Genomic DNA, 57,671 nt, shown 5'->3' on the forward strand with positions numbered 1-57,671 from the left:
AGATGTTTATAAGAGACTGGTCTGGCGCGCCATTTGCGCCAGACGACTTGTCCAGGATGAAAAAAACTTTCATACGAGTTGAACTCAACCTATGAAGCTGGTAGCACCGGAATCATACCTCACCTCGGGAGCCTGACATGTGCGGAATCGTCGGACTGTTTTTGAAGGACAAGTCGCTCGAGCCCCAGCTTGGCTCGATGCTGTCGGAAATGCTGATCTCGCTCAGCGATCGCGGTCCCGACAGCGCCGGCATCGCTATCTATGGCGCGCCATCCGACAATGAGGCCAAGATCACCATGCAGTCGGCAAAGCCGGAGCACGATTTCCGCAACCTTGACGCCGAACTCGCCAGAGCGATCGGAACGCCGGTGAACATCGCGGTGAAATCGACGCATGCGGTCGTCAGGACCACGCCCGACAAGATCGATGAAGTGCGCGAGACCATCCAGGCGCTGCGCCCCGACATCCGCATCATGGGCGCCGGCGACGTCGTCGAAATCTACAAGGAGGTCGGCTTGCCCGAAGCGGTCGTCGATCGCTTCGACGTGCGCAGCATGACCGGTACGCACGGCATCGGCCACACCCGTATGGCGACGGAATCGGCGGTGACGACGATGGGCGCGCATCCGTTCTCGACCGGCGCCGACCAGTGCCTGGTGCATAACGGCTCGCTGTCCAATCACAACAATGTCCGCCGCGAGCTGAGCCGCGAAGGCATGAAATTCGAGACCGAGAACGATACCGAAGTCGCGGCCGCCTATCTCTCCTCGCAGATGGCTCATGGCAAGAATCTCGGCGAGGCGCTGGAAGGCACGCTGAGCGACCTCGACGGTTTCTTCACCTTCGTCGTCGGCACCAAGAACGGCTTCGGCGTGGTGCGCGACCCGATCGCCTGCAAGCCTGCCGTCATGGCCGAGACCGACCAGTATGTCGCCTTCGGCTCGGAATATCGCGCGCTCACCAAGCTGCCCGGCATCGACAATGCGAGGGTCTGGGAGCCCGAGCCCGCAACCGTCTATTTCTGGGAGCATTAAGCTCATGCCGGCAATCAACGTCTCCAAGGCACTCGACCAGAGCCATGCATCCAGGGTCTTCGACCTGGCCGAGATGCCGTTGCGCGAGCTTAACCAGACGCTTCACGATTTGACTCCCGGTTCGAACCAGACCGCCTGGGAAGTGCTCAATCCGAAAGGCAGCCATTCGGTCGCCGTCGGCGTCGACCAGCCGGTCACCGTCGATGTCCGCGGCAGCGTCGGCTATTATTGCGGCGGCATGAACGACGGCAGCGCCATCACGGTGCATGGCTCGGCCGGACCCGGCGTCGGCGAAAACATGATGTCGGGCTCGATAACGGTCAAAGGAGATGCCAGCCAATATGCCGGTGCCACCGGCAGGGGCGGGCTGCTGGTCATCGAGGGCAACGCGTCGTCGCGCTGCGGCATCTCGATGAAGGGCATCGACATCGTCGTCCACGGCAATATCGGCCATATGTCGGCCTTCATGGCGCAGTCCGGCAATCTGGTGGTGCTGGGCGATGCCGGCGATGCGCTCGGCGATTCCATCTACGAGGCGCGGCTGTTCGTGCGCGGCAAGGTCGGCAGCCTCGGCGCCGACTGCATCGCCAAGGAGATGCGGCCCGAGCATCTGGCATTGCTGCAGGACCTGCTCGACCGCGCCGGGGTGACCGGCGTCAAGGCGGCGGAGTTCACGCGTTACGGCTCGGCGCGCACGCTCTACAATTTCAACATCGACAACGCCGACGCGTATTGAGGCTCAATGACCTATCGCAACCCGCCGACGACGCCGCGCAAATCCGCGACCTTCGACGACTACACGCTTTCCGAGATCCGTCGCGCCGCTGCGACCGGCATCTATGACATCCGCGGCGCCGGCGCCAAGCGCAGGCTGCCGCATTTCGACGACCTGCTTGTCCTCGGCGCCTCGATCTCGCGCTATCCGCTCGAAGGCTATCGCGAGCGCTGCGACACCAGCGTCGTGCTGGGCTCGCGCCATGCGAAAAAGCCGATCGAGCTGAAAATCCCGATCACCATTGCCGGCATGAGTTTTGGCTCGCTGTCCGGCTCGGCCAAGGAAGCGCTCGGCCGCGGCGCGACGCTGTCCGGCACCTCGACGACGACCGGCGACGGCGGCATGACCGAGGAAGAGCGCGGCCATTCCAAGACGCTGGTCTACCAGTACCTGCCGTCGCGCTACGGCATGAACCCGCGCGACTTGCGCCGGGCGGATGCGATCGAGATCGTCGTCGGCCAGGGTGCCAAGCCCGGTGGCGGCGGCATGCTGCTTGGCCAGAAGATCTCCGACCGTGTCGCCGAAATGCGCACGCTGCCCAAGGGTATCGACCAGCGCTCAGCCTCACGCCATCCCGACTGGACCGGGCCCGACGATCTCGAAATAAAGATCCTGGAACTGCGTGAAATCACCGACTGGGAAAAGCCGATCTACGTCAAGGTCGGCGGCGCGCGGCCCTATTACGACACAGCCCTTGCGGTGAAATCAGGCGCCGATGTCGTCGTGATCGACGGCATGCAGGGCGGCACCGCCGCAACCCAGGAAGTGTTCATCGAGAATGTCGGCCAGCCAACGCTTGCCTGCATCAGGCCGGCGGTGCAGGCGCTGCAGGATCTCGGCATGCACCGCAAGGTGCAGCTGATCATCTCGGGCGGCATCCGCAACGGCGCCGATGTCGCCAAGGCGCTGGCGCTCGGCGTCGACGCGGTGTCGATCGGCACCGCCGCACTTGTCGCGCTCGGCGACAACGATCCGCGCTGGGAAGCGGATTACAACGAGCTCGGCACCACCGCCGGCGCCTATGACGATTGGCACGAGGGCCGCGATCCGGCCGGTATCACCACGCAGGACCCCGAGCTGATGAAACGGCTCGATCCGATAGCGGCAGGAAGACGGCTGGCGAATTACCTCAAGGTGATGACGCTGGAGGCGCAGACGATCGCCCGCGCCTGCGGCAAGAACAGCCTGCACAATCTCGAGCCCGAGGATCTCGTCGCGCTGACGATCGAAGCCGCCGCCATGGCCGGCGTGCCGCTGGCCGGGACCAACTGGATACCGGGGAAGAACGGCTTCTGATACAAAACTACCAAATACCAATAAGCGAGGAACTATAATGGGGAACGATCTCGCCGCCTTCGCCAAAGGGAACGGCGTCAAATATTTCATGATCTCCTACACCGACCTGTTCGGTGGGCAGCGCGCCAAGCTGGTGCCGGCGCAAGCCATCGCCGACATGCAGAAGGACGGCGCCGGCTTTGCCGGCTTTGCCACCTGGCTCGACCTGACGCCGGCGCATCCAGACATGCTGGCGGTGCCAGATCCGGATTCGGTCATCCAGCTGCCGTGGAAGCCGGAAGTCGCCTGGGTTGCCGCCAATTGCATGATGGACGAAAAAACGGTCGCTCAGGCGCCGCGCAACACGCTGAAGCGGCTGATTGACGAGGCGGCGGGCGACGGCATGCATGTCAAGACCGGCGTCGAGGCCGAATTCTTCCTGATCTCGCCGGACGGCAAGACGATTTCCGACGAATACGACACGGCGTCAAAGCCCTGCTACGACCAGCAGGCGGTGATGCGCCGCTACGATGTCATCGCCGAGATCTGCGACCACATGCTGGCGCTCGGCTGGGGCGCCTACCAGAACGACCATGAGGACGCCAACGGCCAGTTCGAGATGAACTGGGCCTTCGACGATGCGCTGGCGACCGCCGACAAGCATTCCTTCTTCAAGTTCATGGTGAGGTCCGTTGCGGAAAAGCACGGCCTGCGCGCCACCTTCATGCCAAAACCATTCCCCGGCCTGACCGGCAATGGCTGCCACGCCCACATCTCGGTGTGGGACAAGGACGGCAAGACCAATGTCTTTGCCGACAACGCCATGGAGCTCGGCCTGTCGGCGAAGGGCAGGAATTTTCTCGGCGGCATCATGAAGCATGCCTCGGCACTTGCCGCGATCACCAACCCGACCGTCAATTCCTACAAGCGCATTAATGCGCCGCGCACCATTTCGGGCGCCACCTGGGCGCCGAACTCGGTGACCTGGACCGGCAACAACCGCACCCATATGGTGCGCGTGCCCGGCCCCGGACGCTTCGAGCTGCGCCTGCCCGACGGCGCGGCAAACCCTTACCTGCTGCAGGCGGTCATCATCGCCGCCGGCCTCGACGGCATCCGCTCGAAGGCCGATCCCGGCAAGCGCTACGACATCGACATGTACCAGTTCGGGCATACGGTGGAGGGCGCGCCGAAGCTGCCGCTCAACCTGCTCGATGCATTGCGCGAGTTCGACAACGACAAATCGCTCAAGGCGGCGCTGGGTGAGGAATTCTCGTCGGCTTATCTAAAGCTGAAGCATCAGGAATGGAATTCCTATGCTTCCCACTTCACCCAGTGGGAGCGCGACTACACGTTGGATATCTAAAGCATCGGACCGAAAAGTGTGAAGCGGTTTTCGGACGATTCCGATGCGTCAAGAATGGTCCTGCGCGGCGCGAGCGACCTCGGAATAGAGTCATGAAATACTCGATCTACTCCCTCGCCCGTGCGGCATTTTCCGGTCACAAGAATTGGCAGCGCACCTGGCGCGACGCCAGCCCGAAGGACCGCTACGACGTGGTGATCATCGGTGGCGGCGGCCACGGCCTGGCGACGGCATGGTTCCTCGCCAGCGAATACGGCATCAGGAATGTCGCCGTGCTCGAAAAGGGCTGGATCGGCTCCGGCAATGCCGGCCGCAACACCACCATCATCCGCTCCAATTACGGGCTGCCCGGCAATACCGGCTTCTACGAGCTGTCGATGAAGCTGTGGGAGCGGATGGAGCAGGACCTCAACTACAACACGATGGTCAGCCAGCGCGGCGTCATCAACCTTTACCATTCCGATGCGCAGCGCGACGCCTATGCGCGGCGCGGCAACACGATGCGCATCAACGGCATCGATGCCGAACTGCTCGACCTTGCCGCGGTCAAGAAGATGATGCCGTTCCTGAACTTCGACAATGCCCGCTTTCCCGTGCAAGGCGGCCTGCTGCAGCGGCGCGGCGGCACAGCACGCCACGACGCCGTGGTCTGGGGCTACGCCCATGCGGCGAGCGCGCTCGGCGTCGACATCATCCAGAACTGCGAGGTGACCGGCTTTGGGCGCGACGCCAACGGCAAGGTGACCGGCGTCGAGACATCGCGCGGCACAATCGGCGCCGGCAAGGTCGGCATGGCCGTCGCCGGCAGTTCGTCGCGCGTCGCGGCGATGGCTGGCCTGCGGCTGCCGATCGAGAGCCATGTGCTGCAGGCCTTCGTTTCCGAGGCGATCAAGCCGCTGATACCCAATGTCATGACCTTCGGCGCCGGCCATTTCTATGTCAGCCAGTCGGACAAGGGCGGGCTGGTCTTCGGCGGCGATATAGACGGCTACAATTCCTATGCCCAGCGCGGCAACATGCCTGTGATGGAAGACGTCTGCGAGGGCGGCATGGCGCTGATGCCGATGATCGGTCGCGTGCGCCTGTTGCGCCAATGGGGCGGCATCATGGACATGTCGATGGACGGCTCGCCGATCATCGACAAGACGCCGGTGGACGGGCTCTATCTCAATGCCGGCTGGTGCTATGGCGGCTTCAAGGCGACGCCCGGCTCCGGCCTTGTCTTTGCCCATCTTCTGGCCCGCGACGAACTGCACAAGGAGGCGGCGCGCTTCCGCCTCGACCGGTTCCGGCGGGGCGCTGTCATCGATGAAAAGGGCGTCGGCGCCCAACCGAACCTGCACTGAGGACGGCCCGAAAAGCATGCGTATTGTCTGTCCCTTCTGCGGCCAACGCGAACTCGGCGAGTTCACCTGTCTCGGCGACGCCAAGCCGCTGCGGCCGGCAGCCGGCGCCTCGGAAGACGAGGTGTTCGACTACGTCTATCTGCGCGACAACATTGCCGGCGAGACGAGCGAACATTGGTATCATGGCGGCGGCTGCCGGGCCTGGCTGAAGATCATCCGCAACACGCTGACACACGAGATTTCCTCGGTCGATCCGGCGGCGGGAGTCGGGGCGAGGCAGGCAAAATGAGTATTCTTAGCCAACTCAGCGCCGCCCCTCATCCGCCTGCCGGCACCTTCTCCCCGTATAGTGACGGGGAGAAGGGAGATGGCCGCAACCTCGGCGCCCTTCCTGCTACGCTGGAGATTGGCGAACCCCTCAGTGAAGGCGTCCTTCTCCCCGTCACTATACGGGGAGAAGTGCCCGGCAGGGCGATGAGGGGCAGCGCGACGCTCGTGCATGGGGGCCGGGCATCGTGATTTCCAGCCAACCCAATCGTCTGCCATCCGGCGGTCTCATCGACCGCTCGTTGCTGCTGAACTTTCGCTTCGACGGCAAAACCTTTGCCGGCTTCCAAGGCGACACGCTGGCCTCGGCGCTGATCGCCAATGGCGTCAAGCTGGTCGGCCGCTCGTTCAAATACCACCGGCCGCGCGGCATCCTGACCGCGGGCTCGGAAGAACCCAACGCACTGGTCGAGCTGCGCACCGGAGCCCGGCGCGAGCCCAACACCAAGGCGACCACCGCCGAACTTTATGACCGTCTGGAAGCCGCCAGCCAGAACCGCTGGCCGTCGCTGCGCCACGATCTGATGGCGGTCAACCAGCTGTTCTCACCGATCTTCGTCGCCGGCTTCTACTACAAGACCTTCATGTGGCCGGCAAAATTCTGGGAAGCAGTCTACGAGCCGGCGATCCGCCGCGCCGCTGGTCTCGGCCGCGCCGCGGGCGTTGCCGATCCTGATCATTACGACAAGACGTGGGCGCATTGCGACGTGCTGATCGCCGGCTCCGGCCCAGCCGGACTGGCGGCAGCACTTGCCGCCGGCCGATCCGGTGCCCGCGTCATCCTGTGCGAGGAAGATTTTGCGCTTGGCGGCCGCCTGCTTGCCGACGGCGGCACGATCGACGGGGTGCCCGCAGCCGAATGGATTTCGCGCACGCTGGCCGAGCTCGCATCGCTGCCGGACGTCCGCATCATGACCCGCACGACGCTGTTCGGCGTCTATGATGGCGGCACCTATGGCGCCATCGAGCGGGTCAACGACCACCTGCCCTCGCCGCCAGAGCATCAGGTGCGCCAGCGCCTGTGGCGGATCGTGGCAAAGCGCTCGATTGTTGCCGCCGGCGCCATCGAACGGCCGATCGTCTTTGCCGGCAACGACACGCCCGGCGTGATGATGGCTTCGGCAATGCGGAGCTATATCGCACGTTATGCGGCAACCCCGGCGAAGAGGATTGCGCTGTTCACCAACAATGAGGATGGCTGGCGCACGGTCGATGCGGCACTCGACGCCGGATTGCAGATCGCTGCCGTCGTCGATGCGCGTCCGGACGTATCGGCCGCGCATCGCGCGCTTGCCGCCAAAACCGGCTTTGCCATTTTGAACGGTTTCGTCAGCGGGGTGGACGGCGGCAAGGGCGGTGTCAGGAAAATCTCGATATCTCTGGCAGGCGGCGCACGCGCCGAGGTCGAAGCCGACGGGCTTGCCGTTTCCGGTGGCTGGAACCCGGCGGTCGGGCTGACCTCCTGCCATCGCGGCCGGCCGCAATGGCAGGACGACATATCGGCCTTCGTGCCGGACGGCGCGCCTCCCGGCATGGTGGCCGCCGGTGCCGCCAACGGCGCTTTTGGGCTCGGCGCCTGCCTGCGCCAGGGGTTTGCCGCCGGTGCGGCGGCGGCGCAGAGCGCCGGGCACAGCGGCAGTGCCGGCACGCCGCCAGTCGCCGACGACAAAGCGTTTTCGCTGACCCCGCTCTGGCATGTTGCCGGCAAAGGCAAAGCCTTTGTCGACTACCAGCATGACGTCACCGCTGCCGACATCGAGCTGGCGCAGCGCGAAGGCTTTGAATCGGTCGAGCATCTGAAGCGCTATACGACGCTCGGCATGGCGACCGACCAGGGCAAGACCTCGAATGTCGCCGGCCTCGCCATCATGGCGGCGCTATCAGGCAAATCCATTCCCGAGACCGGCACGACGATCTACCGGCCGCCCTATGTGCCGGTCGCCATCGGCGCCTTTGCCGGCCATCATCGCGACGAAAACTTCCACGCGACAAGGCTGACGCCGTCGCATCACTGGGCGGCCGAACAGGGCGCGGTGTTCATCGACACCGGCTTGTGGAAGCGGGCGCAATGGTATCCGCGCGCCGGCGAGAAGGACTGGCTGGAAACGGTCATCCGCGAGGTCAAGGCGGTACGCTCCGGCGTCGGCTTTTGCGACGTCTCGACGCTCGGCAAGATCGACGTGCACGGACCGGATGCCGGCGCCTTCCTCGACCGCGTCTACATCAACACCTTCTCCAATCTTGCTGTGGGAAAAGCTCGCTATGGGCTGATGCTGCGCGAGGACGGCCTGGTCTATGACGACGGCACCACGTCGCGGCTGGCCGATGACCACTATCTCCTGACCACCACGACCGCCAAGGCCGGGCCGGTGATGCAGCATCTCGAATTCTGCCGGCAGGTGCTGTTTCCTCAATTCGACGTGCAACTCACGTCAGTCTCCGACCAGTGGGCGCAATTCTCGATCGCCGGGCCGAAGACCCGGGACCTGCTTCGCGAAATGGTCGACCCGGCCGAGGATTTGTCGAACGAGGGCTTTCCGTTCATGGGCGCGCGGCAAGTCGCGCTTCGCGGCGGCATCAGGGCGCGGCTGTTCCGCATTTCGTTCTCCGGCGAGATGGCGTTCGAGATTTCCGTTCCGGCCCGCTACGGCGACGCGCTGGTGCGCAACCTGATGCTAGCCGGCAAACAATTCGGCGTCACGCCCTATGGCACCGAGGCGCTCGGCGTCATGCGCATCGAAAAGGGCCATGTTGCAGGGCCGGAACTGAACGGCACGACGACCGCGGCCGATCTCGGCTTGGGCAAGATGATGTCGACCAAAAAGGATTTTGTCGGCCGCGTCATGGCCGGACGCGAGGCGCTGGTCGCACCGGATCGGCAGGTCGTGGTCGGCATCAAGCCGACGGACAGAGCGCGCCGCCTGCGCTCCGGCGCGCATGTCATTCCGAAAGGCGAGATACCGGGTTCTGCCAACGACCAGGGCTATGTCACCTCGGTCTGTTTCTCGCCGACGCTTGACCAGTGGATCGGGCTGGCGCTTGTCGAGCGCGGCCGCGAGCGCATCGGCGAGATCGTCCATGCGCACGATCCGCTGCGAGGTGAAGACTATGACGTCGAGCTGTGCAATCCCGTCTTCTACGATCCGGATGGAGGGCGCCAGCGTGGCTGAGTTTTCGTGGCTTTCTCGCAGTCCGCTGAAGCACGCACTTGTGGTAGGCGCCCATGGCGCGCGCGACGTCGCGCCGTGCATTTCCCTCACTGAAGTTCGCAATTTCGACCTGATCCAGGTGATGGCGCGGCGCGGCAAAGGGGCGGAACTGGCAAACGCCGCCAAAGCCCGTTTCGGCATGGCGGCTCCGGATCTGCCGAAGGCCGTCAGCGCTTCGGACGTGACGCTCATCTGGTCGGGACCGGATCAGTTCCTCGTCCTGTCCAAGAGCGGCAAGCACACGATCGACATTTTGAGCCAGGCGTTCTCGCAGTCCGCCTCGCTGTCGGACCAGTCGCATGCGCGCGCCCTGATCAGCGTCTCGGGAGCCAATGCGCGCGCCATGCTGGCGAAATTGTCGTCGCTCGATCTGCACCCGGCGGCGTTTCCGATCGACGCCGCTGCCGCCACATCGATCGACCACACCGGCGTCAATCTCTGGCGTGGCAATGACCGGCCGGACGGGCAGCCGATGTTCAACCTTCTGGTGTTTGCAAGTTTCGCCGAAAGCCTGTGGCACACGATGCTCGACGCAGCCGCCGAGTATGGCGTCGACATCGGGTATTCAGGGGAGTTGGGGTAGCGGTTGCCTTTTCCCTTCTCCACTTGTGGGAGAAGGTGCATCGGCGCGTAGCGCCGAGACGGAAGAGGGGTGTTGGACGGAGTGCTGTCAGTGCCAAGCTGGAGCACCGCTGCCATGAAAGTGACTTCAAACTCTGTTTCATTCAATCGGATAGCGACTTGGGCCAAGGGCCCGAGTTTAAAACTGATATAACCAGAGAAAGCGGCCCGCGCACCTTCATCTACGATGGCGCCCGGCGCCGGGCGATGTGTCTCATCCGACCGAGCTTCGCTCGGCCACCTTCTCCCAAAAGGGGAGAAGGGGGAGCCGCACCACCTTCGCCTTGCCAAACCGACACGCACTGCTATTCTTGCTGCGAAAATAATTTTACGCACAGGCAAACTTGTTTCTTGAGACCCGGGTCGAGATGAGCCAGTCGCCCTACCCCGCCATCGCCGCCGGACCGCCACGACCGAGCCTGATCCTGCGGCCCGGCCAGATGGCGCTGCCCGCCGGCATGGAGCGCTATTCCGTCCGCGGCAATGGTGCGGTGCTCATCGACGTCGAGGCCGGCGATACCGTCAGCGTACGCAACGTAGAAGGCGGCCAGGCTTGCGAGTTGCTGGCATGGGACAAGAGCGGCGTGCCTGATGCCGGCATTTTCGGCGAGAAATCGAACAGCAATGCCGCCGGCATCAAGGCGCTGCTGGCCGATGGCGACGACAGCCTCGCGTTCTTGCGCCGGGGGCTCGAGCGACGCCAGGTGCAACTCGACCAGGCAAAGGCGGTTCGTGTCTTCGGCGGCGCCACCGCTGCCGGCACCGAACAGGGTTTTGCCGTTGCCCGCAATGGCTCGATGCTGATCGCCGCCCCGGGCGGGCCGATGCCGGTCGACGGCCACGACACGGCAACGCCGCTCAGCGTCATCGTGCGCCGTGCCACGATCCGTCCGGCGGCGAAGTCCAGGGTTGGCGACCCGCTGGCCGACCCGGTGCTCGATTTGCGCGTCCATTCGGCGACCGCGGAAGCCTACTTCGTCAAGGCGGGCGACTATCTGCAGATCATCGATGTCGACGGGCGCCAATGCACCGACTTCCAGTGCTTTTCGGCGCGCAAGCTCGACAAGGGACGCGACCATCCGCTCGACGTGACGACGACCCGCACGCTGATGGGTTCGAGCTATCCGATGCCAGGCCTGCATTCGAAATATTACGACCAGGACATGGAGCCGCTGGTCGAGGTGGTGCAGGACACCTGCGGCCGGCACGATGCGTTCGCGCTCGCTTGCGCCGCCAAATATTATGACGACATCGGCTATCCCGGTCATCCCAACTGCTCGGAGAATTTCAACCGCGCGCTCGCCGACAAGGGTGTTGGCCCGCGCGCGGGCTGGATGGCGATCAATTTCTTCTTCAACACGGCGATCGACGCGCATGGCGTCATGGTGTCGGACGAGCCATGGTCGCGGCCGGGCGACTATGTGCTGCTGCGGGCACTTACCGACATCGTTTGCGTGTCGTCCGCCTGTCCCGACGATACGACGCCGGCCAATGGCTGGAACCTGACCGACATCCATGTGCGGACCTATTCCGGCAAGCATAAATTCTCGCGAGCGATCGCGAGACGCATGACGCCCGATTCGGAACCGAAAATGACCCGCGAGACATCATTTCATTCGAGCTTTGCCAAGCACACCCGCAACTTCGTCGAGTACAGGGGTTATTGGCTGACCAATTCCTTCGCAAAAGAAGGCCCTATCGACGAATACTGGGCCTGCCGGCAGGCCGCCGTCATCATGGACCTGTCGCCGCTGCGCAAGTTCGAGGTCACCGGCCCGGATTCGGAAGCGCTGCTGCAATACACGCTGACCCGCGACATCAAAAAACTCGGCGTCGGCCAGGTGGTCTATTCCGCCATGTGCTACGAGCATGGCGGCATGATCGACGACGGCACGCTGCTCAGGCTCGGCAAGGATAATTTCCGCTGGGTCGGCGGCGACGATCTGTCCGGCGAATGGCTGCGCGACACGGCGACGAGCCTCGGCCTCAACGTGCTGGTGCGCTCGTCGACCGACCAGATGCACAATGTCGCCGTGCAGGGACCGAAGAGCCGCGACATCCTGAAGGAGATCATCTGGACCTCGCCGCTGCAGCCGTCGATCGAGGAGCTCGAATGGTTCCGTTTCGCCGTCGCCCGCATCGGCGGCGGCAACGGCATTCCAATCGTCGTCTCGCGCACCGGCTACACCGGCGAACTCGGCTACGAGATCTGGTGCCACCCGCGCGACGCCGAAAAGGTGTTCGACGCCATCTGGGCGGCCGGCCAGCCGCATGGCTTAAAGCCGATGGGGCTGCAGGCGCTCGACATGGTGCGCATCGAGGCCGGGCTGATCTTTGCTGCTCACGAATTTTCCGACCAGACCGATCCGTTCGAGGCCGGCATCGGCTTCACCGTGCCGCTGAAGAGCAAGACCGACGATTTCATCGGCCGCGAGGCGCTGATCCGGCGCAAGGAAAACCCGCACAGGAAACTGGTCGGCCTCGACATCGACGCCAATGTCGCGGTCGGGCATGGCGATTGCGTCCATGTCGGCCGCGCCCAGATCGGCGAGGTCACTTCCGCCATGCGCTCGCCGCTGCTCAACAAGACCATCGCGCTGGCCAGGCTCGACGTCACCCATGCCGCGATCGGCACCGCGGTCGAGATCGGCAAGCTCGACGGCCACAGCAAGCGACTGCCGGCACGCGTCGTGACTTTTGCGCACTACGATCCGCAGAAGACCAGACCGCGGTCCTGATCTTGCCTTCTCCCCTTGTGGGAGAAGGTGGATCGGCGCGTAGCGCCGAGACGGAAGAGGGGTGTTGGACGGAGTGCCGTCGGTGCCAAGCTGGAGCACCCCTCATCCGACCTCGCTTCGCGAGGCCACCTTCTCCCACAAGGGGAGAAGGTAAGATCGCTCAATCGATCTTGATGAACACGCCCTTGGTGTTGAGATACTCGTCGAGGTGCTCGGCACCGCCCTCGCGGCCGTAGCCGCTCATCTTGTAGCCGCCAAAGGGCACGGCCGGATCGATGGCGTGATAGGTGTTCACCCAGACTGAGCCGGCGCGGATTTTTCGGGACAGCTGGTGGGCGGTGGCGACATTGCGGGTGAAGACCCCGGCGGCAAGACCGTAGGGCGTGTTGTTGGCACGCTCGACCGCCTCATCGAGCGTATCGAACGGCAGCGCCGAAATCACCGGCCCGAAGATCTCCTCGCGCGCGATCCTCATGTCGTCCGAGACATCGGCAAAGACGGTCGGCGCGACGAAATTGCCGGCGGCCAGCGCACCTTCCATGAGGCGTTGACCGCCGGTGACGAGGGTCGCGCCCTCCGCCGTGCCGGCCTCGAAATACGAGGCGACCCGTTGCAGCTGCTTTTCGGAGACGAGCGGGCCGATCTCGGTCGCCGGATCGATGCCGTCGCCGATCCTGAGACCCTTGGCATAGGCCACCAGCCGCTCGACGAAGTCATCATGGACGGAGCGTTCGACGAACAGGCGCGAGCCGGCGATGCAGATCTGGCCGGAATTGGCGAACACCGACATCGCCGCCACCGGCACCGCCTTGTCGAGATCGGCGTCGGCGCAGACGATGACCGGCGACTTGCCGCCAAGCTCCAGCGAGACGCGCTTGAGGTTGCCAGCCGAGGCGCGGACGATCGACTGGCCGGTTGCCGTCGAGCCGGTGAAGACGATCTTGTCGACGCCCATATGCTCGGCAAGGGCGGCGCCTGCCTCGGCGCCGGTGCCGGTCACGATGTTGACGACGCCTGGCGGAACGCCGGCCTCGTTCATGATGTCGGCGATCAGAAGCGGCGTCAGCGGCGCCTCTTCCGATGGTTTCAGCACCACGGTGCAGCCGGTCGCCAGCGCCGGTCCGATCTTCCAGATCGAAGCCGCCGTCGGGGCGTTCCACGGGATGATGGCGCCGACGACGCCGACCGGCTCCTTGCGCGTAAAGGAGACGATTTCGCCCGGCAGCGAGTTCTCGATCGTCTCGCCGTGCAGGGACGTCGCCATGCCGGCGTAATAGCGCAGCATGCCGATGACGCGGTTGCGGTTGGCCAGGGTGCGCACGATCGGCATGCCCATGTCGGTGGTGTCCGAGCGGCTGATCTCCTCCCAGTGCTTCTCGAAGAGATCGGCGATCCTGAGCAGCAGCACCTGCCGCTCATAGGGCTTGCACCGGCTCCACGGCCCGTCGAAGGCCCTGCGCGCTGCGGCCACCGCCAGCTCAACATCCTGGCGGTCGCCGCACGGCACCGTGGCAATGACCGCGCCGGTGGCCGGATTGCGGGTTTCCATGGTGCGGCCCGAGCAAGCGTCGACCCAGGCGCCATCGACGAACATTTTGCGGTGGCGTCCGTCGATCGGCCGGCGCAGCGCCACCGGTGTCCGAGCTATGGTCATGACGTCCTCCTCCGGCGCTCCTGCCGGTGGGCGGATTTAACCCCTGGACGTCACATCTGCCAACAGCCCTATTCGGCCGCCAGGGGCAGTTGCGGCTGGTCATCGTTTTCCGCCCGTTTCGGCTCGGCGGCCGGCGCCGCGTCCTCGAGCTTCTTGCGCTCCCGGCCGAAGAACAAGGCATAGCCTGCCGGAAGGACGAGGATGGTCAGCACCGTGGCAACGAGGATGCCGCCCATCATGGCATAGGCGAGCGGCCCCCAGAAGACGCCGCGCGAGATCGGGATCAGCGCCAGGACCGCCGTCAGCGCCGTCAGCATGATCGGCCGAAAACGGCGGACTGCCGAGCCGATGATGGCCTCCGAGCGTTCCATGCCGGCTGCGATGTCCTGGTCGATCTGGTCGACCAGGATGATCGAGTTGCGCATGATGATGCCAAGCAGCGCGATGACGCCGAGAATGGCGACGAAGCCGAACGGCGCGCCACTGATCAAAAGTGCCGCCGCAGCACCGATGATGCCGAGCGGACCGGTCGCCAGCACCAGCATCGCCTTGCCGAAGTGCTGCAGCTGGATCATCAGCAGCACGACGATGACGGCCAGCATGATTGGAGCTTTCGCTGCAATCGAGGCCTGGCTTTCGGCCGAATCCTCGGCGCCGCCCTGGATCTCGATGTTGTAGCCGGGCGCCAGACCGTCGCGCAGGCCCTGCATCTCGCTGTACATCTTCATGACGAGATCGTTCGACTGCACGCCGTCCGGCAGCGTGGCGCGCACGCTGATGGTCGGCAGGCGGTCGCGCCGCCATTCGACGCCTTGCTCCAGCACCGGGACGACCTTGGCGACCTGCGACAGCGGCACGAAGCCACCGAAATCCGTCGGGACAGAGATCGAGTCGACCGCCGACAGCAGGTGGCGGCTTGCCTCCGGCTCGCGGGCGACGATCGAAACCGTCTCCTCGCCGTCGCGGAAATCATCGAGCGGCGCTCCCGACATGGCCGCCTGCAGCATCTGGCGGATGCGCTGCGAGGTGACGCCGAGCGCACGGGCGCGATCCTGGTCGATCACCAGCTTCATCTCCGGCACCGGCTCCAGCCAGTCGTCGTGGACGGCGCCGAGCAGCGGATTTGCCTGGAACTTCGCCTTCACCTCGTCGGCGATGCGGCGCACCTCCTGGCGATCCGGGCCCATGACGCGCATCTGCACCGGCCAGCCGGTGGGCGGCCCAAGGAACAGGCGGTCGACCTTGGCGCGGACCGACGGAAAATCCTCGGCCAGAATGGTGCGCAGCTTGACGATCAGCCGCTCGCGGGCCGGTTCGTCATTGGCCATCACCAGAAGCTGGGCAAAGTTCGGATTGCGAAGCTGCTGGTCGAGCGGCAGGAAGAAGCGCGGCGCGCCCTCGCCGATATAGGTGGCGATGAAGCGCTTGTCCTTGTCGTCCATCATCCTGGTTTCGAGCGCCTTGGCCTGCGTCTCGACTTCCTTGATGCTGGTGCCTTCCGGCAGCCAGAGGTCGACAAGGATTTCCGGACGCGACGACTGCGGGAAGAAATTCTGAGGGATGAACTGGAACGCCCACAGGCTGGTGACGAAGGTCACCAGCGTCATGACCAGCACGATGATGCGGTGGCGGACGGACCAGCTGACGGTGGCGCGAAGCCGGCGATAAAAGCGCGTGTCGAAGACATCGTGATGGCTGCCGGCGTGTTTTCGCTGCTTGAGGATCATATGACCAAGCCACGGCGTGAAATAGACCGCCACGAACCAGGAGACGACCAGTGCGATGCCGACAACGTAGAACAGCGTGCGCACATATTCGCCGGCCGTCGAAGCCGCGAAGCCGACCGGGATGAAGCCGGCGGTGGTGATCAGTGTGCCGGTCAGCATCGGGAAGGCCGTCGAGGTGTAAGCGAAGCTCGCCGCCTCGATCTTGACCATTCCTTCCTCGAGCTTGCGTTCCATCATTTCGACGACGATCATCGCATCGTCGACAAGCAGGCCGAGCGCGATGATCAGCGCGCCAAGCGAAATGCGCTGCAGATCGATGCCGATCTCGTACATGATGGCGAAGGTGGCGGCCAGGACGAGCGGAATGGTGATTGCGATCACCAGGCCCGAACGCCAGCCGATCGTCACGAACGAAACGACAAGCACGATCAGCAGCGCCTCGCCGAGCGCCGTCATGAACTCGCTCACCGCGTCCCGCACGACTTCCGGCTGGTCGGCGATCTGATCGACCGAAACGCCGTAGGGCAAGGCCTCTTCGAAGCGGTGATAGGTCGCCTCGACCTCCTTGCCGACATCAGTGACGTTGAAGCCCTTGGCCATGACGACGCCGACCTGGACGCTGTCCTGGCCGTTGAAGCGGTATTTGCGCTGATAGGGATCCTCGAGACCTGTGGTCACGGTTGCGATGTCGCCGAGGCGCGTCACCTGATCGCCGGCGCGCAGGCGAAGTTCGCGGATGTCGGCTGCCTCCGTCACGCTGCCTTCGACCGAGATGCGCACAGAGCGCTGGCCGGTGTCGACCGAGCCTGCCGGATCGACATTGTTCTGGCCCTTGATCGCGTTCTGCAGATCGGTGAGTGTCAGGCCGCGCTCGGCAAGCACCTTGGACGAAACGTCGATATAGAGTTTTTCCGGCTGCTCGCCGATGATCACGGCCTTCTCGACGCCGGGCGTGGTCAGCAGCATGTCACGCGCCTGGATGGCCAATTTCTTCAGCTCGGGATAGCTGTAGCCATCGCCGCTGATCGAATGCAAGGTGATGAAAGTGTCGCCGAATTCGTCGTTGAAGTAAGGCCCAAGCAGCCCCTGGGGCAGCTCATTGGCGATATCGCCGACCTTCTTGCGTACCTGGTAAAAGGCTTCCGCGACCTGGGTCGGATTGGTGTCGCCTTCCACCTGCAAGGTGATGATGGCGCTGCCGGCGCGCGTGTAGGAACGGACGAAATCGAGATGCGGCGTTTCCTGCAGCTTGCGCTCTATCTTGTTGACGACCTGGTCCTCCATCTCCTGGATCGAGGCACCGGGCCAGACCGCCTGGACGACCATGACGCGGAAGGTGAAATCCGGATCTTCCTTCTGGCCCATGCGCATCAGGCCGAGCGTACCGGCAACGATGATCAGGCCGAACAGGAACCGCGCAATGCTCGGGTGCCCGATCGCCCAGCGCGAAAGATTGAAAGGCCGTTTTCCATTGGTGTCGGTGGTGTCGGTGGTCATAGCGCCAGTCCATCTGTCTGATCGTCAGCGCACGCACATGGCATGCCCACGGAGCTTCTAATGCTGGAGCCTGTTCCATCCCGATAGGATCGGGATGGGGCTCCATCTTTCCTGTTCGAGCATGATCTTTTCCGAAAACCGGCTTCCACTTTTCGGGATCATGCTCTGGCTTCCGGGCGGCGAGGCTTTCCGAGCGGAGAGACACTCATCGCGGTGGGGCGCCAGGATCGATGTCGGGGGGGCACATCGACCTGACGTCTCGACAATCGGGCGCCTGCCGCCCGGAAACCGTGAACCGCTTGACCTCGCGGCTTGCGCCGATGCGAGGAAAAGCCGTTTTCTGTCTGGCCGTCAGCGCACGCGCTTGACGGCGTCGCCATCATCGTCCGCCGATGCGGACTGTTGCACCGCATCGCCGGCCAGCTTGACTTTCAGATTTTCGGTCATGAATTGCGTGCCCGCCGCAACGACGACATCGCCGGGTTTCAATCCTTCGGCAACATGCACGCCGTCGGAGGTGAACTCGGCGACCTTGATCGGACGCGCATGGACGGTCTCGCCGTTGCGGTCCACGGTCCAGACGATCTGCTGGCCGTCCTTTTGCGCCAGCGCGCTCAACGGGATCGATACGCTTTGCAGGCTGTTGTTGGCGGCCGAAGCCTCGATATTCGCGGTCATGCCGAGAAGCACGCGCGGATCGCTGGGCAGGCTGACGCGAACGGCAAAGGTACGCGACTGCTGATCGGCGCTGCCGGCGACTTCACGGACCTTGCCGTCGAGCGTCAGCGCTTCGTCGGACCAGAAGCTTGCCTTGACGTCCTTGCCCGGCTTGAACTGGGCGATATCCGTTTCCGGCACGGCGATCAGCACTTCCTTTTCGCCATCGACGGCAACGGTCACAACCGGCGTGCCGGAGCCGACCACCTGACCGACATCGGCGGTGACTGACGTGACGATGCCATTCCTGTCCGCCTTGAGGTCGGTGTAGAGAACCTGGTTCTTCGCCTGGTCAAGCGCTGAACGGGCGGAATTGCGGGTGGCGACCGCCTGATCATAGCTGAGCGTCGCCTGTTCGAGCTGCGATTTCGAGGAGAACTTCTTGGCAAACAGCTGTTCGGCACGACGGCGGGCAAGGCCCGTTGTCTCGACCTGCCGCTCGGCGGCCTCGAGGCTGGCCTCGGCGCTGTTGACCGAAAGGTCGTAGTCGGCGGGATCGATGCGGGCCAGAACGTCGCCCGGCTTGACGCGCTGGCCGATGTCGACCAGGCGCTCGGTGATCTTGCCGTTGATGCGGAAGCCGAGATTCATCTCGGTGCGGGCACGCACCGATCCGGAGTAGGAGAGCTCACGGGTATCGTTCGCCTTGGCGATCTCGACGACCTTGACCGGCCGGACGATGTCCTTGACTTCCACTTTTTCTTGCGAGCAACCGGCGAGCCCAAGCGCCGCGACGACGACCAGAGCCGGACCAATGGCCGGCAGCCTGTTCATGATGGATTTGGACAAAGACACTTGCGTACTCCCGAACTGGAGATGGATTGTCGACGCCCGGCGGACGCCGCCGGTCATTTCTTCAAAGCCCTGATGGCAAACTCGATAAGGTCGTCCGGCATCGCCCGGTTGTTCTTGGCAAGGCACTGGGCGACCATCTGCGGGTGACACAGGGTGATGATAGCGGCGCCGAAACACCGCGAAGCGACTTCCGGGTCCTGGTCGGCAAACTCGCCGGCCGCGATTCCCTCGCGGATCACCTCCTCGACCAAGCCGCGGATCCTGTCGATATGCTTCTCGATGACATGCCAATCGCGCTCGATGGCGACGACGACCATTTCGTGCACCTTCTCCTGGTCGAGCATGGTGTCGCGGGTCCACTGATAATGCGTTTGCACGTAGCGGCGCAGCCTGTCGCTGGCCGTTCCGGGACTATGGCAGGCGTCGTAGGTCAGTTGGTAGCAGGTAGCGAGCATACGGCCGCAAACGGCCTGGTGGATTTCGACCTTGGAGGCGAAGAAACGGTAGATATTGGCCGTCGACATGCCGAGTTCACGGGCTATGTCGGCGACATTGGTCTTGCCGTAGCCGTAGTGGCGGAACAGTCGCTCAGCGCAATCGAGGATGCGCGCGACATTCTCCTGCCGGACCAGGTCAGCCGTCGTGTCGAGGGTGTCATGCATCATGGATCATTAGCTCTTACGAGTGACGAATTTTGAATTTCGTCACTCGTAATTCGAAATCGCCCGCCTGTCAACAGGTGATGTTACCTGTCTGGGCGACCGGTGACATCCTTTGATACAACCTAGGCGTGAACAGCGTTAACGAAGCCTGCTGCGGGTCCCCGCAGCGCAGCAATGCGTTATCATCGAAGCTGTGGAGATACGCCAAGCTGTGAAGGAGACATGGAATGACCGTGCTGCGCATTGTCTCGAATATCGCAACTGACAGCATTCCGGATGTTCGGAACTTCTATACCGATTTGTTCGGGCTCGATGCCGTCATGGATCACGGCTGGCTCGTCACGCTGGCGTCCAGCGAAACCACCGTCCCCCAGATCAGCATCGCCAGCGAGGGCGGCTCAGGCACCCCGGTGCCTGATCTGTCGATCGAGGTCGACAATGTCGATGCGGTTTATCTTCGCGCAAACGAGATCGGTTGCAGAGTGGTCTATTATTTGACCGACGAACCGTGGGGCGTAAGACGCTTCTTCATTGCCGACCCGACCGGCAAGCTGCTCAACGTGCTCTCGCATCTTCGGTAGAGATTGTTCTGCAAACTGAACGGGCCCAATTGCGGTTCTCGGAGGAAAAACCATGAGCAGAACAATTCCATTTCATTTCGTCGATGTCTTCGCGGTAGAGCCGCTGACCGGCAATTCCCTCGCGGTGGTCGATGGCGGTGACGAGTTGGCGCTCGAGCTGATGCAGAACATTGCCCGTGAGTTCAACCAGTCCGAGACCACTTTTGTCCTACCAGCGACCCGGGCGGACGCCGATTGGAAATTGCGCTCTTTCACGCCGAAAGGCGTGGAGGTTTTCGGCGCAGGCGGCCACAACACGCTAGGGGCCTGGTGGTGGCTCGCTGCCGCCGGGCGGCTCGAGCTGGGCGATGGCCCGACATGGTTTCACCAACAGATCGGCGACTTGGTACATCCATTGGCCATCTGGCAAAGCCAGGGGAAACTCGAAAAGGTCGTTATGCAGCAGGAAGCCCCAGTGGCCGGCCGGCAGATCTCAAATCCTGGCGCCCTTGCCGCGGCACTTGGCCTTAATATTGAAGAAATAACGGACGTCGTGCCTTGCCAGGTGGTCTCGACCGGTGCTGCCCATCTCCTGGTGCCAATCCGCGATCGCCAAGCCGTCGACCGGATTTCGCCTGACGCCAAACAGCTTTTCGACTTGCTCAATGAGGTCGGCGGGGAAGGCTGCTACGTCTTCTCACTTGATCCGCTACAGCGGGGAACCACAGCGTATGCACGTTTTTTCAACCCGACCGTCGGCATTGCAGAGGATCCGGCGACCGGTACGGCGGCTGGTCCGCTCGCCGCACATCTGGTTGCACACGGTGTTGCGCAGCCCGGCGTCATCAAGGTCGAGCAAGGCACGGCGCTCGGACGTACCAGCATCATCGAGGTCGATGTCGATGCCGGCTCGGTGAGCGTGTCTGGACGCGGCATCGTGGTGGCGAGCGGGGCGTTTTCGATCTAGTTTCGCTGCACCGAGGATTTGGTTCCGAGCCCTGTGGACGGTCGCTGCCGGCCGGCCTGCAACCTCTAATCTCCAACGCTGCCGATTGGCATAAGCCACCACGCCTTCGTCATCCTAGGGCGAAGCAAGGAGCGAAGCGACGCGGCGCAGACCCTAGGATCCATTCCGTGACATCAGCCGAAGAATGCAGCGGCCCAGAACGGTGCTCGTATCCGCGACGGTGCCAGCTACCTTCCACCATGACCGGCTATGCCACCATGACCGCGAGCCAAAAGTGTGGCGAACATTTCGACATTTGCGACGCCATCCAGCGCGAGAAGTCGCTGAAGCGCTGGCCTTAGAAGATCGAGCTGACCGAGAAGACCAATCCAGAATGGGTTCGAGCTTTTTCGCTGAACGGGGGTGGTAGGCGCTCGGTTCTGGTCCGCTGCATTCTTCGGCTTGGGTAACGGCATGGATCCTAGGGTCTGCGCCGCGTCGCTTCGCTCCTTGCTCCGCCCTAGGATGACGAAGTGAAGGGGGCGGCCTGATCCACCTACCCCTTAACCATCTCCCTCAAACGGAACTTCTGGATCTTGCCGGTTGAGGTCTTCGGGATTTCGGCGAAGATCACCGCTTTCGGCAGTTTGAAGCGGGCGAGCAGCGCGCGGCAGTGATCGATGATCTCGGCCTCGGTCGCCGTCCTGCCCGGCTTCAGCTCGACATAGGCGACCGGCACCTCGCCCCATTTGTCGTCGGGCCTGGCGACGACGCCGCAGGAGGCCACGGCGCCGTGCTTGTAGAGCGCCTCCTCGACTTCGATCGAGGAGATGTTCTCGCCGCCGGAAATGATGATGTCCTTGGAGCGGTCCTTGAGCTGGATGTAGCCGTCGGAATGCATGACGCCGAGGTCGCCCGAGTGGAACCAGCCGCCGGCGAAGGCCTCGTCGCTCGCCTTGCGGTTCTTCAGATAGCCCTTCATGACGATGTTGCCGCGGAACATGACCTCGCCGATCGTCTCGCCGTCGGCCGGCGTCGCCTCCATCGTCTCGGGGTCCATCACCGTCAGATCCTCGAGCGCGGCATAGCGCACGCCTTGCCTGGCCTTCCTCGCCGCCTTCTGTCCCTTCTCCAGCCCATCCCACTCGCCATGCCATTCGTTGACGACAGCCGGGCCATAAGTCTCGGTCAGGCCATAGAGGTGGGTGACGGCAAAAGCCGCGTCGGCCATGCCCGACAACACCGCTTCCGGCGGCGGTGCCGCGGCGGTGTTGAAGGTGACCGCCTGCGGAAATTGCCGCTTCTCCTCGTCGCTGGCGTTGATCAGCACCGACATCACCACCGGCGCGCCGCACAGATGGGTGACGCCGTGGTCGGCGATGGCGTCGTAGATCGGCTTCGGCCGCACCCAGCGCAGGCAGACATGGGTGCCGGCCTGCACGGCCAGCGTCCACGGAAAGCACCAGCCATTGCAGTGGAACATCGGCAGCGTCCACAGATAGACCGCATGCTTGCCCATGCCGGCATGGATGGTGTTGGCGTAGGCCATCAGTGCCGCACCGCGATGGTGATAGACGACGCCCTTGGGATTGCCCGTCGTCCCGGAGGTGTAGTTGAGCGAGATCGCATCCCATTCTTCGTCCGGCATCGACCAGGCGAAATCCTCGTCGCCGCCCGCGACGAAGGTCTCGTAGTCGAGCGAGCCGATTCGCTCGCCCTTGGGATAAGGGGCATCAGTGGCGTATTCGGGATCGTCATAGTCGATGACCAGCGGTTTTACCCTGGCCAGCGCCAGCGCCTCGCTGACGACATTTGCAAACTCGCGATCGACGACCAGCACCTTGGTTTCGGCATGGTCGAGCTGGAAGGCGATGACGGCGGCATCGAGACGGGTGTTGAGCGAATGCAGCACCGCCTTGGTCATCGGCACGCCGAAATGCGCTTCCAGCATCGGCGGCGTGTTGGACAGCATGACGGTGACGGTGTCGCCCTTGCCGATGCCGCGTTTTTGCAGCGCCGAGGCAAGCTTCAGCGATCGCCGCCAGAAATCACGATAGGTCGTGCGCTGGCGGCCATGGATGATCGCGACATGGTCGGGAAAGGTCCTTGCCGCCCGCTCCAGATAGCTGAGCGGCGTCAGCGGCTGGTGGTTGGCTGGATTCCTGCCGAGATCCTGTTCGTAGGGATTGCCCATCCCGTCCTCCCCATGTTTATCGAACGCTTCGGGACGCTGGCGAGCGAGGCCGCCTCAGCTACTCCTGGCGCCCCTGCCCGCCTTCGCCTTCTGACCATAACGCGTTGATGTCGCGATGCCCTTCGATGATGTTCGCCACCTCAAAGCAATCTCCATTATAGCGGAAGAAAATGACGTATCCCCGGAAAGCGAAACTCCGGATGTCCGGCCGGAGATCGGGGCGAGCACGACCGATCGTCGCCTGCAAGCTCGCCAGATCACGGCATTTCTGGCGCAGAGCATCCACAAAACGGCGGCCAAGCACCAGGCTGCCGCTTTCGCGAGCGACGTATTCAAAGATATTGACCAAATCTGTCTGTACCGACGGCAACATACGCAGCCGTGGCACTCCTAGAAGCCTTCCTTTGCGAGTTGCTCAGCCTTGGCTTCCACAGCCGCGTCAATGTCCTGCTCGGTCGCTTCGCCGTCGTCAGCAAACGACTTATCCAGCATGGCGCGTAGCGCCTTTAGCTTTTCCTCGCGTTCTTCGACCAGGCGCAAGCCTTCGCGCACGACTTCGCTGGCAGAACCGTAGCGGCCCCGCTTGACAATGTTGGACACGAAAGTTTCCCAGCGCTCACCCAATGATACGTTCATTGTCAGGCCTCCTGTTCAGTTTTTATCCCGATAACAAAAATGGCGCAATCACTGGCATCGACAATACCCGCAGTTCACCAAGATTCCACAATTTGACTTTTGTCGACAGCCGTGAATAATGTCAGCGAGGAGATGGCATGGCGATCCGACCGGCAGAACAGCTTATCCATAAGGCCGCCTGGCTCTACTATGCCCACGGCTTGCGCCAGGACCAGGTCGCCAGCCAGCTCAAGATTTCCCGAGCCTCGGTCGCCATGTATCTGCGCAAAGCGCGCGAGACCGGCATCGTCAACATCTCGACCTCGACCCAGCTTTTCACCGACGACGTCATGGCGCGCAAACTCGAAGACGCATTGAAGCTCGATGCCGTCTGGATAGCGCCGGAAAACGGCCATGTCGCCGATCCGTCGACCGACATCGCGGTGCTGGCGGCCAGCGTCTTTCTCGAGCTGATCAAGAAGGGCGATCGCATCGGCGTCGCCTGGGGAAGGACCATCTATACGATCGCCGACATCATGTCCTATGCCGATCTGCAGGACGTCACGGTGGTGCAGCTCTGCGGCAATCTGGGAGCCCCCTATTCCTACCGCCCCGACCAATGCACCATGGAAATCGCCCGCCGGCTCAATGCCAAGGGACTCAATTTCTATGCGCCGCTGGTGCTGACGACAGAGGAACTGGCGCGCGGCCTGCGCGCCGAGCCGGTGATCCGCGAGCAGTTGTCCGGCATCAGTGCGTGCAATCTGGCGCTTTACTCGGTCGGCACCGTCGACGCCGACAGCCATGTCGTCAAATGCGGCGCGCTGACTGCCAGCGAAATGGAGGTGCTGCGTCGTGCCGGGGCTGCCGGCGTCATCGCCGGTCAGATCATCGACGCGCAAGGCAAGGCGCTAGACTGCAGCTACAACAGGCGGATCATTTCGGCGGAGCTGTCATCGCTGCACAAGATTGAAAAGCGTCTCGTGGTGGTGCAGGAGGACAGCAAGTTCGGACCGCTGGTGGCGGCGATTGCGGGTGGGCTATGCACGCATCTGGTGGTCGGCGCCCGGATGGCGCGACGGCTGCTCGACGATGTCGGACCGGCAGCAGAAAAGGTCGCCTAGAGAACACAAGCCGCCGCGGAGGCATTGTCATCAAGGCGTCGCGGCATTCCTGTTTTACAACAAAACAACCGGACGAAGCGAACATGAAGAACCTGTGGAATGACGGCGACGCGGAAAAGCTGGTTGCCGACTATGCAATGAAGGGCGTGGCCCGCGACCTGGCGCTGCGCGTCTACACGACCAGGCTTCTGGGCGGCGAACCGCGGCTTGTCCTGCATGGCGGCGGCAACACATCGTACAAGACAAAGGCCACCGATCTCGTCGGCGACGAATGGGACGTGCTCTGCGTCAAGGGCAGCGGCTGGGACATGGGCGTCATCGAGCCGCAGGGCATGCCGGCGGTCAAGCTCGGCGCGCTGCTCAAGGCGCGGTCGCTCAAAAAACTCTCCGATGAAGACATGGTGGCGCTGCAGCGGGTGAACCTGATCGATCCGTCTTCGCCCAACCCTTCGGTCGAGACGCTGCTGCACGCCTTCCTGCCGCATAAATTCGTCGACCATACGCACTCGACCGCCATCCTGGCCATTGTCGACCAGGACGACAGCGAGGCGCTGAGCAAGAAGGTTTTTGGCAACAAGATGGGGTTCGTGCCCTACATCATGCCGGGATTCGACCTGGCGAAGGCGGCTGCCGATGTCTTCGACGCCGACCCGACGGTCGAAGGCCTGATCCTCGACAAGCATGGCATTTTCACGTTCGGCGACGATGCCAGGCAGGCTTACGACCGGATGATCCATTATGTGAACCTCGCCGAGGATTTCATCGCCAGCCACGGCAAGCCGCGTAGCGAAAAAACCGCCTTGCCGGCCAGGCTGGCGCAGCCTGCGGAGATTGCGCCGATGCTGCGCGGCGCGGTGGCGGTAGCGCGGGGCGAAGGCCGCTTCGATCGCATGATCAGCGATTTCCGCACCTCGGACGCGATTGTCGATTTCATCAACTCGGCTGACATTGCCGACTATGCCGGGCGCGGCGTGTCGACGCCCGACCTGTCGATTCGCATCAAGACCGGACCGATGGCGCTGCCGGCGCCCGACGCGGACAAGATCGGCGACTACAAATCCGTCATTCGCCAGCATGTCGAGAACTTCGCCAGGGACTATCGCGCCTACTTCGAAACCAACGACGCTCTCGACGACGTGAGGCGGACTATGCTCGACCTGATGCCGCGCCTGACGCTGGTGCCGGGGCTCGGCATGTTCGGCCATGGCCGCACGCTTAAAGACGCGAAGATTGCCTCCGACGTCGGTGAAATGTGGATCGAGGCGGTGCGCGGCGCCGAAGCAATCGGCGATTTCCATCCACTGTCCAAGGCCGACCTTTTTCCGCTCGAATACTGGTCGCTGGAACAGGCCAAGCTCGCCGCCAACAAGCCGAAGCCGCTGACCGGCCAAATTGTGCTGGTCACCGGCGGCGCCGGCGCGATCGGTGCCGCCACGGCAAAGCTGTTCGCCGACAATGGCGCTCATGCGGTAGTCGTCGATCTCGACGCGGCGAGGGCGACGGAGGCGGCAAAAAAAGCCGGCAACGGTTCGATCGGCGTCGGCGCCGACATCACCGACCCGGCGCAGATGCGCGCTGCCTTCGACAAGGCCGTTGCCGTCTACGGTGGCCTCGACATCCTCGTCTCGAATGCCGGTGCGGCTTGGGAAGGCAGGATCGGCGAACTCGACGACGCCACTTTGCGCAAGAGCTTCGAGCTCAATTTCTTCGCCCACCAGTCGGCGGCGCAGAACGCAGTGCGCATTATGCTCGAGCAGGGCACCGGCGGCGTGCTTTTGTTCAACACCTCCAAGCAGGCGATCAATCCGGGTCCGAAGTTCGGCGCCTATGGCATGCCAAAGGCGGCGACGCTTTTCCTGTCCAGGCAATATGCTGTCGACTACGGCGCCCACGGCATCCGCTCCAATGCCGTCAACGCCGACCGCATCCGTTCCGGGCTGTTGACCGACGCGATGATCGCCAGCCGTTCGAGCGCCCGCGGGGTCTCGGAAAAGGAATATATGGCGGGCAATCTGCTCGGGCAGGAAGTGACGGCCGAAGACGTCGCCCAGGCCTTCCTGCATCAGGCGCTGGCAGAGCGCACCACCGCCAATGTGACGACGGTGGATGGCGGCAATATCGCGGCAGCGCTGCGGTAATGCATGTCGCTCAAACGCCGCACATTTTCGAACGGTACGAACTGGACCGGATGGCTTGCGAATTTGGCCTTTCGTAGCTACATTGTAGCTCTCATCAAGGAGCAGTAATATGGCAACGGAAACTGTGGTCCGCGCTCGGATCGATGCGGCGACAAAGGCACAGGCGACGGAAGCCTTGGCGGCAATGGGATTGTCCGTTTCCGACGCCATTCGCCTGCTGCTGGTCCGCGTCGCCGCCGACAAGGAGTTCCCCTTTCCGGTGAAGGTGCCGAACGCAACCACTCGAAAGGCCATGTCCGAATTGGAGCAGGGCAAGGGCAAGCGTTTCGCCTCGGCCGACGAGTTGTTCAAGGACTTGGAAATCTGATGTGCTGGCGCCTGTTCGATCCGGACAATTCCGCCGTGACGTGAAACGTGCCGAGAAGCGTGGCAAAGATCTTGGCAAGCTGCGCGAGATGTTAGACGTTCTGCGATACAGTGATTTTGACTGGTTGAAAGTCGATTGGGAGCGACCGTAATCTTTGCTTTAGTTTAGGGACAATCGCAAACCCTCGATATTGGGGCGAAACACCTCTCCCTTCGTCATCCTAGGGCGGAGCAAGGAGCGAAGCGACGCGGCGCAGACCCTAGGATCCATGCCGTTACGCCAGCCGAAGAATGCAACGGCCCAGAACCGAACGCTACCACCCGGTTCCGCGAAAAAGCTCGAACCATTCTGGATTGGCCTTCTCGATCAACTCTATCTTCCATTGGCGCGGCCAGCGCTTCAGCGACTTCTCGCGCTGGATGGCGTCGCGAATGTCGAAATGTTCCTCATACCAGACCAGACGCTGCACGCCGTAGCGGCTGGTGAAGCGCGAGCCTTCGCCGGATTTGTGCTCCGGCATGCGGCGGCCGAGATCATTGGTGACGCCGATATAGATCGTGCCGCGCTTCTGGCTTGCGGTCATATAGGCATAGCCGGTCATGGTGGAAGGGTAACTGCCACCGTTGCGGATGCAAGCGCCGTTCTGGGCCGTTGCATTCTTCGGCTGATGTAACGGCATGGATCCCAGGGTCTCCGCGACGTCGCTTCGCTCCTGCTCCGCCCTGGGATGACGAAGGCATGGTGGCCTGTGGCTAATCACCAGCGTCAGAGATGGTGCCTGCAGGCCGGCCGGCTCGCAAAGCCGCTGCACAGTTGGAGGACCCGTGGCGATCGTACACGGGATGCGCAATCCGGAACACTGGCTGTAAACCAGAGAGGCTGACGCAGCAGGCATTGATACCTAGCGGGATGCGTTCAAATTGAACTGGGCATCCCGCTCTAACTAGCCCCATTTCTGCGACGCCAAGTGATTCCACCCGCCCACGAGCCGCTCGTCCCTTACGCCTGCGGAACGCTATTTCGCGTTGGGGTTCGGCATCCAGGCCGGCATCGCGACATCGGCATGGGCGAACTGCGGCAGCTTGGCCGAGAGGTCTTCCATGTTCTTGATGTCCTTGTCGATCAGGTCCTTTTGGGTGATCAGCGTCGGCGGCACGATGACGTTTTGGCCGGGGTCTTCGCCGGCCAAAAGCTGCGCCAGGGCGCGTACCGAAACCTGGCCGACGACGGCCGGGTTGGTGGCAGCGGTCGCCGCCCAGGCGCTGTCGGGCTCGCGCATCGCGGCGATGTCGGAGGTCGAGATGTCGGCCGAATAGATCTTGATGTCCTGCGACAGGCCGGCCTCGTCGACGGCGATCTTCACGCCCTTGGCGAATTCGTCGTAGGGCGCGAACATCACCTTGATGTCGGGGTTGGCCGACAGCACCGAGCGGGCCTGGTTGGCGACGGAATTGGCGATCGGATTGTCGAGCGTGCCGAACATCGCAGCCTCGTTGATGCCCGCATATTTCTTCTTGAAGTCGACCCAGGTCTCGTTGCGGCGGTCGAGCGGCGCGATGCCGGCGACATAGACGTAGCCGGCCTTCCAGCTCTCGCCATTGTCCTTGACCGCCTGTTCGAGCGCGAGGCGCGCGAGGTCGCGGTCGGACTGCTCGATCTGCGGTATCTTGGGGTTTTCGACATTGACGTCGAAGGCGACGACCTTGATGCCGGCGTCGACCGCGCGCTGGGCGGCTTCCTTCATCGATTCCGTCAAGCCGTGCTGGATGATGATGCCCTGAACGCCGAGCGCGATGGCCTGGTCGACCATGTCGGCCTGAAGGGCTGCATCCTGACGGCTGTCGAGGACGCGCAGATCGACGCCAAGCGCCTTGGCCTGCGCTTCGACACCGGAAAGATAGGCCTGGAAGAAGTCACCGGTCGAGAGATAGCGGACCAGCGCGATCTTGACGGCGCCGGGCTTGTCGAAAGGCGCCGGCCTGTCCTGCGCCATCGCCGGGACCTGCATCAGCAGCGCAGCGCCGGCAAGCCCGAGTGCTGCCTTCCCCAAAAGTCTTCTTGTGATCTTCATGTTGTTTCCTCCACTTGTTGAACTCAAATTTCAGCCGGTCGAAATCCTATCCGTCGAAATCCTACCTGTTGCCCCTGCCGGAAAGGGCGAAGGTGAAGACCAGGGCAACCACGAGAACCACGCCCTTGATGAAATCCTGCGTGTAATAGGGCGCGTTCATCATCGTCAGGCCCTGCAGCAGCACGCCGACAAACACCGCGCCGACAGCCGTGCCGAAGGCGTTCGGCTTGGCGGCGCCAAGAACCGCGTAGCCGATGAGTGCCGCAGCCACTGCGTCGAGCAGGAGATTATTACCCGAGGCGATGTCGCCGCGTCCAAGCCGGGCAGCGAGCAAAATGCCGCCGATCGAGGCAAAAACCCCTGAAATAACGTATGCCCAGATTTTGTATGCCTTGACAGGCGCGCCGGCGAGTTCGGCAGCCCGTTGGTTGCTGCCGACCGCATACATCATGCGGCCGAAACGGGTGTATTCGAGAAAGAACCAGATCAGCACCGCAAGCACGAGCAGGACGACGACCGAAACCGGGATGAGGTTGGGGATGAAGAAATCGAAGCGGTGGCGGCCGAGCGCCAGGAAGGCGCGGCCGAACGTGCCGTTGGCGACCGAGCCGTCGGGCATCGTCATGCCGGTGGCGATCGAGCGGCCCTCGGTCGGGATGCGCTGCAAGCCGACGAGCAGGAACATCATGCCGAGCGTCGCCAGGAGATCCGGCACGCGCATATAGACGATCAGCCAGCCATTGATGAGGCCGACGATGACGCCGATCGCGAGACAGGCGACAACCGCGACGACAGCGTTCTGCTCCAGCACCACCATAACATAGGCGGCCGCCATCATGGCGCTGGTGGCGACGGAGCCGATCGACAGGTCGAAGCCGCCGACGACCAGGGTGGCGGTGACGCCGAGCGCCAGCACGCCGGTGATGGCGACGGACTGAAAGATGAAGACGGCGCTCTGCGGCGAGACGAAGCCATCAGCGGCGATGGCGAAATAGGCGATCAACCCGAACAGCAGAACGATGAAGCCATAGCGGATGGCATGGCCGCGCGCGGCTGCCATCCTTACCCAACCCGAACTCATGCCCTCTCCATTCCACGTCCCATTATCTGCCCCTCACGCTGCGCTGTGCAGCGGCCCGCCCGCCACTTCGGCCAGCAGGCGCTCGAGGTCGATGTCGGCGTTGCGATGCTCACCGACGATTGTCTGCTCCGACATCACCAGGATGCGGTCGGCAGTCTCCAGCGCCTCGTCGAGCTCGGTGACGAACAGCAGCGTCGCACGGCCGTTGGCGCTCGAACGCAGCTTGGCGGCGATGTCGCGCCTGGCTGAAATGTCGACGCCCTGAAACGGCTCGTCCAGGATGAACAGTCTTGCCGCCTGCGACATCCAGCGGGCGACCATCACCTTCTGCTGGTTGCCGCCGGAAAGCGCTGACATTTCGTCCCTCTCCGAGCGGCAGACGATGCCCAACTCCCCGATCTGCCGGCGGGCGATGGCGCGCTCGACGCGGCGCTTGAGGACGCCCAGACGCGACATCCGCCTGTGGAACGGCAGGCTGATATTTTTCTGGATGTTGAAGTCGCCGACGATCCCGTTTTCGCTCCGGTCCTTGGCGACGAGAAACACGCCGGCGGCGATCGCCTCGCCTGTCGACCCCGGTGCATAGGCTTTGCCGTTCAGCACCATGGTGCCGGACAGCGGCTTGCGCACGCCAAACAGCGTCTCGGCGAGCGCTGTCTTGCCGACGCCGACGAGGCCGGTGATGGCAACGACTTCGCCGTCGCCGAGCGTCAAAGAGATCGGCCTGGAACCTTCGGCAATGCGCAACCCGTCGATCGTCAGGACAGGCCTGGCCGAATTCCTGGCGACGATCCGGTCGAGGTGGATCTTGCGGCCGAGCATGGCGTTGACCGCGCCTTCATAATCGAGCGGCTTGCTGTAGAAGACGCCTGAGACGACGCCGTCGCGCATCGAGACGATCCGGTCGGCAAGCCGCCTGATGTCGGACATGCGGTGCGAGATGTAGAGGATGGCGACGCCCTGCTCGCGCAGCCTGTCGAGCAGCGCGAAAAGCCGGTCGGCCTCGGCGCTGGACAAGGACGACGTCGGCTCGTCGAGGATCAGCACTTTCGGCTGATGCGCCACGGCGCGCGCAATCGCCACCATCTGGCGGTCGGCCAGCGAGAGATCGCTGATCCGGGCCTTCAGGTCGATCATCAGCCCCATGCGGTCGGCAACCGCCTTTGCCTCGCGGCGCACCCGGCCCGGATTGAACAGGGTCGGCGCGCCGCTGCCGCTCAGCCTGTCGAGCGTCAAATTGGTGGCGACGTCGAGATCGGTGACGACACCGTCATTGATGTTCTGATGGACGGTGACAACGCCGGCGCGGATCGCCGCCGCCGGCGTGTTTGGCGCGAAGTCGTGAGGCGCGAAGTTTTGGCCGGCAAGGCTCATCGTGCCGCCGTCGCGCGGGTAGACGCCGCTGATGATCTTGACCAGGGTGGACTTGCCGGCGCCGTTGGCGCCCATCAGCACGGTCAATTCACCGACATGCAAATCGAGCGAGACGCCGCCAAGCACCTCGATAGGGCCGAAGGATTTCCTCAGGCCGTCGACGCGGAACACGGCATCATTGCCCATTCGTTCCTCCCTTGCGACGACGCTATGGGCTGTTCCGGCAATTGTCAACACGATTGACAATTGCCAGAGGGCTTCCTAGCTTGGACCAACCGTGATGGCTCCACTAAGATGAGAGCACGTAAACGGGAGGTGAGGATGACTGGGAAATTGCCGTTCGAAGCGCTGTCGGTCGAAACACTGGCGGCACGCCTCGGCGCCAACGCGGCGCTGTGTTCGCATATCGGCAAGGACACGAGCCGCTGGAAGGTTCGCGAGGTCGGCGACGGCAATCTGAACCTGGTGTTCATCGTCGAGGGTGCGCAGAGTGCGGCCGTCGTCAAGCAGGCCCTGCCCTATGTCCGCCTGGTCGGCGACAGCTGGCCGCTGCCGCTAAAACGCTCCTTCTTTGAATATCATGCGCTGACCCGGCAGCAGGCGAGAGCGCCCGGTTCGGTGCCGGCAATCCATCACTTCGACGAAGGCCAGGCGCTGATCATCATGGAGTACCTGTCGCCGCACATCATCCTGCGGCGGGCGCTGATCGAGGGCCGGCAGCTGCCCAACATCGCCAGGGACATCGGCCTGTTCATGGCCCGCACCCTGTTTCGCGGCTCCGACCTGCATATGGCGACCAGGGATCGCAAGACCGATCTGGCGCTGTTCGCCGACAATGTCGAGCTTTGCGACATCACCGAGAACCTGGTGTTCTCGGACCCGTATTTCGATGCCAAGATGAACCGGCATACGAGCCCGCAGCTCGACAGCATCGTTGCAGAATTGCGCGCCGACCGCGACCTCAAGGTCGAGGCGCAGCGGCTAAAGCACATTTTTGCGGCCAATGCAGAGACGCTGCTGCACGGCGACCTGCATTCCGGCTCGATCATGGTCACCGAGACAGAAACGCGGATGATCGATCCCGAATTCGCCTTCTACGGCCCGATCGCCTTCGACGTCGGCATGCTGCTCGCCAATTTCTGGATGGCGTTCTTCTCGCAGCGTGGCCACGAGCAGAACGGGAAGCGCGACACCATGCGCGCCTATCTGCTCGACGTCACGGTCGAGACATGGTCGGTGTTCCGCAGCGAGTTCTCGCATCTGTGGTGGACCGAGCGCACCGGCATGCTCTACCAGCAAAGCCTGTTCGAGGATCAGGGCGACAGGCTCGGCGCCGAGCAGGCGCTCGACCACATGCTGCACCAGGTGTGGACCGACATGCTGGGCTTTGCCGGCGTCGAGGTGCACCGGCGTATCCTCGGCCTCGCGCACAATGCCGATTTCGAGACCATTGCCGACGCCTATCTGCGCGCCACATGTGAGGCGAAGGCGCTGAAATTCGGCCGTCACATCGCCGTCAACCGGCGCCAGATCCACAGCATCGACGGGGTCAACAAATTGGCCGCACTGATCGAACGGGAGAACAGGATTTGAACGTCGGCGACCGCCACTATCGCACCATCTGGCTGAGCGACGACGGCCGTTCGGTGGAGATCATCGACCAGCGCTGGCTGCCGCATGATTTCCGCGTCGAGAAAGTCGGCACCGTTGCCGGCATTGCCACGGCGATCCGCGACATGTGGGTGCGCGGCGCGCCGCTGATCGGCGTCACCGCCGCCTATGGCGTCGCCATGCAGATGGCCGACGACCCTTCGGACGCGGCACTCGACGGCGTCTGGGAGGTCTTGCACGAAACGCGCCCGACCGCGATCAATCTGCGCTGGGCGCTCGATGAGATGCGCAATTTGCTGCGGCCGCTTCCATCTGGACAGCGCGCCGAGGCGGCTTACCGGCGCGCCGGCGAAATCGCCGACGAGGATGTCGGCCTCAACCGCGCCATCGGCGTCAACGGGCTTGAAATCATCAGGGAAATCGCAGCACGCAAAAAACCGGGAGAGCCGGTCAACATCCTGACCCATTGCAATGCCGGCTGGCTGGCCACCGTCGACTACGGCACCGCCACGGCGCCGATCTATCTGGCAACGGAAGCCGGCATTCCCGTTCATGTCTATGTCGATGAAACCCGCCCGCGCAACCAGGGCGCCCAGTTGACCGCATGGGAGATGGCCGGCCACGGTGTGCCGCATACACTGATCGTCGACAATGCCGGCGGCCATCTGATGCAGCGCGGCCAGATCGACATGGTCATCGTCGGCACCGACCGCACCACCGCCGACGGCGATGTCTGCAACAAGATCGGCACCTATCTGAAGGCGCTGGCCGCCGCCGACAACGACGTGCCGTTCTATGTCGCGCTGCCGTCGCCAACTATCGACTGGACGGTGGGTGACGGGCTGGCCGAAATCCCGATCGAACAGCGTTCCAGCGACGAGGTCTCGCTGGTCTGGGGCAAGACCGCCAATGGCGAGATTGCGCAGGTCCGCATCTCGCCGGAGACGACGCCCGCGGCAAACCCGGCCTTCGACGTGACGCCGGCGCGGCTGGTCACCGGATTGATCACCGAACGCGGCGTCGCCAGGGCGTCGCGCGCAGGCTTGAAGGCGATGTTTCCCGGACGCTGATGATCCTGCTCCCACGGATACTGCTGAAACGGTTGGCAGCGGACCCTAAATATCAAGACTGACGGCTCGCCGGAACCCTGAAAAGACCCGGCCTCGCCGGCAATGCCAAATGGGATGTCGATCCACCACATGGATCCGACAAGGCCGCCACCAGCTGGCGCAGCCGACGGCGCGGGACTTTGGAATTGGCTCTCGTGAACGCGTTCGTCCCAAACGGGTTGCCAATCCATGGTAGTGTGATTATACCAGTTACTAAGGTGACGATCGGCAGAGCCATCGTTGGAGATCAGGAGCACGGCTGGATGACAACGATTGCGCTGTTTGGTGCCGGCGGCAAAATGGGTTACCGCCTGTCGACCAATTTTCGCGGCTCTCCCTACATCCTACGCCATGTCGAGGTCAGCGACGCCGGCCGCGAGCGGCTGAAGACCGGGCTGGGCATCGACGCGGTCAGCGCCGATGAAGCCCTGGACGCCGCCGAGGTGGTTATCCTGGCGGTTCCCGACACCCATATCGGCAAGGTCGCGGCCAGCATCGAGGGCAAGCTTGCGTCCGGCACAATGGTGGTCGTGCTCGACGCCGCAGCGCCTTTCGCCGGCCATTTGCCGAAGCGGCCGGACCTGACCTATTTCGTCACCCATCCCTGCCATCCGCCGATCTTCAACGACGAGACCGACATGGCGGCCAAGAAGGACTATTTCGGCGGCGTCAAGGCCAAGCAGCATATGGTCAGCGCGCTGATGCAGGGGCCGGAGGAGGATTTCGCCAAGGGCGAAGCGATCGCCAAGATCATCTGGGCCCCGGTGATGCGGTCGCATCGCGTCACGGTCGACCAGATGGCGCTGCTTGAGCCGGGCCTTTCGGAGACCGTCTGCGCTTCGCTGCTGGTCGTCATGAAGGAAGCGGTCGACGAGGTCGTCGCGCGCGGAGTCGACCAGCAGGCCGCGCTCGACTTCCTGCTTGGCCACATGAATGTGCTCGGCGCCGTCATCTTCGGCGAGACCAAGGGCGTGTTCTCCGACGCCTGCAACAAGGCCATCGAGTTCGGCAAGCCGGTGCTGATGCGCGACGACTGGAAGCGGGTCTTCGAGCCGGAAGAGATTGCAGCGAGCATCCAGCGCATCACCTGAAGGCGGAAGCCGCCTTTCCTTCTCCTCTCGTAGGAGAAGGTACAGGCGCATCCTATGTCACCGCGGTGACTCTACCCGCCGCATCGAGGCGACAGCCGACTCGCGCCTGCCGAACCTCGACGCCGCCTTGTCTTGCATAGTGTATGCGCACCTCGATCGGCGCCGTGAGCGCGCCCCGACGTTGCTGCAACGGGCCCGCGCTTACCGCGTGAACAAGCACGGCGCCAAGCGGCGTCGCGGCCGACGCGATCGCCGTGCGGCAGGCGCGCACCACAGCTGGTGGGATACCGGGTTTGGTTTTCAGTGGCGCCATAAACGGATAGCCATAGGTGATCCGCGCCGACGTGTTGCGACCAGTTGCGGAAGGCCTGAGCTTGCGGGGCAGGATGGCGAATTGACTCGCGGCCTTGGCCTTGGTGGTGGCTGGCGTGATGCCGGCATTGCTGCTCGCGGATTGCCCAGCGCCCAGCGCCGGGTTGCCTGGCTTACCTCCTGGAGCGGTGCCCGATGCGGACGAACGGTCGCCCACCCCGACACCTGTCGACAGGCCGCCGCTTGCGCCGCCGAGGTTGCCGCTGACGCCAAGTCCGGCACCGAGCGATCCCTTGCCCGCGCCAAGCGATCCGCCAAGGCTTGCTCCCCCTACTCCATCGACGCTCGAGCCGCCCGCCACCGAGGCGCCCTTCGGGCCGGCGCTAAGGCCAGCACCGACCCCGATACCGCCAAGTTTGCCGCCAAGCCCCGCCTCAAGAGCCGAGGCAGGGCAAATTGCGATCGCGACGGTCAATGCGGCTGCGACGTATTTGTTCATCACCATATTCCTCCTGCGGCATGTATTCGGCCCACCGAAATGCACTTCACGATCAGCCCTCGCTAGGGAGCGCCGAGCTTCGGCGGTCGTGTCGGGAGCAACGCGTCGGGAAGCGCGATGGTCGCCACCAGAACAGGTCGCGATGGTTTTTTGGCCTTCACTTTGTGGTTTTCCCGCAACCCCGATTGACGGGCTGGTCGCGAGCGCACGGACACATCTGCACGCGAAGCTGCGACGGCACGCGCTTTCGGAACGCGGTTGATACGCTCGCTGCGACGCTCATCCCGGGCCTTTTCAACGTCAATCGCCTTTCGAGCGGCGCTGAGCTCGCGGGCCAGGCCGACGGCCTTGTTGCGCTCTTGCTCCAACGCCACGCTCAGCTCCATCGAGACGCGGCTCGCTTCCTGCCTCGCCGCGTCGCGTTCCCGCCGGGCGCTGTCGCGATCACGAGCAGCTGAATCTGCCCGTTCGCGCTCCAGTTCGAGTGCGTCGCCAGATCGCTTCAAAGCCGCCTCGGCCACCTGTCGTTCCCTGATGGCGTCGGTGCGCGCAGCCGCAGCCAGATCCGCGCTTGTCTTAAGCGCGCCGACGGTTTGGCGCGCCGCGGTGAGTTCGCGTTCGAAGCGCTCAGCCTTGTGCCGCTCCTCATCAAGCGCTCGCTGCGCCTCTGCCACAGCGGCCGCCATGGAGTGACGCGCTTCAAGCAAGGCGGCCTTCTCGTGAACGGCGAGAGTGGCTTTGGCCTTCAAGCCTTTGACTTGGCTTTGCGCCACTTCCAGATCGAGCGCGAGCTCTTCGGCCCATCGCCGCTGCTGTTTTAGCGCTTGTGCTTGTTCAGCCATCATGTCGGCTACCGCACGCGCCTGCGCACTGGCATCGCGGGCGCCGCGCTGCATCACGGCAAGTTCGGCTCGCGCCGCCGCCAAATCGCGGCCGTCATGGTCAGCGCGAGCCGGGTCACCGCGAGCCGGCTGCACGCTCTTCCTGAGCGCGTCGACTTCCCTTAGCGCCGCAAAGAGCTTTTGTTCCAGCGTACCGCGGTCAGTCCGCACCGCATCAAGTTCCCGCACCAAGGCGTCAGCCCGGTGACGCGCCGTCGCAAGGTCCTGATTGTGTCGCGCGGCATCGTTGCGAGCAGTCTGGCGAGCCGCAAGTGCTTCCGCGCGCGCTGCCGCAATTTCCATGCGAGCGGCGGCTAGCTCATTCAGCAATGCCCCTTGCAGCGTTTGCTGCTGCTCCGCAGCAGGCTGCCGAGATGTGTGGGAACCGCGCACGCCCGGTTGCGCCTCGGCCTGGCCGTTCTCGACACTGGCGCGTTGCGAAGCCACGGCCGAAGAGCCGTCGCTGGCTGCGTCAGCCGGCGGTTCGGGCGCTTCTTGTTTGACCTCCACCGAAGCTGTGAGGTCCGAAGGCGAACTTTGTATCAGTTTGACGGTTATGTCAGCCCGTTCCTGACGGCCGCTCCTGGCTTGCAAGCGATCGGAAATCAGCTTTGCCAGCTCCTCCTCACGCAGACCTGCGGCGGCAATGCTGCCGATCAAGGGAAGGTCAAGTGTGCCAGTCGAGTCGATGGTGAAACTATGGTTGAGCTGCAACGCTTCCAGAACGCCGTCGCGCAAGGCAGTCCACTGCCAAACGTGCAGTTCGATCGTGTCTCGCGGAGCAAGTCTGTCGTCAGCCTTCGGCCGACCGTGTGCCGCAGATCCCAGCAGCAGGATGATACACAACGAAATGAGGCACAGCATGGCGCTGCCCCTCCTGCCGCGCATGCCACGCAATGAAAGCGAATGCCGTCGGTCAGCAAAGCTTGGCGCGGGGCTGCAGGATGGCGGCCTGAAACTCTGCACAAAAGTCATAGCTGAACCTCACCGGCAACGCGACCCTTGCCGCGAACGGATTTCATTAGGAAGAAAACCGCGCGCAGGCTGGGGTCGGGGAGAAATTCCACAACCACGACGCGACACTAGCAAAGCCTGCGCGTACCCGCTGAGCACCGAATAAGGCTTAGGAGTGTCTACTCCTTACTTAAATTATTGCGCCCTCACCCGCATATCATACTCCTTAAGGCGGTGGTTCTCCAACCTGGCCAGATGCAGGCGCATCGTAGGGAACGAAGTATCGCTCTTGGTGGGATGGCTCTCCGGTGGCGCTTGCTGCTCATCAGATACATATCATCTGAATTTGTGGTTGACTCATTATACCAGTTGGCTTAGCTGTTGGATTGGCTTTGGCCAGCCGAGGCCGGGCTGAAAATTGGGCAGGCGGCAGGTGGAGGGGCAGGCTGAAGACGGAACCGAGCCGGATGATCCGCCCGGGTGAGCCGGCAAATGACCCGATCCGCGAAACCGGACGCGATCCGCCTGACAAACTGGAATGCATTTCAGCCTGGGCCGCGGAAGCGCAGGCTTTTTCAAAATGGGAGGAAATCATGAAACTCACTCGCAGAATGACATTTGCGGCTTTTGCCGGCATGCTGGCGCTGGGCACCGCGGCACCCGCCCATGCGGCGGATCTCATTGCCATCATCACGCCCTCGCACGACAACCCATTCTTCAAGGCCGAAGCCGTCGGCGCGGAAGCCAAGGCCAAGGAACTCGGCTATGAAACGCTGGTGCTAGTCCATGACGACGACGCCAACAAGCAGTCCGAGCTGATCGACACGGCGATCGGCCGCGGCGCCAAGGCGATCATCCTCGACAATGCCGGCGCCGACGCCTCGGTCGCCGCCGTGCAGAAGGCCAAGGACGCGGGCGTTCCGTCGTTCCTGATCGATCGCGAGATCAACGCCACCGGCGTCGCCGTCGCGCAGATCGTCTCCAACAACTACCAGGGCGCCCAGCTTGGCGCGCAGGAGTTCGTCAAGCTGATGGGCGAGAAAGGCAATTACGTCGAGCTGGTCGGCAAGGAATCCGACACCAATGCCGGCATCCGCTCCAAGGGCTACCACGACGTCATCGACGACTATCCGGATCTGAAGATGGTGGCGCAGCAATCGGCCAACTGGAGCCAGACCGAGGCCTATGCCAAGATGGAATCGATCCTCCAGGCCAACCCGGACATCAAGGGCGTGATCTCCGGCAACGATACGATGGCGATGGGCGCCCATGCCGCCCTTGCCGCCGCCGGCCGCAAGGACGTCATCGTCGTCGGCTTCGACGGATCGAATGACGTCCGCGACTCGATCGCCTCTGGCGGCATCAAGGCCACGGTCCTGCAGCCGGCCTATGCGCAGGCACAGATGGCGGTAGAGCAGGCCAACGACTTCATCAAGAACAAGAAGTCTCCGGCCGAGGAAAAGCAGCTGATGGACTGCGTCCTGATCAATGGCGACAATGCCGCCAAGCTGGAAACCTTCGCGCTGACCAACTGAGCCGGTGTGACATCAATCGCAAGGGACGAGCTTCCGGCTCGTCCCTTGCTTCCATTTCCCGGGTGCCCTGACCGCCATGCCGAACAAGCCGACATGTTGAACAAGCTGACTTGGGCGACCGTTGCCGTGATATTTGGCATCAGCCTGACTGCCTGCAAGATCCTGCCGACACCGTCCGCGGAAAATGGCGGCAATGCACCGGCCTTCAATGCGGACAAGATGGTCGGCGATATCTGGGCTGCCAAAATGCTGCCCTATCTCCAGCAGAAGGCCGGATCGTTTCCCGAGGTTCACGCCCTGGCGAAAGCCGATCCTGCGGCTGCCGGCGCCAAGTATGGCAATCCGAAGAAGCAGGCGAATTCGCCGTGGACCTTCGCGGTTCGCCTCGAAGGCAAGATTGTTGCGGCGAACACACAATCACGCGCGGCAACCATGGATGTCGATGCCGACGGTGACGGCAAGGCGGATGCACGGGTGCAGATCGGACCGGCGATGCGTGGCACCGCGCTGCGCGACAGCCTCGACTTCATCCAGTTCAACGATTTCACCAATCAGATCGACTTCGCCCAGTTCGGCAAGGCGTTCAACATCCATGCCGACAAGACGGTGCTCTCCAAGCTGCCGCGCGAAGCGCTGGAGGGCCGCAGCGCCAGGGTCGTCGGCGCTTATGTCATGGGCAGCGGCCAGGACCTGCCGCTGGTGACCCCGGCGGAGGCAGAGGTGGGGCCGAAGCCATGACTGCCGCCGGCGATCATGATGTCATCCTGAAGCTGGAAGACGTCTCCAAGGTCTATTCGGGGACAGTCGCGGTCAAGCGCGCGAATTTCGAAGTGCGCAAGGGCGCGGTCAACGTGCTGGTCGGCGAAAACGGCGCCGGCAAATCGACGCTGATGAAGATCATCGCCGGCGTCGAACAGCCGACGCTCGGCCGCATTCTCCTGGAGGGCGAAGAGGTTTCCTTCTCCTCATCCGGCGACGCGGTGAACCGCGGCATCGGCATGGTGTTCCAGGAGTTGAACCTGTTCGGCAACCTGACGGTGGCCGAGAATATTTTCGCCACCCGCGAGATCACCAACCGGTTCCGCAAGATCGACAGCCGGGAACAGGAGCGCCGCGCGGCGGAATTTCTCGAGCGCCTGCAAGCCGGCATCCGGCCGGACATGCTGGTCGAGGATTTGCGCATCGGCCAGCAGCAACTGGTCGAGATCGCCAAGGCGGTCTCGCTCGATGCGCGCATCCTGATCATGGACGAACCGACCTCGGCGCTGAGTGCGGCGGAAGTCGAGATCCTGTTCAAGGTGATCGCCGACCTTAAGGCGCGCGGCGTGGCGATCGTCTACATCTCGCACCGGCTCGAGGAGCTGATCCGCATCGGCGACTACATCACCGTGCTGCGCGACGGCCGCATCACCGGCCAGGAGAGGATGAAAAACGTCGACACGCAATGGATCGTGCGGCAGATGATCGGCTCCGACGCCAAGGACTTCGCCAAGCCCGACGGCCATGTTCCGGGCGAAGAGATCTTCCGCGCCGAGGATATCTGCCTGCCGCGCGTGACCGGCGGGCTTGCGGTCGATCATGTCTCGCTGTCGCTGCGTGCCGGCGAGATCCTCGGCATATACGGCCTGATGGGCGCCGGTCGCAGCGAGCTGTTCGACTGCATCATGGGGCGCCACGGCCATGCCACCGGGGCGATCTTCATTGCCGGCAAGAAGGTCAGGGAACGCGACACCACGCGGCGCATCCGGCGCGGGCTGGCGCTGATCCCCGAGGACCGCCAGCGCGAAGGGCTGGTGTCGATCCTCTCGGTCGCCAGCAATCTGACGCTGGCCAGCCTGTCGCGGTTTGTCCGCCTGTTCCATATCAGCGGCGCCAAGGAGAACCAGGCGGTGACGCAGATGGTGCGGGAACTGGCGATCAAGGTCGCCGATCCGGCGCAGGAGGTCACGTCGCTGTCGGGCGGCAACCAGCAGAAGGTGGTGATCGGCAAGGCGCTGCTCACCGGACCGAAGGTGCTGTTGATGGACGAACCAAGCCGCGGCATCGATGTCGGCGCCAAGGCCGACGTCTTTCGCACCATGCGCAAACTGTCCCGCGACGGGCTGGGCATTCTGTTCGCCACCTCCGATCTCGACGAGGTGATGGCGCTGTCCGACCGCATCGCGGTGATGAGCAATGGAAAACTGACCGGCATGTTCGATCGCGCCGAGGCGACGGAGGCGGCACTTGTCGCCGCATCGGCGCTTGGCCACGGGCCGGTCCCGCACATGGAGAGCTACGCCCATGACTGACATCCCGGCCAAGGCTTCGGTTGCCTCCGCCTCGAGCGGCTCCGTGCTGCTGACGCTGATGAAGGCGAGGACGTTCATTGCGCTGATCGCCGTCCTGATCTTCTTCTCGATCGCGGCGCCGAATTTCCTTTCGGCTGCCAACCTGATCCTGATGTCGAAGCACGTCGCGCTGAACGCCTTCCTCGCCATGGGCATGACCTTCGTCATCATCACCGGCGGCATCGACCTCTCGGTCGGCTCGATTGTCGGCCTGTGCGGCATGGTCGCCGGCTATCTCGTGCTCAACGGCATCGACCTGCAGGTCGGCTACACGATCTATTTCAACGTCTTCGAGATCGCACTGATCACGCTGGCGGTCGGTATATTGATCGGCGCCGTCAACGGATTGCTGATCACCAGGCTGAATGTCGCGCCGTTCATCGCCACGCTCGGCGTGCTCTATGTCGCACGCGGCCTGGCGCTGCTGTCGTCGGATGGTCGCACCTTTCCGAACCTCGTCGGCAAGCCCGATCTGGGCACGACCGGGTTCAGCTTCCTCGGCGCCGGCCGGCTGCTCGGCCTGCCGGTCTCGATATGGATTCTTGTCGTCGTAGCAGTTGGGGCGGCCTATCTCGCCAAATACACCCCGCTCGGCCGCCACATCTTCGCAGTCGGCGGCAACGAACGGGCGGCGCGGATTTCGGGCGTCAGGGTCAACATGGTGAAGATGTTCGTCTACATGTTCTCCGGCTTCTGCGCGGCGGTCGTCGGGCTGATCATCTCGTCTGAACTGATGGCCTCGCATCCGGCGACCGGCGAAAGCTTCGAGCTCAACGCCATCGCCGCGGCGGTGCTCGGCGGCACCTCGATGTCGGGTGGCCGCGGCACGATCGGCGGCACCATCGTCGGCGCCTTCGTCATCGGCATCCTTTCCGACGGGCTGGTGATGATGGGGGTGAGCTCGTTCTGGCAGATGGTGATCAAGGGCCTCGTCATCATCGTCGCCGTCGTCGTCGACCAGGCGCAGCGCCGGCTGCAGAGCCGGGTGACGCTGATGCAGATGGCAAAGGCGGGCTGACCCGTGGCGGAACTGCGAGGAGCGCTGATCGGCTGCGGCTTCTTTGCCGTCAACCAGATGCATGCCTGGCGCGACATCGACAGCGCCTCGATCGTCGCCATCTGCGACCGCGACCCGGAACGGCTCAACGTGGTCGGCGACCAGTTCGGCATTGAGCGACGCTACACAGACGCGGCGGCACTGTTTGCCGGCGAAAGCCTGGATTTCGTCGATATCGCCACCACCGCGCCGAGCCATCGTTCGCTTGTCGAGATGGCGGCACAAAACCGCGTTCCGGCGATCTGCCAAAAACCGTTTGCGCCGACGCTTGCCGACGCCAAGGCCATGGTGAAGGCCTGCAGCGATGCCGGCGTGGCGTTGATGGTGCATGAGAATTTTCGCTGGCAGTCGCCGATCCAGGCGGTGCGCGCCGTGCTCGACAGCGGCGACATCGGCACGCCCTTCTTCGGCCGGATCTCGTTCCGCTCGGCCTATGACGTGTTTTCCGGGCAGCCCTATCTGGCGACGGGAAAGCGCTTCATCATCGAAGACCTCGGCATCCACAGTCTCGACATAGCCCGCTTCCTGCTGGGCGACGTTTCGACGATCACGACCCGAACCGCTCGCATCAACCCCAACATTGCCGGCGAGGACGTCGCTACCATGCTGATGGACCACAAGAGCGGTGCAACGTCCGTGGTCGACTGCAGCTATGCGACCAAGCTCGCGACCGAGCCGTTTCCGCAGACGCTGGTCGAGATCGACGGCAGCGACGGCACGATCCGGCTCGAGCAGAATTACCGGCTCACCGTCACCGGCAGGAACGGAACGGCGGTCAGCGACGTCTCGCCGCCGCTGCTGCCCTGGGCATCGCGGCCGTGGCACAACATCCAGGAAAGCGTCGTCGCCATCCAAAAGCACTGGGTCGCCTGCTTGGCGAGCAAAACCGAGCCGGCAACCTCGGGCGCCGACAATCTTAGGACCTTGGCGCTGGTCGAGGCCGCCTATGCCGGTGCTGCAAGCGGTGAACCGGTGCAACTCGACGCTTTGCTGAGATGATCGCGGATGCCTTCCTCCTCTATGGCACACACGCGGTCGAGACCGAGCAAGTCAGCTTGCGCGCCGGCGCGCTCAGCGCCGACTTCGTCAACGGCAATCTGCGCACCATCCGCCATGGCGGCATCGAGGTGCTGCGCGCCATCGCCTACATCGTCAGGGATCGCGACTGGGGCACCTACGAGCCGGCGCTGACGGATTTGGTCATCGACCAGGGCGCCGACACTTTCACTGTCAGCTATTCGGCAAGCTGTGTCGGACCGGAGCGAAGCCGGCTCGACTTTCGCGCGACGATCAAAGGTTCCGCCGACGGCCAGCTGGTTTTCGACGTGAGCGCGCTTCCCGAAAACGCTTTCGAGACCAATCGCTGCGGCTTCTGCATCCTGCATCCGATCGCCGGCCTGGCTGGCAGCCCGGTCACTGTCGAGCACACCGACGGCAGCGTCGTCGCAACGAAACTTCCTGAGCTGATCGACCCCTGGCAGCCTTTCAAGGATCTGCGGGCGATCACGCATGAGGTCCGGCCCGGCGTCACCGCGGAATGCCGGATGGAAGGCGATGCGTTCGAGATGGAGGACCAGCGCAATTGGTCGGACGCGTCCTACAAGACCTATGTCCGGCCGCTGGCGCTGCCTTGGCCCTACATGCTGCCCGCCGGCCAGACTCTGCGCCAGACGGTCAGTCTGCGTGTGACCGGCGACGGCAGGGTGCCGGCTGCCGCAGCAACCGCCGAGCCGGTCCGAGTCGAACTCGGCGAAACCGGACCGCTGCTGCCGGATATCGGCGTGATCATCTATCCGGACGAGGCCGAGACGGCGCTGGCAAACCTGCCGACACTGTCCGCGCTCGGCCCGCAGCAGCTGATGTTCCATTACGATCCAACGCGGGGCCATGGCCCCGACGCCTTGCAGTCCTTTGCCCGGCTTGCCGCATCCTACCCGGTCGAGACCACGCTCGAATGCGTCGTTTCCTGCGTTGGCGATCTCGATGCCGAGCTCTCAGGCGTCGCGGGCATGGTGCGTCAGGCCGGGCTGAAACTCTCGGCTATTGCCGTCTCGCCTTCGGTCGACCGGCAGTCGACGCCGCCGGGCAGCGCATGGCCTGAATGTCCGCCGCTTGAAGATGTCTATGCCGCGGCGCGCCGCGCCTTTCCCGACGTCCGCCTCGGCGGCGGCATGTTCAGCTATTTCACCGAACTCAACCGCAAGCGCGTTCCCGCCGATCTGCTCGATTTCGTCAGCCACTGCACCTGCCCGATCGTGCACGCCGCCGACGATCTCAGCGTCATGCAGTCGCTGGAGGCGCTGCCGTTCATCACCCGATCGGCGCGAGCGATCTTCGGGGCAAAACCCTACCGGATCGGCCCGTCGACCATCGCCATGCGGCAGAACCCCTATGGCGGCGCGACCAAGGCCAACCCGCACAATCAGCGCATCGCCATGGCCGACCGGGATCCCCGCCATGCCGGGCTGTTCGCGGCAGCATGGACGATCGGCTATGGCGCGCGGGTCGCGCCGGCCGGGCTGGAGATGCTCACGCTGTCCAGCTTCAGCGGACCGTTCGGCGTGCTGGCGGCATCCGGGGAACCCGTCGGCGAAGGTGAACACCTGCCGATCTTCCAGGCCGTGCAGGGGCTTTGCGAACTGGCCGGCTTCAGGCAGGTAGCGGCGAGGACGAGCGATGAGACGCGGCTGCTCACGCTGGCCGGCCGTTCTGCCGCGGGCCAGACCGTCATGTGGCTGGCGAACCTGACGGCGAGCGAAGTGACGGTTGATATTTCCGGGTTCGAGCGACGCCACCTGGTGATGACGCCTTACGCGATCACCCGGATCGGGTGAATCAGCTGCCGGAATTCATCATCCGGAATTCATCACATAGAGCGCGCGCGAGCGCTCGAGGTGCTTGATCATCGCCTTCTCGGCGCCGTCCGCGTCCTTCTGCTCGATGCGGCCGATGATCTCTTCGTGCTCGGTCAGCGTGAAATTTTCCTTGCCGCTCCAGATCAGCATCTCGGTGTGATATTCCTTCAGCCAGCCAAGCATCGCTTCGCTGACCGCGACATAGATCGGGTTGCCGGATATGGCCGCGATCTGGGTATGAAACTTCATATCGGCGGATATGAAGGCTTCGGAATCGCCGCGAAAGCTCCGCTGTTCGGCAACGGTTGCCCGCAACCGCTGCACGTCCTCGGTGGTGGCCTTTTCGGCGGCTTCCCTGACCATGCCGCGCTCGAAGAAGATGCGGGCGCTCTTGAGGTGCTCCAGCGTGTCCTTCGATGACGACAGAATGATCTTGGCGGCGCCGTCGACCTGCTTGATGATCGACTTGGCGGTCAGCTGAAGCACCTTCGCCCGCTCGCCATGCGAGATCGCGACAAGGCCCATATTGCTCAACGCCTGCATCGCCTCGCGGATCGCCGGCCTGCCGACCGCGAAGCGCTCCATCAACTCGCGCTCCGATGGCATGTCGTCGCCCGGCTGCAATTCGCCGCTGGTGATTAAGCGCTTCAGTCGCAAAAACACTTCGTCGGAAAGTTTGCGCCGGACGATCGGCTCCGAACGGTTCATCGTAGCAAATCACTCCCTTGACCAGTTCTGTTTAGCATCGTCATCACGAATCCTCGGAATGCTCGGCCGAGCAGGATATCGCTTGCAATGCTTATGTACTCATTATACCAGATTTCGAGGATCAGGGAACTTTTTTCGGACTATGATCACCCTCACCTATCGCATCGAAACCCCAGGCAGCATCGAGGCGCTGGCGGCCAAGATCGCCAGCGACCAGTCGACCGGAACCTTCGTCGCGCTGGCCCGCGAGACCGAGGAGCTCAAGGCCCGGGTGGCGGCGCGCGTATTGGCGATACGGCCTCTGCCGGACGCCGATCGCCCGTCCCTTCCCGAAGCCGGCGACGGGCCCTTCAAGCGGGCGGATGTCGACATCGCATTTCCGCTTGATGCCATCGGCACCGATCTTTCGGCATTGATGACCATCGCCATTGGCGGCGCCTTTTCGATCAAGGGCCTGTCCGGCATTCGCGTCGTCGACATGAAGCTGCCGGAGGAATACCGGGGTGCGCATCCGGGTCCGCAATTCGGTGTCGCCGGCAGTCGCAGGCTGACCAGCGTCAGGGATCGCCCGATCATCGGAACGATCGTCAAGCCGGCGCTTGGGCTGCGCCCGCACGAGACGGCCGAAATGGTTGGTGAGCTGATCGACGCCGGCGTCGATTTCATCAAGGACGACGAGAAGCTGATGAGCCCGGCCTATTCGCCGCTATCGGAACGGGTGAAAGCGATCATGCCGCTCGTCCTCGACCATGAGCAGAAGACCGGCAAAAAGGTGATGTATGCCTTTGGCATCTCGCACGCCGACCCGGACGAGATGATGCGCAACCATGATCTGGTGGCGAAGGCCGGCGGCAATTGCGCCGTGGTCAACATCAATTCCGTCGGCTTCGGCGGCATGACTTACCTGAGAAAGCGCTCCAGCCTGGTGCTCCATGCCCACCGCAACGGCTGGGACATCCTCACCCGCCACCCCGGCCTCGGCATGGATTTCAAGGTCTGGCAGCAGTTCTGGCGGCTGCTCGGCGTCGACCAGTTCCAGATCAACGGCATCGCCTCGAAATACTGGGAGCCGGACTGGTCCTTCATCAGTTCCTTCGAGGCGGTGACCACGCCGATCTTTTCGCCGGAGGATTGCGCGCTGCCGGTCGCCGGGTCCGGCCAATGGGGTGGACAAGCCCCCGAAACCTACCGGCGAACCGGCCGAACGGTCAATCTTCTCTATCTCTGCGGCGGCGGCATCGTCAGCCATCCTGACGGACCGGGCGCCGGCGTACGCGCCGTGCAGCAAGCCTGGCAGGCGGCCGTCGATGGCATATCGTTGGCGGACTTCGCCCTGAGCCACCCGGAACTGGCGCGGTCGATCGAGAAATTCGGCGACGGCAAAGCGGCCTGACGCCATGCAAAGCCTGCTTCTGAGCTATTATGGCGATGATCTCACCGGCTCGACCGACGTCATGGAGGCGCTCGAGCTCGGCGGTGTGCCGACCGTGCTGTTCATGCGTCAGCCGGACGAGGCCATGCTTTCGCAGTTCGGGCATTGCCGTGCCATCGGCCTGGCCGGCACCAGCCGAAGCGAGACACCGCAGTGGATGGACATGCACCTCAACCGCGCCTTCGCCTGGCTGAAGACCCTGAACGCCGAGATCTGCCACTACAAGGTCTGCTCGACCTTCGATTCCAGCCCGGCGATCGGCAGCATCGGCCGGGCTATCGAGATCGGCCGCTCGGTTTTTAGCAAGGACAGCGTGCCGCTGGTGGTCGGCGCGCCGCAGCTCAAGCGCTACACCGCCTTCGGCCATCTGTTTGCTGCTTACCGCGACAAATATTTCCGTATCGACCGCCATCCCGTAATGAGCCGCCACCCGACCACGCCGATGGATGAATCCGACCTGCTGATCCATCTGTCGCGCCAGACGGACCTCACCTCGGGACTGGTGGATCTGGCGACGCTGCAGTCAGCGTCGCGATCGGAAGCATTCGATCGCTTGCTCGGCGATGGCACCAGCATCGTGCTGTTGGATGTCGACAGCCTGGAAAGTCAGGCGCTTGCCGGCAAGGAGATATGGCGCGTTCGCCGGCCGGGCGGCACATTCGTCGTCGGCTCTTCGGGCATCGAATATGCGCTGCTGGCCGAATGGGCCGCCAACCGGACCGTCCGTGCCGAGCCCAGCTTTTCGCCGCCGGGTGCGGCCGACCGGATCGCAGTGGTATCGGGCAGCTGCTCGCCGACGACGGAACGACAGATCCGGCATGCTTTGACGGACGGATTCGACGGCGTCGCGGTGGACCCTGTCGAACTGGTTTCCGAGGCCTCCAGCGATGCTATTGCGCGCGCGGCAGCAAGCGGGCGTGCCAGCCTCGAAGCCGGTCGCAGCGTCGTCCTCTACACCGCCCTCGGCCCCACAGCCGACCGGGGCGCCGAGATCGACCGGCAGGAAGGCGCCCGCCACAAGCTTGGCCGCAGCCTCGGCGAACTTCTTCGCGAGCTTACGATCGAGCAGAAATTGCAGCGCGTGGTCATTGCCGGCGGTGACACGTCGAGCCATGCGCTCGGCCAGATGGGCGTCGATGCGCTGACGGTCAGGATGCCGCTGCCCGCCTCGCCGGGCTCGCCGCTTTGCGTCGCCCACTCGCGCGTCAAGGCGATCGACGGACTGGAGATTGCGCTCAAGGGCGGGCAAGTCGGTACCGATCGCTATTTCTGCGCCATCCGCGATGGGCTCGGCGGCTGACAGCAGGCGCGCTGGATTTGGCTGATCTCACGACTTCTTGAACACGGCGCGGTTACCAACGCCAGATGCCTGCCCCACATAAGGCGCCGTACGCGCAGCGGCGGGGCGGCGTAAACGCTCAAGCGGGGCTGGATCACGGCTCCGCGAATGAACCAGCGGGATGCCGCGATGTCATTCAGACCATTGCTTGGTGACGGACGGGTTCGGAGCCAGGAGGAGAAGTCGGAGCCCGTGCAGACCGCGTCATGGGGAAGCTCCTCGATCGTTTTCGACAACCGGCGGTGGGCGTGCCGCGAGGCGGAGCTGCGCTGGACAGCCCCTCATCATCTGATCGTGCTGACTGAAGAAGGCGGAACCTCGCATACATCTATCCGGCACGAGGCAAGATCGCTGTACGACGGAATGGACCGTCCCGGAGCCCTCACCTTCGTCCCCGCAGGCGCGGAGCGGCAGGGCTTCTATCGCGATGTAGACCTCTCCTACTCAGCCTTGTGGATCGATCCCGATATCAGCGTTCCCGGCTGCGAACGCCTGAGAGACCTGCCGATCCTGGTGAACAGGAAAGACGTGGTGATCGCCACGCTGCTGAGTTCGCTTCGCGACGAGATGGCGCTCGGCCACAAGCCGGACACTGCCTATATCGAGCATCTGGTCGCCCTGGTCAGCCTCCGCGTGGCCACCCTGAACCGGGAGCAACACCCGTCGGTGCGTCACGGCTGTCTCAGCCGTCGCGCGCTTGGTCGAGTCCGGGCTTACATCGATGCGCATATGGATGCCGACATTTCGCTAAGGGAGTTGGCAGCCGTCGCTGATATGGCCGTCGACAGTTTTGCACGCCGATTCAAGGCGACGACCGGGCTTGCACCCTATGCCTATGTGATCGAGGAACGCGTGCGGCGAGCCGAGATACTGCTGCGCGAAACGGGTTTGTCGATCGGCAGCATTGCCTTTCGGCTCGGCTTTTCAAGCCAGAGCCACTTCACCACGACATTCCGGCGTCTCAGGGGCATGACGCCTCGGGCCCATCGGGTGAATTCTTCTCCGGAATCCTGATATTGCCGCCGGTTTCTTAAAAGAAAGCCGTCGCGCGCCTCCCCACCTCCAAGGTCGATGAGTGACAGAACTGCGACTGGGAGATCATGCATGGCCAAAACAGACACAAGGAGCGGGCCGACTCGTCGAACGGTTCTGGAGGGCGGGGTAGCGACGGGCGTGCTCCTGGCTACCGGTATACCGGTATACGCGGAGCCGGCGGGCGCCGTCACGGCGGCCGCCTCGCCGACGCCGGCGCCGACGATGCCGATATCCCTGCGGATTAACGCGAAGGATTTTGCCGTCGAGCTCGACCCGCGGACGACGCTGCTCGACGCGCTGCGCAACCATCTCGGCCTCACCGGCTCGAAGAAAGGCTGCGACCACGGCCAGTGCGGCGCATGCACGGTGCTGGTTGATGGGCGCCGGATCAATTCCTGCCTGACGCTTGCCGCAATGCATGAAGGCGACGAGATCACCACGATCGAGGGCCTTGCCGAGGGCGACCGGCTGCATCCGGTGCAGGCCGCCTTCGTTGCCCGCGACGGCTTCCAGTGCGGCTACTGCACGCCGGGCCAGATTTGCTCCGCGGTCGCTATGCTGGGCGAGGCCAGGGCCGGCTGGCCGAGCCATGCGAGCGCCGACGTGGCAGCGGTTCCCGTCGCTCTCACCGATGCCGAGATCCGCGAGCGGATGAGCGGCAACATCTGCCGTTGTGCCGCTTATCCGAACATCGTCGCTGCAATCCGCGACGCGGCAGAGGGGGCGTGAGCAATGCAATCCTTCACCTATGAACGTGCGGCAAGTGCCGAGCAGGCAGCCGCCGCGGTCGCGGAGCGGCCGGACGCCAAGTTCATCAGCGGCGGCACCAACCTGCTCGACCTGATGAAGCTCGAGATCGAGCGCCCTGCGCATCTCGTCGACATCAGCCGGCTGCCGCTCGATCGGATCGAGCAGACGGCGGCAGGCGGGCTTCGGGTCGGCGCCCAGGTCCGCAACAGCGATCTTGCCGCCGATCCGCGGGTGAGATCGCGCTATCCGATGCTCACGCAAGCGCTGCTGGCGGGAGCGTCCGGCCAGATACGCAACAAGGCCTCGACCAGCGGCAATCTCCTGCAGCGCACGCGCTGCCCCTATTTCTACGACCGCAACATGCCTTGCAACAAGCGCGAGCAAGGTTCGGGCTGCGCGGCGCTGCAGGGTTTCAATCGCATGCACGCCGTGCTCGGCGCCAGCCAGGCCTGCATCGCGGTCCATCCCTCCGACATGGCGGTCGCCATGGCCGGGCTCGACGCCAGGATCGAGACCATATCGCCCGGCGGCGGGACCCGCACGATTCCGATTGGCGATCTCCATCGATTGCCTGAGGCGACGCCGCATGTGGAAACCGTGCTCGACCACGGCGAGATGATCGCCGCCGTCACCCTGCCGCCGCCACCGCCCGGCCGGCAGGTTTACCGCAAGGTGCGCGACCGTGCCTCCTACGCCTTCGCGCTGGTATCGGTGGCGGCAGTCGTCGAGAAAAGCGGCGATCGTATCCAAAGCGCTTGGATCGCCATGGGCGGCGTGGCCGCCAAGCCCTGGCGCGCGACGGAGGCAGAGCGCACCCTCGCTGGAGCGGCGGCGTCCGACGGCGCCTTTACCGACGCGGCCGAAGCCGCGCTCGCCGAAGCCGTCGGATATGGCGGCAATGATTTCAAGATCCCGCTGGCGAAACGGACGATGCGGCACACGCTCGCTGCTGCCGCCGAGAGTGCATGAGGTGACATGATGACAGAGACGAAGACCTCAAACCGTCCTCGCGAAACACGCAGCGGCATCATCGGGCGTCCATTCGATCGCATCGATGGTCCGCTCAAGGTGAGAGGCGATGCCACCTACGCCTACGAGAATACGCTGGAGGGTACAGCCTTTGGCTATATTCTCGGCGCTGCCGTCGCCAAGGGGCGCATTGCCGAGATCGACACGGCCGAAGCCGAACGGGCGCCGGCAGTGCTGCTCGTCATGACGCACCGGAATGCGCCGGCCCAGCCGGATTTCGGCCCGGCGGTCACGCCGACGGTGCCGGAGGTCTTCACGCGCGCCCGGCCCGCGCTCAACAGCGAGCGGGTGCGCTATTACGACGAGCCCGTCGCGCTGATCGTTGCGGAGACGTTCGAGGCGGCACGTGCTGCCGCCGGCCTCATCAAAGTGCGCTACGACGAGGAGCCGGGCCTCTACGATCTGTCGGGACATGTGGCCGACGCCTACGCACCAAAGCGGACCAATGCCGGCTTCGAGACCGACAGCGTGATCGGCGACTTCGAGAGCGCCTTTGCCGCAGCTCCGGTCAAGGTCGATGCCACTTACCGGACGCCCTTCGAACATCACAATCCGATGGAGCCCCATGCGACGCTCGCCGCCTGGTCAGGCAACGAGCTGACGATCCATACATCGGCGCAAACCCTGGCGAATTTCCGGGCGGGGGTCGCCAGCACACTCCGCATCCCGCCCGAGCGTGTGCGCATCATCAGCCCGTTCATCGGCGGCGGCTTCGGCTCCAAGCTGATTGCCCATGCCGATACGATCCTGGCCGCGCTTGCTGCGCAGGTCCTGCAGCGTCCCGTCAAGATCGCGCTGACGCGACAACAGATGTTCGCCAATGCCGGTCATCGCGCAGAGATGATCCAACAGGTGCGTCTCAGCGCGGACACCGACGGGCGGCTCACCGGGATCGCGCACGACGTCTGGTCGGCAACGTCCAGCTTCGAGGAGTACTGCGAGCAAACGGCAGTTTTTGCCCGCTCGCTCTATGCGGCGCCGAACCGTGTCACCCGCCATCGCCTGGTCCCGCTGGATATCAACCGCGGCGAATGGATGCGCTCGCCCGGCGAAGCCCCCGGCATGCTGGCCTTCGAATGCGCCATGGATGAACTCGCCGAGCGGCTCGGACTGGACCCAATCGAACTCAGGATCCGCAATGAACCGGCCCAGGATCCCGAGCGCGGCGTGCCGTTCTCCACCCGCAATCTCGTCGCCTGCATGGAGGAAGGCGCCCGCCGTTTCGGTTGGCAGCGAAGAAACCCGACGCCGGGCCGCGCCCGAGAGGGCCGCAAGCTCATCGGCTACGGCATGGCGGCGGCGATCCGTCCGAACTACATCGGCGCGGCGACGGCGCGGGTTGCGATCGACCGCGACGGTCGGGTGACGGCGCGGCTCGACATGACCGATATCGGGACCGGCACCTATACGATCCTAACCCAGATCGCCGCGGACAGCCTCGGCGTGCCGATCTCGTCCGTCAAAGTGGAGCTTGGCGACAGCCGCTTCCCGCGTACCGCCGGCTCCGGCGGGTCCTGGGGCGCGGCAAGTGCAGGGTCGGCGCTGCACAACGCCTGCAACGCCCTTAGGGAACGGATATTGCAGGCGGCGCGGTCGAGCGAAGCCTCGCCGTTGCGCGGCGCTGGCGCCACCCAGGCGAACTTTGCCGACGGCCAGGTCAGGCTCGGCCAGCGTTCGGCAAGCCTGGCCGACCTTGTCCGACGGATCGCTCCCGACGGGTTCGAGGCCGAGGGTTCCGTGGCCGCCGGCGCCGCCACCCCGTCATACAAGGCTTACTCGCAGCATTCCTATGGCGCGCATTTCGCCGAGGTCGCCGTCGATTGCGATACCGGTGAGATCCGCCTGCGCCGGATGCTGGCGGTGATGGGCGCCGGCCGTATCCTCAACCCCAAGACCGCGCGCTCGCAAATCATCGGCGGCATGACCTGGGGAATCGGTGCGGCGCTGATGGAGCAGACGGTGCTCGACCGGCGCTACGGCCACTTCGTCAATCACGATCTTGCCGAGTATCACGTCCCGGTCAACGGCGACGTCCCCGAGATGGAGGTCGTCTTCCTCGAGGAACATGACGACAAGGCCAATCCATTCGGCGCGAAGGGGATCGGCGAACTCGGCGTCTGCGGTGCGGGGGCAGCTGTCGCCAACGCCATCTACAACGCGACCGGCGTGCGGGTGCGTGACTTTCCCATCACCCTGGACAAGCTGCTGCCTGCCTTACCGGTGATCGCCATTTGACGCGGCAAGTTATCGGCTCCTGCCACCGCTTCTTCTTCGGGCATTTTAAGCTCAAGGACAAAGAGGCAGCCAATCCCTGCGTGCAGGTCCTGGCCGCCGGAACATATTGCCGCGTGAAATGTCCGACCCCGGGTGGAAATTCCGGTAACACGCTGTACTATCTGCGAAAATACCGAAATCGGGAGGCTGCCGGTGCAGACCAAGAAGATCATCAACGACGGCAACCGCACTGTCGACGAGATGCTGGAAGGCATTCTGGCCGCGCATCCCCGCCATCTCAAAAGCATGGAGGGCAGCCCACGCTCGATCATCGCCCGCGATGGACCTCGCCAGGGCAAGGTCGGCCTCGTCATCGGCGGCGGCTCCGGCCACGAGCCGACCTTCCTCGGTTTCGTCGGCAAGGGGCTGGCCGACGCGGCGGCGATCGGCAATGTCTTTGCCTCGCCGCCGCCGGACCCGATCCTTGAATGCGCCAAGGCGGCCAGCGGCGGCGCCGGCGTGCTGTTCATGTATGGCAACTATGCCGGCGACGTGATGAACTTCGACATGGCCGCAGAGATGGCGGCGATGGATGACATCGAAGTGCGCACCGTGCTGACCACCGACGACGTGGCATCGGCGCCGCGCGACCAGAGGCAAAAGCGCCGTGGTGTCGCCGGCAATTTCTTCATCTTCAAAGCCGCCGGTGCCGCCTGCGAGCGGATGCTGTCATTCGAAGAATGCGAGCGTATCGCCAGGAAGGCCAATGATCACACCTTCACCATGGGCGTGGCGCTGTCGCCCTGTTCGCTGCCGCAGACCCGGCGGCCGAATTTCGAGATCGGACCGGATGAGATGGAGATCGGCATGGGCATCCATGGCGAGCCGGGCATCGCCCGCGGAAAATTGAAAACCGCCGACGAGATCACCGACGAGATGCTGGACAAGATCGTCGACGAGATGGCGCCGGCACGCGGCGACAAGGTCGCCGTGCTCGTCAATTCGCTCGGCTCGACGCCGCTGATGGAGCTCTACATCATGAACCGGCGCGTCAAACAGCGGCTCGATGACATCGGCGTGTCAGTTCACGCGACCTGGGTCGGCAATTATTGCACCTCGCTCGAAATGGCCGGCGCCTCGGTGACGCTGATGCATCTCGACGCCGAATTGCAGACGATGCTCGACCATCCTTGCGACTGCGCCATGTTCCGTGCCGGCTGAAAGGGTGCATCCATGACATCCATCGATGCAGCCGATCTGAAAAGAATGTTCGATGCGATCGCGGTGGCGATCGAAGCCGACAAGGACAGGCTCTGTCAGCTCGACGGGGTCATCGGCGACGCCGATCATGGCATCGCCATGGCGCTCGGCTTTGGGGCGGTGCGCGATGCGCTGGCGCCGCTGGAGCTCACGGCAACCGAGCCGACTGTTCTCCTCAACACTGCGGCGAAGTCGTTCCTCAACGCCGTCGGCGCCTCGTCGGGCCCGCTCTACGCGACGGCCTTCATGCGTGGTGCGGCTGCCGTCAAGGGCAAGGCGACCTTGGCGGGCGCCGACGTCGTCGACCTGTTCCAGGCGATAGCGCAAGGCATCCAGGATCGCGGCAAGGCGGAGATCGGCGAGAAGACGATGGTCGACGCCTGGCTGCCGGCGGCGCAAGCCGCGGCCGCTGCCCATGCCGCCGGCAAGACCCTGTCCGAAAGCCTGGCAGCCGCCCTCGAAGCAGCCGAACGGGGCGCCGAGGCGACCAAGGATATGATCGCAGCGAAGGGCCGCTCGTCGCGGCTCGGCGAGCGGTCGCTCGGACACATCGACCCCGGCGCGGCGTCGGCGGTCACCGTTATCGGCGCGATGCGAAAAAGCCTGGGTTAGCCCAACTTCGCCGCGTCGAGCCTGTCGATCGCCTGGACATTGCCGGCCGATGGCCCGTTTTCGTCGAACTCCGATGCGAGCCAGGCATCGACGATCGACTTGGCCAGTTCCGGGCCGATGACGCGGGCGCCCATGGTGATGATCTGGGCATTGTTGGATTTGACCGCGCGCTCCGCCGAATAGGTGTCATGGGTGAGTGCGGCGCGAATGCCGGGGACCTTGTTGGCCGAGATGGAAACGCCGATGCCGGTGCCGCAAAACAAGATGCCGCGATCGTTTTCGCCGTCGAGGATGGTCTGGGCGAGCTGCTGCGACAGGTCGGCATAGTAGCCGGCCTGGCTGAGGTCGCTGACGGTGAGGCCGGGTTTGGTGGCCAGGTGAGCGGCAATGACGTCGAGCAGCGGCTTGCCGGCGCTGTCGGCCCCAATGGCTATTTTCATTTTTTCTGTCCTTTCCTGTTCGATTGCTCTGGAGCCCATCCCGATGGGCTCCATCTTTTGTTTGAGCATGATCTTTTCCGAAAACGGAATTCCACTTTTCGGGATCATGCTATCTTGTTTGGGCATGATCTTTCCGAAAACCGGATTCCACTTTTCGGGATCATGCTATCTTTTGTTTGAGCATGATCTTTTCGAAACCGGATTCCACTTTTCGGGATCATGCTCTAGATCGCCGCCGAGGCGCGTTCGAGGATGTCGATATAGCCTTCCGCCTGCCAGGCGGAGCGGCCGATGAACAGCCCGTCGATATGCGGCTGGCCGATCAGTTCGGCGGCATTTTGCGGGTTGACGCTGCCGCCATAAAGCACCGGCGGCATGGCCGGCAGAAGATCGCCGGCGATCTTC

General features: G+C 63.7%; 47 protein-coding genes (1 of these 47 running past the window's edge). 31 read left to right on the forward strand and 16 right to left on the reverse strand.

Annotation, left to right across the window (positions count from 1 at the left end):
• The first annotated feature begins 137 nt into the window (after window positions 1-137).
• The 9 genes from AC0L18_RS20895 (at window position 138) to AC0L18_RS20935 (ending at window position 12,691) form a co-directional block, all read left to right on the forward strand.
• A complete protein-coding gene (locus AC0L18_RS20895) occupies window positions 138-1,034 on the forward strand; it encodes a class II glutamine amidotransferase (RefSeq protein ID WP_473494001.1) in 897 nt (298 codons plus the stop codon).
• 4 nt (window positions 1,035-1,038) lie between these two features.
• Entirely contained in the window at window positions 1,039-1,770 is a 732-nt protein-coding gene (locus tag AC0L18_RS20900; protein ID WP_473494002.1) for a GltB/FmdC/FwdC-like GXGXG domain-containing protein, read from the forward strand.
• Between the two features lie 6 nt (window positions 1,771-1,776).
• Window positions 1,777-3,105, forward strand: coding sequence for an FMN-binding glutamate synthase family protein (locus tag AC0L18_RS20905; protein WP_473494003.1), 1,329 nt, complete (start codon window positions 1,777-1,779; stop codon window positions 3,103-3,105).
• Window positions 3,106-3,142: 37 nt separating this feature from the next.
• Window positions 3,143-4,450, forward strand: a complete 1,308-nt coding sequence (glnT, locus tag AC0L18_RS20910) for a type III glutamate--ammonia ligase (RefSeq protein WP_473494004.1) — start codon at window positions 3,143-3,145, stop codon at window positions 4,448-4,450.
• Between the two features lie 92 nt (window positions 4,451-4,542).
• Window positions 4,543-5,796: a sarcosine oxidase subunit beta family protein gene (locus AC0L18_RS20915; RefSeq protein ID WP_473494005.1), complete on the forward strand. Its 1,254-nt coding sequence runs from the start codon at window positions 4,543-4,545 to the stop codon at window positions 5,794-5,796.
• 16 nt (window positions 5,797-5,812) lie between these two features.
• Window positions 5,813-6,085 (forward strand): sarcosine oxidase subunit delta, encoded by a 273-nt coding sequence (locus AC0L18_RS20920; protein ID WP_473494006.1) that lies wholly within the window; start codon window positions 5,813-5,815, stop codon window positions 6,083-6,085.
• Window positions 6,086-6,314: 229 nt separating this feature from the next.
• The gene (locus AC0L18_RS20925) at window positions 6,315-9,293 is read left to right on the forward strand and encodes a sarcosine oxidase subunit alpha (protein ID WP_473494075.1); all 2,979 of its coding nucleotides are present in this window, start codon (window positions 6,315-6,317) and stop codon (window positions 9,291-9,293) included.
• Entirely contained in the window at window positions 9,286-9,915 is a 630-nt protein-coding gene (locus AC0L18_RS20930) for a sarcosine oxidase subunit gamma (RefSeq protein WP_473494007.1), read from the forward strand. The genes AC0L18_RS20925 and AC0L18_RS20930 overlap by 8 nt, the downstream gene beginning before the upstream one ends.
• Window positions 9,916-10,321: 406 nt before the next feature.
• The gene (locus tag AC0L18_RS20935) at window positions 10,322-12,691 is read left to right on the forward strand and encodes a DUF1989 domain-containing protein (RefSeq protein WP_473494008.1); all 2,370 of its coding nucleotides are present in this window, start codon (window positions 10,322-10,324) and stop codon (window positions 12,689-12,691) included.
• A gap of 160 nt (window positions 12,692-12,851) precedes the next feature.
• Here the strand turns inward: AC0L18_RS20935 and AC0L18_RS20940 are convergent, their stop codons facing one another.
• The 4 genes from AC0L18_RS20940 to AC0L18_RS20955 form a co-directional block, all read right to left on the reverse strand.
• Window positions 12,852-14,345: an aldehyde dehydrogenase family protein gene (locus AC0L18_RS20940; RefSeq protein WP_473494009.1), complete on the reverse strand. Its 1,494-nt coding sequence runs from the start codon at window positions 14,343-14,345 to the stop codon at window positions 12,852-12,854.
• A gap of 68 nt (window positions 14,346-14,413) precedes the next feature.
• Window positions 14,414-17,569: an efflux RND transporter permease subunit gene (locus AC0L18_RS20945; protein WP_473494010.1), complete on the reverse strand. Its 3,156-nt coding sequence runs from the start codon at window positions 17,567-17,569 to the stop codon at window positions 14,414-14,416.
• 351 nt (window positions 17,570-17,920) lie between these two features.
• Window positions 17,921-19,060 carry an efflux RND transporter periplasmic adaptor subunit gene (locus tag AC0L18_RS20950; protein WP_473494077.1) on the reverse strand — a complete coding sequence of 380 codons (1,140 nt, stop codon included), beginning with the start codon at window positions 19,058-19,060 and terminating at the stop codon, window positions 17,921-17,923.
• Window positions 19,061-19,134: 74 nt separating this feature from the next.
• Window positions 19,135-19,743, reverse strand: a complete 609-nt coding sequence (locus AC0L18_RS20955) for a TetR/AcrR family transcriptional regulator (protein WP_473494078.1) — start codon at window positions 19,741-19,743, stop codon at window positions 19,135-19,137.
• A 227-nt stretch (window positions 19,744-19,970) separates the two neighbouring features.
• On the opposite strand from AC0L18_RS20955, the gene AC0L18_RS20960 reads away from it, so the two are divergent.
• Window positions 19,971-20,324: a VOC family protein gene (locus AC0L18_RS20960; RefSeq protein ID WP_473494011.1), complete on the forward strand. Its 354-nt coding sequence runs from the start codon at window positions 19,971-19,973 to the stop codon at window positions 20,322-20,324.
• 52 nt (window positions 20,325-20,376) lie between these two features.
• Window positions 20,377-21,270 (forward strand): PhzF family phenazine biosynthesis protein, encoded by an 894-nt coding sequence (locus tag AC0L18_RS20965; RefSeq protein ID WP_473494012.1) that lies wholly within the window; start codon window positions 20,377-20,379, stop codon window positions 21,268-21,270.
• Between the two features lie 535 nt (window positions 21,271-21,805).
• On the opposite strand, the gene AC0L18_RS20970 is transcribed toward AC0L18_RS20965, so the two are convergent.
• Genes AC0L18_RS20970 through AC0L18_RS20980 form a run of 3 tightly spaced genes read right to left on the reverse strand, consistent with a single transcriptional unit; the run spans window position 21,806 to window position 24,079 of the window.
• Complete coding sequence (locus AC0L18_RS20970; RefSeq protein WP_473494013.1) at window positions 21,806-23,443, reverse strand: acyl-CoA synthetase; 1,638 nt, start codon at window positions 23,441-23,443, stop codon at window positions 21,806-21,808.
• A gap of 58 nt (window positions 23,444-23,501) precedes the next feature.
• A complete protein-coding gene (locus AC0L18_RS20975; RefSeq protein ID WP_473494014.1) occupies window positions 23,502-23,831 on the reverse strand; it encodes a type II toxin-antitoxin system RelE/ParE family toxin in 330 nt (109 codons plus the stop codon).
• Between the two features lie 2 nt (window positions 23,832-23,833).
• Window positions 23,834-24,079 (reverse strand): type II toxin-antitoxin system ParD family antitoxin, encoded by a 246-nt coding sequence (locus tag AC0L18_RS20980; protein ID WP_077381476.1) that lies wholly within the window; start codon window positions 24,077-24,079, stop codon window positions 23,834-23,836.
• Window positions 24,080-24,216: 137 nt separating this feature from the next.
• Here AC0L18_RS20980 and AC0L18_RS20985 point away from each other — a divergent pair, with 137 nt between their 5' ends.
• The 3 genes from AC0L18_RS20985 to AC0L18_RS20995 all read left to right on the forward strand — a co-directional run bounded on the left by AC0L18_RS20985 (window position 24,217) and on the right by AC0L18_RS20995 (window position 27,687).
• Entirely contained in the window at window positions 24,217-25,182 is a 966-nt protein-coding gene (locus tag AC0L18_RS20985; RefSeq protein WP_473494015.1) for a sugar-binding transcriptional regulator, read from the forward strand.
• 83 nt (window positions 25,183-25,265) lie between these two features.
• Entirely contained in the window at window positions 25,266-27,320 is a 2,055-nt protein-coding gene (locus AC0L18_RS20990) for a bifunctional aldolase/short-chain dehydrogenase (protein WP_473494016.1), read from the forward strand.
• 109 nt (window positions 27,321-27,429) lie between these two features.
• Window positions 27,430-27,687 (forward strand): type II toxin-antitoxin system RelB/DinJ family antitoxin, encoded by a 258-nt coding sequence (locus tag AC0L18_RS20995; protein ID WP_128171946.1) that lies wholly within the window; start codon window positions 27,430-27,432, stop codon window positions 27,685-27,687.
• 313 nt (window positions 27,688-28,000) lie between these two features.
• Here AC0L18_RS20995 and AC0L18_RS21000 read toward each other — a convergent pair whose 3' ends face one another.
• From AC0L18_RS21000 to AC0L18_RS21015, 4 genes are all read right to left on the reverse strand, one after another.
• Window positions 28,001-28,288 carry a GIY-YIG nuclease family protein gene (locus AC0L18_RS21000; RefSeq protein WP_095517581.1) on the reverse strand — a complete coding sequence of 96 codons (288 nt, stop codon included), beginning with the start codon at window positions 28,286-28,288 and terminating at the stop codon, window positions 28,001-28,003.
• Window positions 28,289-28,702: 414 nt separating this feature from the next.
• On the reverse strand, window positions 28,703-29,758 hold the full coding sequence (locus AC0L18_RS21005; RefSeq protein WP_473494017.1) for a substrate-binding domain-containing protein: 1,056 nt from the start codon (window positions 29,756-29,758) through the stop codon (window positions 28,703-28,705).
• A gap of 61 nt (window positions 29,759-29,819) precedes the next feature.
• Window positions 29,820-30,839, reverse strand: coding sequence for an ABC transporter permease (locus tag AC0L18_RS21010; protein ID WP_473494018.1), 1,020 nt, complete (start codon window positions 30,837-30,839; stop codon window positions 29,820-29,822).
• 33 nt (window positions 30,840-30,872) lie between these two features.
• Complete coding sequence (locus AC0L18_RS21015; RefSeq protein WP_473494019.1) at window positions 30,873-32,399, reverse strand: sugar ABC transporter ATP-binding protein; 1,527 nt, start codon at window positions 32,397-32,399, stop codon at window positions 30,873-30,875.
• Window positions 32,400-32,534: 135 nt separating this feature from the next.
• On the opposite strand from AC0L18_RS21015, the gene mtnK reads away from it, so the two are divergent.
• The 3 genes from mtnK to AC0L18_RS21030 all read left to right on the forward strand — a co-directional run bounded on the left by mtnK (window position 32,535) and on the right by AC0L18_RS21030 (window position 36,024).
• Window positions 32,535-33,806, forward strand: a complete 1,272-nt coding sequence (gene mtnK / locus AC0L18_RS21020; RefSeq protein WP_473494020.1) for an S-methyl-5-thioribose kinase — start codon at window positions 32,535-32,537, stop codon at window positions 33,804-33,806.
• Window positions 33,803-34,894 carry an S-methyl-5-thioribose-1-phosphate isomerase gene (gene mtnA / locus AC0L18_RS21025; protein ID WP_473494021.1) on the forward strand — a complete coding sequence of 364 codons (1,092 nt, stop codon included), beginning with the start codon at window positions 33,803-33,805 and terminating at the stop codon, window positions 34,892-34,894. The genes mtnK and mtnA overlap by 4 nt, the downstream gene beginning before the upstream one ends.
• A gap of 302 nt (window positions 34,895-35,196) precedes the next feature.
• Window positions 35,197-36,024, forward strand: coding sequence for a phosphogluconate dehydrogenase C-terminal domain-containing protein (locus AC0L18_RS21030; protein WP_473494022.1), 828 nt, complete (start codon window positions 35,197-35,199; stop codon window positions 36,022-36,024).
• Between the two features lie 52 nt (window positions 36,025-36,076).
• Here AC0L18_RS21030 and AC0L18_RS21035 read toward each other — a convergent pair whose 3' ends face one another.
• Together AC0L18_RS21035 and AC0L18_RS21040 are read right to left on the reverse strand one after the other, a co-directional pair.
• Entirely contained in the window at window positions 36,077-36,835 is a 759-nt protein-coding gene (locus tag AC0L18_RS21035; RefSeq protein ID WP_473494023.1) for a hypothetical protein, read from the reverse strand.
• Between the two features lie 62 nt (window positions 36,836-36,897).
• A complete protein-coding gene (locus AC0L18_RS21040; RefSeq protein ID WP_473494024.1) occupies window positions 36,898-38,691 on the reverse strand; it encodes a polysaccharide biosynthesis/export family protein in 1,794 nt (597 codons plus the stop codon).
• 572 nt (window positions 38,692-39,263) lie between these two features.
• On the opposite strand from AC0L18_RS21040, the gene AC0L18_RS21045 reads away from it, so the two are divergent.
• The 6 genes from AC0L18_RS21045 (at window position 39,264) to apnL (ending at window position 46,426) form a co-directional block, all read left to right on the forward strand.
• A complete protein-coding gene (locus AC0L18_RS21045) occupies window positions 39,264-40,205 on the forward strand; it encodes a substrate-binding domain-containing protein (protein WP_473494026.1) in 942 nt (313 codons plus the stop codon).
• A gap of 93 nt (window positions 40,206-40,298) precedes the next feature.
• On the forward strand, window positions 40,299-40,943 hold the full coding sequence (locus AC0L18_RS21050; RefSeq protein ID WP_473494027.1) for a DUF2291 family protein: 645 nt from the start codon (window positions 40,299-40,301) through the stop codon (window positions 40,941-40,943).
• Window positions 40,940-42,496, forward strand: coding sequence for a sugar ABC transporter ATP-binding protein (locus AC0L18_RS21055; protein ID WP_473494028.1), 1,557 nt, complete (start codon window positions 40,940-40,942; stop codon window positions 42,494-42,496). The genes AC0L18_RS21050 and AC0L18_RS21055 overlap by 4 nt, the downstream gene beginning before the upstream one ends.
• Window positions 42,489-43,553 carry an ABC transporter permease gene (locus AC0L18_RS21060; protein ID WP_473494029.1) on the forward strand — a complete coding sequence of 355 codons (1,065 nt, stop codon included), beginning with the start codon at window positions 42,489-42,491 and terminating at the stop codon, window positions 43,551-43,553. Before AC0L18_RS21055 ends, AC0L18_RS21060 begins: the two co-directional genes overlap by 8 nt.
• Window positions 43,554-43,556: 3 nt before the next feature.
• A complete protein-coding gene (locus AC0L18_RS21065) occupies window positions 43,557-44,591 on the forward strand; it encodes a Gfo/Idh/MocA family protein (protein ID WP_473494030.1) in 1,035 nt (344 codons plus the stop codon).
• Entirely contained in the window at window positions 44,588-46,426 is a 1,839-nt protein-coding gene (gene apnL / locus AC0L18_RS21070) for a D-apionate lactonase (RefSeq protein ID WP_473494031.1), read from the forward strand. The genes AC0L18_RS21065 and apnL overlap by 4 nt, the downstream gene beginning before the upstream one ends.
• A gap of 18 nt (window positions 46,427-46,444) precedes the next feature.
• Here the strand turns inward: apnL and AC0L18_RS21075 are convergent, their stop codons facing one another.
• Entirely contained in the window at window positions 46,445-47,155 is a 711-nt protein-coding gene (locus AC0L18_RS21075) for a transcriptional regulator NanR (protein WP_473494032.1), read from the reverse strand.
• A gap of 142 nt (window positions 47,156-47,297) precedes the next feature.
• On the opposite strand from AC0L18_RS21075, the gene oiaX reads away from it, so the two are divergent.
• From oiaX to dhaL, 8 genes are all read left to right on the forward strand, one after another.
• Window positions 47,298-48,548, forward strand: a complete 1,251-nt coding sequence (gene oiaX, locus AC0L18_RS21080) for a 3-oxo-isoapionate-4-phosphate decarboxylase OiaX (RefSeq protein WP_473494033.1) — start codon at window positions 47,298-47,300, stop codon at window positions 48,546-48,548.
• A gap of 4 nt (window positions 48,549-48,552) precedes the next feature.
• Window positions 48,553-49,887: a four-carbon acid sugar kinase family protein gene (locus tag AC0L18_RS21085; protein ID WP_473494034.1), complete on the forward strand. Its 1,335-nt coding sequence runs from the start codon at window positions 48,553-48,555 to the stop codon at window positions 49,885-49,887.
• A gap of 168 nt (window positions 49,888-50,055) precedes the next feature.
• Window positions 50,056-50,940 carry a helix-turn-helix domain-containing protein gene (locus AC0L18_RS21090; protein WP_473494035.1) on the forward strand — a complete coding sequence of 295 codons (885 nt, stop codon included), beginning with the start codon at window positions 50,056-50,058 and terminating at the stop codon, window positions 50,938-50,940.
• 90 nt (window positions 50,941-51,030) lie between these two features.
• Entirely contained in the window at window positions 51,031-51,690 is a 660-nt protein-coding gene (locus AC0L18_RS21095) for a 2Fe-2S iron-sulfur cluster-binding protein (RefSeq protein WP_473494036.1), read from the forward strand.
• 3 nt (window positions 51,691-51,693) lie between these two features.
• On the forward strand, window positions 51,694-52,680 hold the full coding sequence (locus AC0L18_RS21100; protein WP_473494037.1) for an FAD binding domain-containing protein: 987 nt from the start codon (window positions 51,694-51,696) through the stop codon (window positions 52,678-52,680).
• Window positions 52,681-52,689: 9 nt separating this feature from the next.
• On the forward strand, window positions 52,690-54,975 hold the full coding sequence (locus AC0L18_RS21105; protein WP_473494079.1) for a xanthine dehydrogenase family protein molybdopterin-binding subunit: 2,286 nt from the start codon (window positions 52,690-52,692) through the stop codon (window positions 54,973-54,975).
• 192 nt (window positions 54,976-55,167) lie between these two features.
• The gene (locus AC0L18_RS21110; RefSeq protein ID WP_473494038.1) at window positions 55,168-56,175 is read left to right on the forward strand and encodes a dihydroxyacetone kinase subunit DhaK; all 1,008 of its coding nucleotides are present in this window, start codon (window positions 55,168-55,170) and stop codon (window positions 56,173-56,175) included.
• 12 nt (window positions 56,176-56,187) lie between these two features.
• The gene (gene dhaL, locus AC0L18_RS21115; RefSeq protein ID WP_473494039.1) at window positions 56,188-56,826 is read left to right on the forward strand and encodes a dihydroxyacetone kinase subunit DhaL; all 639 of its coding nucleotides are present in this window, start codon (window positions 56,188-56,190) and stop codon (window positions 56,824-56,826) included.
• Here the strand turns inward: dhaL and derI are convergent.
• Both derI and AC0L18_RS21125 read right to left on the reverse strand, forming a co-directional pair.
• Window positions 56,823-57,266 (reverse strand): D-erythrulose-4-phosphate isomerase, encoded by a 444-nt coding sequence (derI, locus tag AC0L18_RS21120; protein ID WP_287119740.1) that lies wholly within the window; start codon window positions 57,264-57,266, stop codon window positions 56,823-56,825. The genes dhaL and derI overlap by 4 nt on opposite strands.
• A 224-nt stretch (window positions 57,267-57,490) precedes the next feature.
• Window positions 57,491-57,671, reverse strand: the 3' portion of a protein-coding gene (locus AC0L18_RS21125) for a triose-phosphate isomerase (RefSeq protein ID WP_473494040.1). Its footprint extends 605 nt past the window's final position; the window shows 181 of its 786 coding nt (coding positions 606-786); the start codon falls outside the window, past its right edge; it ends in the stop codon at window positions 57,491-57,493.

It is taken from the genome of Mesorhizobium sp. WSM4819 (assembly GCF_055811215.1).

Coding starts and splice junctions, on each gene's coding strand:
- AC0L18_RS21060 (WP_473494029.1), top strand. CDS start 42,489: ATGACTGACATCCCGGCCAAGGCTTCGGTTGCCTCCGCCTCGAGCGGC.
- AC0L18_RS21035 (WP_473494023.1), bottom strand. CDS start 36,835: ATGAACAAATACGTCGCAGCCGCATTGACCGTCGCGATCGCAATTTGC.
- AC0L18_RS21030 (WP_473494022.1), top strand. CDS start 35,197: ATGACAACGATTGCGCTGTTTGGTGCCGGCGGCAAAATGGGTTACCGC.
- dhaL (WP_473494039.1), top strand. CDS start 56,188: ATGACATCCATCGATGCAGCCGATCTGAAAAGAATGTTCGATGCGATC.
- AC0L18_RS20990 (WP_473494016.1), top strand. CDS start 25,266: ATGAAGAACCTGTGGAATGACGGCGACGCGGAAAAGCTGGTTGCCGAC.
- AC0L18_RS20985 (WP_473494015.1), top strand. CDS start 24,217: ATGGCGATCCGACCGGCAGAACAGCTTATCCATAAGGCCGCCTGGCTC.
- AC0L18_RS21100 (WP_473494037.1), top strand. CDS start 51,694: ATGCAATCCTTCACCTATGAACGTGCGGCAAGTGCCGAGCAGGCAGCC.
- AC0L18_RS20960 (WP_473494011.1), top strand. CDS start 19,971: ATGACCGTGCTGCGCATTGTCTCGAATATCGCAACTGACAGCATTCCG.
- AC0L18_RS20920 (WP_473494006.1), top strand. CDS start 5,813: ATGCGTATTGTCTGTCCCTTCTGCGGCCAACGCGAACTCGGCGAGTTC.
- AC0L18_RS21050 (WP_473494027.1), top strand. CDS start 40,299: ATGTTGAACAAGCTGACTTGGGCGACCGTTGCCGTGATATTTGGCATC.
- AC0L18_RS21010 (WP_473494018.1), bottom strand. CDS start 30,839: ATGAGTTCGGGTTGGGTAAGGATGGCAGCCGCGCGCGGCCATGCCATC.
- derI (WP_287119740.1), bottom strand. CDS start 57,266: ATGAAAATAGCCATTGGGGCCGACAGCGCCGGCAAGCCGCTGCTCGAC.
- AC0L18_RS20965 (WP_473494012.1), top strand. CDS start 20,377: ATGAGCAGAACAATTCCATTTCATTTCGTCGATGTCTTCGCGGTAGAG.
- AC0L18_RS20915 (WP_473494005.1), top strand. CDS start 4,543: ATGAAATACTCGATCTACTCCCTCGCCCGTGCGGCATTTTCCGGTCAC.
- AC0L18_RS20970 (WP_473494013.1), bottom strand. CDS start 23,443: ATGGGCAATCCCTACGAACAGGATCTCGGCAGGAATCCAGCCAACCAC.
- AC0L18_RS20945 (WP_473494010.1), bottom strand. CDS start 17,569: ATGACCACCGACACCACCGACACCAATGGAAAACGGCCTTTCAATCTT.
- AC0L18_RS21040 (WP_473494024.1), bottom strand. CDS start 38,691: ATGACTTTTGTGCAGAGTTTCAGGCCGCCATCCTGCAGCCCCGCGCCA.
- AC0L18_RS20905 (WP_473494003.1), top strand. CDS start 1,777: ATGACCTATCGCAACCCGCCGACGACGCCGCGCAAATCCGCGACCTTC.
- AC0L18_RS21005 (WP_473494017.1), bottom strand. CDS start 29,758: ATGAAGATCACAAGAAGACTTTTGGGGAAGGCAGCACTCGGGCTTGCC.
- glnT (WP_473494004.1), top strand. CDS start 3,143: ATGGGGAACGATCTCGCCGCCTTCGCCAAAGGGAACGGCGTCAAATAT.
- AC0L18_RS21085 (WP_473494034.1), top strand. CDS start 48,553: ATGCAAAGCCTGCTTCTGAGCTATTATGGCGATGATCTCACCGGCTCG.
- AC0L18_RS20935 (WP_473494008.1), top strand. CDS start 10,322: ATGAGCCAGTCGCCCTACCCCGCCATCGCCGCCGGACCGCCACGACCG.
- AC0L18_RS21090 (WP_473494035.1), top strand. CDS start 50,056: ATGTCATTCAGACCATTGCTTGGTGACGGACGGGTTCGGAGCCAGGAG.
- AC0L18_RS21105 (WP_473494079.1), top strand. CDS start 52,690: ATGACAGAGACGAAGACCTCAAACCGTCCTCGCGAAACACGCAGCGGC.
- AC0L18_RS21045 (WP_473494026.1), top strand. CDS start 39,264: ATGAAACTCACTCGCAGAATGACATTTGCGGCTTTTGCCGGCATGCTG.
- AC0L18_RS20900 (WP_473494002.1), top strand. CDS start 1,039: ATGCCGGCAATCAACGTCTCCAAGGCACTCGACCAGAGCCATGCATCC.
- mtnK (WP_473494020.1), top strand. CDS start 32,535: ATGACTGGGAAATTGCCGTTCGAAGCGCTGTCGGTCGAAACACTGGCG.
- AC0L18_RS20980 (WP_077381476.1), bottom strand. CDS start 24,079: ATGAACGTATCATTGGGTGAGCGCTGGGAAACTTTCGTGTCCAACATT.
- apnL (WP_473494031.1), top strand. CDS start 44,588: ATGATCGCGGATGCCTTCCTCCTCTATGGCACACACGCGGTCGAGACC.
- AC0L18_RS20995 (WP_128171946.1), top strand. CDS start 27,430: ATGGCAACGGAAACTGTGGTCCGCGCTCGGATCGATGCGGCGACAAAG.
- AC0L18_RS20940 (WP_473494009.1), bottom strand. CDS start 14,345: ATGACCATAGCTCGGACACCGGTGGCGCTGCGCCGGCCGATCGACGGA.
- AC0L18_RS20895 (WP_473494001.1), top strand. CDS start 138: ATGTGCGGAATCGTCGGACTGTTTTTGAAGGACAAGTCGCTCGAGCCC.
- AC0L18_RS21015 (WP_473494019.1), bottom strand. CDS start 32,399: ATGGGCAATGATGCCGTGTTCCGCGTCGACGGCCTGAGGAAATCCTTC.
- AC0L18_RS20950 (WP_473494077.1), bottom strand. CDS start 19,060: ATGAACAGGCTGCCGGCCATTGGTCCGGCTCTGGTCGTCGTCGCGGCG.
- AC0L18_RS20955 (WP_473494078.1), bottom strand. CDS start 19,743: ATGCATGACACCCTCGACACGACGGCTGACCTGGTCCGGCAGGAGAAT.
- AC0L18_RS21075 (WP_473494032.1), bottom strand. CDS start 47,155: ATGAACCGTTCGGAGCCGATCGTCCGGCGCAAACTTTCCGACGAAGTG.
- AC0L18_RS21000 (WP_095517581.1), bottom strand. CDS start 28,288: ATGACCGGCTATGCCTATATGACCGCAAGCCAGAAGCGCGGCACGATC.
- oiaX (WP_473494033.1), top strand. CDS start 47,298: ATGATCACCCTCACCTATCGCATCGAAACCCCAGGCAGCATCGAGGCG.
- AC0L18_RS21055 (WP_473494028.1), top strand. CDS start 40,940: ATGACTGCCGCCGGCGATCATGATGTCATCCTGAAGCTGGAAGACGTC.
- AC0L18_RS21095 (WP_473494036.1), top strand. CDS start 51,031: ATGGCCAAAACAGACACAAGGAGCGGGCCGACTCGTCGAACGGTTCTG.